This window comes from bacterium, assembly GCA_021159335.1.
GTDB lineage: Bacteria > UBP14 > UBA6098 > B30-G16 > B30-G16 > JAGGRZ01.
This window is the reverse complement of record JAGGRZ010000010.1, coordinates 1-50619: the sequence shown is the minus strand read 5'-3', so window position 1 is coordinate 50619 and position 50619 is coordinate 1. Positions and strand designations below refer to the sequence as shown.

The window sequence follows — 50619 nt, the reverse complement described above, 5'->3', positions numbered from 1 at the left end:
TAGAATCGTGGTCGACCCGGAAGCCACAGATAGCGCGACACTACCAGCGGATGGCACATCGCGGACTTACATAGATGTCTGGGTCTACGATAGATATGGCAATCCAGTAACACCGTCAACAGCGGTAACATTTTCAACTGACCTGGGTTCCATAACTGATGTAGCATTCACCGACATCTCTGGACACGCAAGAGCCACATTCACATCTGCCTCTACCACTGGTGTAGCCACCATAACTATTCGCTGCGGCGAAAGAACCACCACAACCCAGATATTCCTCGAAGAGCTTGAAGCGAGATACATAGTCTTGCGTTCGTCAGCAGTGAGGATTATCGGCGACGGCACAAGCACGGCAACACTTACCGCAAGCGTTTACGACTCAGCGGGAACGCCTGTTTCCGACGGAAGCATAGTTGTTTTCGCGCAGGACACGAGCGCAGGCTACACACCCGGCATAATAACACCAACCATAGCAACCACAGTTGGCGGCGATGCAACGGCAACGCTTATAGCACCAGCTGCAAGCGGCAGAACGAAAGTTTACGCCTATGCAGGCGCTGTGGGTTCGTCTGTGGTCGACTCACTCATAATCGAATTCACAAGTGGACCTGCACAGATAATAATAATCGACACCACAGGGCTTATGAATATGGTCGCCGATGGCAGTCAATTCGAGGTCAGGGCTCATGTTTACGATGCATTCATGAATCCCGTGGCTATCGGCACGCCTGTCCACTTCACCACAACGAGAGGAACCATAGACTCCCTAAGCTATGTGTCCAGTTTGGATGGACTCGTTATAACCCACATTTCAAGCCATAGCGCTGGTCCCGGCTTAATAACGGCAACGGCTGACTCGGCAACGGCGGTGGCCTCGATAAACTTCAATGCCGTTGAGGGTAACTGGATTGAAGTGGTCGCGGTCCCGAACCGCCTTACTGCCGATGGTGTATCGACATCCGAGATAACCGCGATACTTCTCGACACAACGGGCGGACTGTTCACGCCTGTATCAGAAGGGACACCAATTCGATTCTCATTGAGAGGACTGGGAATGCTTTCATCAACCATCGCATATACCTCGGGGGGGAATGCATCGGTAACACTCACCGCTGGCATCCGGGTTGACACACTCGTTGTCATAGCCATAGGTCCCATATTGCCAAGCGGGGATACGCTTATGGACTCGGTGGAGGTAATTCTGGTTCCAGGTGAACCCCACAGGGTTGAGTTCATAACATCCATGCTTCATGACCTGCCCGCAAATTGTGTCGACACGGAACTCGTCGCGGTAAGGGTTCTTGACGCCAAGGGGAACCTCGTCGGGGCAGGTTACGATGTTACTTTCAGCACCACAAAGGGTGCCATAACCACGACATCGGCTACCAACGATACTGGATACGCTTTTGCCGTTTATACCGCGAGCTGCACCGCTGGTGTTGCTCTGGTCACAGCCACCTGTGAGGGGCATTCAGCGAGCGCAGCAATAACCCTCTTTCCGCTTACGGCTGACTCGATATCACTTTATGTATGGCCGAAACAACTTATTGCCAATGGCACTTCTCATGCAGACCTGGTCGCCACTGTTTACGACTCAACCGGGTCACCCGTGTCGGCTATGACTCTTGTATCGTTCACATCTACCAAGGGTCATGTCACCCCATCCATAGCACGAACAGCAAGCGGGACAGGACAGGCAACGAGCACACTGTATTCCGCCACGAGCGTTGACACTGCAATAGTAGTCGCGATAAGCGGTTCAGTTGCTGATACGGACACCGTGGTTTTCGTCGCTGGTCCGCCAGCGCACATAACATTATGGGCATCAGATTCTACAATACTTGCCGATGGGACTGATTCTGTTAGAATTTACGCCGAGGTAAGAGATTCATTCGGAAATATCGTTTCGCCAGGAACACCCGTCACATTCAGCTCAACCATGGGAACGATATTAACCGATGCTTATACTGACAGCAATGGCGTTGCCACGTCCATGTTCCATAGCGGGCATTCACCAGGCTGGGCGGTAATAACTGCAACAAGCGGAAGCGCAACCTCAACAATGCTTATTCAAATAATTCCAACCGATGTTGGCACTGTTATAGTAGATGTTACGCCGACATCTATCGTAGCCAACGGCACCGATAGCGCAGTAGTTATAGTAACCGTCAGGGACACGCTCGGTATGCCGATATCCGACGGCACACCAGTCTACCTTAGCGGAATAAACCTCGGACTGCTTGGCGCATACAACGGCACGACATCAAGTGGGCAGTTCCGAACGAGCATCCACTCACAACTCAGCGTTGGTCTGGACACACTCATTGTTACCTGCGGCGGCAAAACTGCACAAGCTGTGGTGACATTCGTTCCTGGACCGCCAGCCAACATAGTTCTTCAACCCAATAGAACGAGCCTTATAGCCAACAACAGCGATACAACGCTGATAACAGCCACAGTCACGGATGCAGGTGGCAATCCTGTCGGAGCTGGAACAGTGGTAAATTTCACCATCGAGCCCACCAGTCGCGGGGCGATATGGGCGGTTGGAGTTACCGACAGCACCGGACGATGCATTTCAGTGTTCACAGCGGGCACCTCGCCAGGCAATGTCGCGGTCCACGCTACCTCAGGGTCAGCGGAGGGTGTGTGTATAATCCAGCTCGTCCCAACTGCATTGGCTGAGATAGACATATCAGCAGGCGCACTATTCCTTCCCAGCAATGGCACCGCTACAACGAGTCTTTCCGCTTCGGTTTACGATAGCATGGGTTTCGCAGCACCGGACAGCACACCAGTAAGGTTCGCGAAGACAGGTGGCTCGGTTTCAGCGAACATTTATCCTACTCTCGCCTGGACATCCTCAGGCGTTGCCACATCGGAGATTATGGCGCCCATAGTGTCGGGTCCATGCTCTGTTTACGCTTACATTGACACTGGTGCAGGCTATCTTTACAGCGAGACGCTTGTAATAACATTCACACCGGATACATCGAGGAGATTTAGCTTCATGCCCTCATCGCTTACACTGCCCGCTGACGGCGTTAGCTCCGAGATTTGCACGGTACTCGTTACCGACAGATTTAATAACCTTATTTCAAGCGAGACAGTGACACTCTCCATGTCCCCAGCCGAGCTTGGAAGTGTCACCCCCACTATGGTCGTTACAGATTCAGCGGGTAGAGCCACCTTCACGGTTCGTTCACCACGGCACATCGGCAATGCATATGTGGAAGGCACAGTTGGCGGAAATGTTGGTCATCTGCCGGTGGAATTCACTGCTACAACAGCAGATACGATAATATTGGTGGCGCTCCCGAGTCGAATTCCGGCCGACGGTCACAGCACTACTCAGATAAGAGCTACAGTTCTCGACTCCTCAGGAAGACCCATATCCGACGGAGTTACAGTGGCGTTTTTCACCGATTTCGGGTATGTGGTTCCGTCCGATACGACCCACGATGGGCTTGCATTCTCGACGCTCACGGCTGCGGACACGGCATGCACCGCAACGATAATGGCTATTTGCCAGGCAGAGACAGCAGAAGTTAAGGTTATATTCACAGCTGGTGAACCGAGCGAAGTTAATGTTTACTTCTCGCAGGACTACGACACAGTAGGCAGCGGTACTATCGATTCAGTTTACGGGCAGGTTCTCGATACCCTTGGCAATCCCGTTGGCGAGGGAACATTGGTCAGGTTATGGCTTTCAAGCACAGGTTTGCCAGAGGACACCTGCGGTGGAGGCGGTGACATTTGCAGCCTCGGAACTATGGCTGACTATTCCGTCCTTACTGACGCAAGCGGAAGGTTCAAGACATACTTTACTCCGGGCACGAAATCGGGGGCTATTTGGGTTTTCGCACAGGCCGGGGATGCTGTCGGCAGCGATAACATGATATTGTTACCGCAGATCGCTCACACCGAAAGCATCGATGTGGACAGAAACCACATATATGTTAAAGGTTCAGGAAACATAGACCACGCCGTTTTGACAGCATACATTTACGATAGATACAACAATCCTGTAAAAGACAGCACAAAAGTTATATTCTGGTTCACCAATTACCCCGGTGGCAGCGACCCGCTTCGTCAACCATCGCTTGAACCTTCACATCCCACGCTCGGGCAACTGTGGTCTGACACAGTATATACGCTTGGCGGCAGAGCCAACATCACAGTAAGAGCAGGCAAAGCTTCAGGCGTTGCTTTGGTGAGGTCCTCGGTGCTTGATGGCTCAGGAATAATATCCGAAGCACCAAGAATAACGATATCGAGCGGATTGCCGCACTACATCTCGGTTTCGCGTGCGAAATGTAATGTCAAAGGTTGGGAAAGAGACGGCGTCTCGGACTCAATCATGGTCATGGTTCTCGACTCTATGGGCAACCCAGTGCCCAACGCCGCCGTTTACTTCACCACTGATGAAGGAATGATAATAGGCAGTGCGACCTCTAACGACTCAGGCTTTGCATCATCAATATGGTACTCCTCCAATCCACGCGGCGACGGGATAGTGTGGGTCAAGGCATCCACGCGAGGCGACTCCTCTTCAAGCTGTGGTGGAACTCCCGGATGGGTTTGCGACAGCGTATGGTTCTACAACTCAGGACCTGTAACATCAATAACATTGGTTACCAATCCCTCAACTGTGAATGCCGATGGCTCAAGCCATTCCACAGTTAGAGCTATACTTCAGGACATAAACGGCAATCCAGTTACAGCGGACTCGGTCAGGTTCACAACAACTGTAGGCACGATAACAACTCCTGTGATTTCAGTAGGTGAATGCACCATTAGTTACGCTGAAGCCACCTACACCAGCGCTACAGTAACTGTAGATAATTATTGCTCAAGCACACAGGTTGCAGCAGCTACTGTGCAGGCACAAGCCGGTTATGCCTCCGCGACGACGACCATCACCCTCAACGGTGGCGATTGCAGTTCGTCCAATTCCTCGATAAGCGCACCTTCGGAAGTTATAAGTGGCGGAACATTCAGCGTTATAGTCAATGTGAAGGATGTCTGGGGCAATCCTATCTGTGGCCAAAGTGTAACTCTGGTAAGCGCTTACGGCGCATCTATATCACCGTCATCAGCCACCACCAATTCGACAGGCAGCGTATCGTTCAGCGTTACCGCACCAGGTGGTCTTACTGACGATGTAACGGACATTATCACAGCCAATTTTGGCGCGTGCGCCGTTTGGACATCTGTCACATACAAAGCACCGTAAATTTGTCGTTACGGAAAAATAGCCGGAGGACACGATGAGAAAAGCAGTAATATTAATAATCCTTCTCCTCTTGGTTGCAAATACATTTCCCCTATCGGCGACCAACCCCGTTTACATATGTCCGCCAAGGAGATTGCTTCTTGTATCGGCAGAATATTCATATACTACCGTTCCCTTTTCGGGGCAGGCGGGTCGAGCAATTTTTTGGTCACAGCGTCTCGGGATTCACTTTTCGCACACATGGTTCAAAATTCTTGAACTTGGACTTATAGTAGGCGGCGCCGACCTTAACTTACGCGTCCCTGGATTAGCTGAGATAAACGGCAGCTGGGAACTTATGGCAGGCGCGAAAGCAAGACTCCAATACAGCCAGAGACTCAGAACGAGAAGGACGAGGTTCCTCGCAACGATAAACGCAAGATTCGCCCTTATAAGAACTCGTGGAAACACATTTATAACACCCTTAAACTACAGCGTTTATTACAGCTGGCGCGAATATTGTTTGGATGGGGTGGGTGCTATAAGATACAAAAATGTTGCTTTTGCCGGCGGAATAAGATTAATATATGTTGATGCACTCGGCACATGGAAACCACAAACTCCGACCGCATACAGGCGATATTCAGGGCATTTTACGAGCCGAACCGTTGTAAAACCAATATTAGGATTTAACTGGGAAATAAAAGATAACTATGTCTTCGATGTTGAAATTTACCCTATCCCCTGGCGAAAAAACGAAAGCGGATTTACTATCGGTTTTTCTAATTATCGCTGAGGTATTAGCAATTCTTTCAACTCCCAAGGCAACTTTCGCAAAACCCTTTGAAAAAGCCATTTTCTGGGAATCCACACCATCAGAGATACGCGACTTTCTATTCCTCGTTAAAAACCTTTGCGACGATGGCGACACAATAGATGCGATCGTCGTGCTCAATATGCTGAATCAAATCGACGACAGCCTTGTCGACAGATGGGCAAGCATCTTGACAATACTTCTTGCCAACGAGCAACCGAAGGAATTTGAAAGAACAACCTGGGGGAAAATATACTTAGCCAGAAAACTTATCATTGCATCTCCCGAATCAGCAAAAACAATACTAAGAAAGCTATCCACGATCGATGACTACACAATCCAGGCGGTAACGGAATACCTTCTTGCCGTGCTTCACATCAAGCTCGGTCAACTCGATTCAGCTAAACTTGTTCTCACATCGCTTGCCAAAAATTTCGGCGACATACCGATAATGGGCGAAGTGCTCTTCAGACTTGGGTATCTCAATTTACTCTCTGGTGACTATAAGGCATCTGATTCATTGTTTTCGCTTGCGCAAGAGGTTTACGGCAGCCAAGAAAGCTGGTGGAACGATGAGGCACTTTTTTTGCAAACTATAGCCCTCATAAAGCTTGGCGAGATAGACAGCGCCAAAACTGTAAGCGAGAAAATACGCTCAGAAAGCCAGTATAGAAAGATTTCAACAAGTATAGTGCGTGCCTACGAAAACCAATTCGACACAACAAAAATCGACTCACTTCCCGAGGTAATTCGGGTTGACCTTCTTATCCATCGAGGTTGGGAGTTGCTCGACAACCATCGCTATAAGAGTGCACTAAGTCTTTTTCAGAAAGCTTTGTCGGTATGTAGCGGCAAATCATGGGAAGCCTCGATATTCGCTGCCGAAGCTGCTTATAAATCGAGGGATTACGAACTTGCGGCTAAACTTTACAGTAAAACTTACCCTTCACACATCGCGCCTTACGCTAACTGGGGGCTTGGCTGGTCGCTATTCAGGCTTGGGAAACTCGACAGCGCCCGGAAAATCTTCACCAAACTATCGCGGGAATCGACATTCTCCCGCTACACCGATTACGCCATAGCGAGGACCTATTATGCACAAAGACAATACGACGAATGCGAAAAAATCCTTTCGGATTACATTAAAAACTGCGAATTCAGATGTCTTAGCGCAAGCTATTATCTTTTTCAGTCCCAGCTTTGGCTCGACGAGATCGACAAAGCCCTCGCAACATGCAAAACGATAATAAAAAAGTACCCGGGCACATTCAATGCCTCAAAAGCGGCATTGGTCCTCGCAAAAACACTTTTCGAAAGGGGGCTTTACGAAGAGCTTATCGACATATCCGAGAATTACGCTGACAAACTTCACGGAATAAGAAAGGACTCACTTATACTGCTTTCGGAGAGAGCAAAATACAAAATCGGAATCTACAAGGACCCGATGGAAATTCTCGATGGGTTTTCTAAAAAATGTCCCAAAAGTCCTTTAACGAGGAAACTTTTGCTTCAGACCGCTATCCAATGCGAGGAGCACGGCAGATTCAGGGATGCCATCTACTTTTACACGAAGGCAATCTCAAAAAGCGCTGCTAAAGACAGTGTGTGGGCAGAGGCTAATCTCGGCATAATAAGGTCAAGTCTCGTTATAGGGGATGAGATAACAGCCCGGCAAACTATAAATAAACTTAACGAATTAAACGAAAATGGTTGGTATCTGCGAGGTCTTTTCGAGCTTGCAAAATGGTTCTACAACGGCAACGATAAAGACTCCTGCGCCATAATGCTTAATAAAATACGGTCTTTTCACACAGACGACATCGTGAGCGATAGTGCACTCCTATTTCTTGCAAAACTTTATCACGAACAAGAATACTACAGCGAGGAAGCAAACATTCTTGCTCATCGCCTCGACAGCATGAAGAAAAGCGACCCTCTTTATTCTGCCTATGCGGAAAATTTTGTAATATGTCTGTGGAACATGGGTTTTAAAGACTCTGCTTTATCAGCGGCATTTTTGCTCTCGAGAGGCAAGCATGAATCCTCGTGCGGAATTCTTCTTAAAGGAGCCGAACTCGCTTTGGACGAAGGTGAAATAAGCATAGCTGGAAAGCTTATGGACAGCCTGCTTGCAAAAGACTGCAAGGATTTACCTACGGACTTCATGTATAGGATGGCTAATGCATATGTATCCCTTGACAGAATAAAAACAGCAAGAAAACTTTACACTGAGCTTATTAAAAAGTATCCCGACGACACATTAGCGAACAAGGCTCGCGAAAGAATGAATGAACTTTCAGAGTAGCTGCGAGGTGATATGAGCAAAATCATCAAACTACCTGAGGAAATAGCTAACAGAATTGCGGCAGGTGAGGTCGTCGAAAAACCGGCTTCGGTGTTGAAAGAATTAATCGAGAACTCCATCGACGCCAATGCCGAATTTATTGAGTGCATTCTTGAGGAAGGTGGTAAAAAGCTCGTTCAGGTTATAGACGATGGCGAAGGTATGACACCTGAGGACTTGAGACTGGCACTTGAACGACACGCTACGAGCAAAATTCACTCCAAAGAAGACCTTATGGCGATACAAACGCTTGGTTTCCGCGGTGAAGCTCTGCCTTCTATCGCCTCGGTGTCTCACCTCGAGATAATATCGCGAACACAAGACGCCGAGCTCGGTTATAGAATAGTTGTCGACCACGGACAGGTAGTTGATGAAGGCGAAGTCGGAACTCAGAAGGGGACGATAGTAACGGTAAAGGAGCTTTTCTCAAAAGTCCCAGCCAGAAGAAGATTCCTTAAATCGGAACGGGCGGAATATGGAGCATGTGTTGAATGGTTCACAAAATTGGCTTTAGCCAACCCATACATAACTTTCAGACTCGAACATAATGGGGTCGAGCAAGCATACTATCCATCTGCAGAAAGCTACAAGGAGCGCATAGAACAGATATTCGGGGCGGAACTCGTTGACAACTTGCTTGCCATCGAGGCAGAATACGACGAATACACCATTTTTGGGTTTGTTAGCAAACGGACATTCCATCGAGGAAGACCCGACGAGCAATATATATTTTTAAATAATCGTCCCATAAAGAGCGCCCTCATCTCAAGCGCAATAAGACAGGCATACAGGGAATTTATTCCGCCAAGGCGCTATCCAGTGGCTTTTCTGTTCATTGGTTCGCCACCCGAATTAGTCGATGTTAATGTTCATCCTGCCAAGCTTGAGGTAAGATTCAGGCGAGAGGAAGCTGTTTTCAGACTGGTTTACGGCTCAATAACGAAAGCGTTGGGAAGTATCGCTGCTCCAGCAAGAGAGCCGAGACCCATAACACTTATGCCACCGCAATCTTCAACACAGCTTGAGCTTGACCTCCCCATCCCAAAAACATCAGCGAGAACGCCCATGCCAACTGCTATGGAATCGCAGATTATAGAGGTTCTATCGACAATCGACGAAACTCAAACGAAAGATGCAGAGCAACCTAACATAATGCAGGTTCTTGATACCTACATAGTGATACCAGTAAGTGACGGAATGTATGTTATCGACCAACACAGCGCTCACGAACGCGTTCTTTATGAGCGTGTGCTTCAGGCCATTAGCGGCGAAACTCTTTTCGGACAAAGGCTTCTTTTCCCGATAGAAATAGCACTTCCTCCACAGCAAATGTCAACGATAGCGAAGATATTACCACAACTAAGCAAAATAGGCTTCGAGGTTGAGGTAAAAGATGTTAATCGTATAAGTATAACTGCTATTCCACCGTTCCTGCGCAACTCGGATATAAAAGACATCATAAATGGGCTTATCGATGACCTCGCAGAAAAAATCAACGAAGAGACACCATCGATAATATCGGAACTGGCAGCAAGCATAGCCTGTCATTCCGCTATAAAAGCTGGCAGAAAGCTTTCACGAGATGAGATGCTGGCGCTTTTTGAGCAACTTTTCGCCTGCGAACAACCGTTCAGGTGTCCTCACGGAAGACCAACCATAATAAAATTCACCAAAAGCGAATTCGAGAAAATGTTTGGAAGACATGGCTGACGCGGTATAAAACTATTGCTACACATGTATCAGTAAGGGGGACTAATCACATCACCTTGATAAATGGGGGGCATTCATTCTGTTTATTTTCAGCTAATTGTGGGGATTAGCTTACTCAGAGTTTCTCAGCGCTTCGGCGGCTGACTCTGGCGGCACAGGATTAATGTAGAACCCCGAACCCCACTCAAAACCCGCTATCTTGGTAAGGCGCGGAATTATTTCAAGGTGCCAGTGCCAATCATAGGGCAATGTTTCCCAGTAGAATGGCCTCCCTGGGCGGTAAACTGTGTTCGGTGCTGTGTGCAACATGAAGTTGTAAGGCGGATTGTTAAGCACCCGCTTTAACCTTCCGAGAATGTCTTTTAAAGCATCTGCGAACGCCCACAGGTCCTCATCAGAGGTTAGCGAAAAGTCGTGATGATGGTATCTCGGAAGAAGACATATTTCAAACGGGAATCGGCTTGCGAATGGGCAAAATGCTACGAACCGCTCTTTAACGAACACTATTCTCTCCTCAAGCGCCATCTCCTGATTTATTATATCGCAGAAAAGGCAGCGTTCTTTTTGAAGATAATGCTCTTTTGCTGAGTCGAGTTCAGCGGCAACCGTTCTGGGCGTTATGGGTGTTGCTATAAGCTGAGAATGAGGATGTCCAAGACTGGCACCAGCCACAGCACCGTAGTTTTTGAATATAAGCACATAGCGTAAACGCTGGTCCTTGTGCAGATCTGAAATTCGCTCGCGGTAGGCTTTAACAATGTTGAACACATCCTCCAACGGCATATCCCCAATATGGGCGTTGTGGTCGGGGGTCTCAATTATAACCTCGTGCGCACCTATACCGTCTATAATGTCATAAATTCCCAATCCTCGTCTGTTAAGTTCACCCTCAACCTTAAGCACAGGGAACTTGTTAGGTATAACTCTGAGCTTCCATCCAGGGGAATTGGGCTTACTGCCTTCCTCGCGCACGGCATATATTTCCGGCGGAGTTCTGTCCTCGTTTCCCGGGCAGAACGGACAAGCTATAGGGCTTGTTGGCTTAACAGTCTCCTCGTGAGCGAATTCCTTGGGACGCTTTGCTCTCTCAGCCGCTATTATAACCCATCTTTTCTGCACAGGGTCGTGTCTTAGCTCAGACATGCCTCACCCCTCATCTCTGGTTAGCTTAAAATAGTCGTCAGTCGTTTTTGTCACCAGTTTTTTAGCAATAAGTGCATCTATAGCTTTTCTCGCCTCATCATATGTTACAGCAAGCGCATCAGCTATGTTTTCGAGCTTTTCGGGTCTCCGCATCAGAATCTCGAGCACTTTCTCAGCAAGGTTTGCTAATCTCTCAACTTTCGGCTGAACTGCCCTAAACTTACCAACAACTCTGCATCTTTCGCCAAACAGCCTGCAAGCAAATTCTACCCGCTCCATCTCAGGCGGTTTTACCCAGCTTTCCGCCGGCGGCCTAATGGGAAGATTGATGTCGATAAATTCAAATGGAATGCCATCAAGTAGTTCCGCAAGCTTTCTGAGATGCTCATCTGAATCGTTAATTCCAGCAACAAGCATCACCTCCGCCCAGATGCTTCCACCAAAAACCTCCGCAAACTTCTTTACCCCCTCAATATGCCGCTCGAAGGTAGCTGATGGATGTGGTCTGTGCAGTTTTATGTAGGTTTTCCGGTCAGCAGCGGCGACAGTCGGGACAACAAGGTCAGCCAACATAAGCGCCTCGCGAACCTCCTTGCGCCAAAGTGTAGTGCCGTTGGTTAGCACGCAAACTTTCTTTTCGGTAAATTCATCCTTTATGAATTTGATTAATTCACCTATGTGTCTCCAAAGAGTCGGTTCACCGCTACCGGAGAATGTTATGTAGTCAGCTTTTCCACCGGATGTGAAGAATTCCGCCAGCTCGCTTTTGACTAAATCGGGATTTACGCCATCAATAGTTGATTCTGCGCTAACAGTTGGTGCCCTTCCAAGCTGGCAATAAATGCAGTTATGAGTGCAAGTTTTCTGCGTGAACGGGTCTATTCCCAGCGAAAGCCCAAGCCTTCGCGATGGAACCGGACCGTAGATAGTTTTCAATGATTCATGCTCCATTTCAAATAAGCACCTGCAATATAAATCCTACAACAACAGGTATTGTGAAATTGTCATCTATTATAACTGAAGTCAACTCCAAAATTGCAGCAAGAACTGCTCCCAAAAGGTTGTAGCCAATACCAATGCTTGGGAATGCTAAACCAGCCAAAAAAGCGCTGACAAAAAAAGCTATAGTCCCCTCAAGAGTTCGCCTTCTCACCCGTCCTTCCATAACCCTTTCGTCATAGACGACATACTTTCCGCGATGCTTTCCCACGATCGCAGCGAAGGTATCGCCCACTATAGCATAAGTTATCGCAAGGCTTGCGATTCTCGTGTCGTAAAGGAAGAGAGCCATAGTGCTGCCAAGCAGAAGATAAGTTGCCCCTGATAAAGAGCGAAATTCCCATCGACGATACATTTTGCCCCATGTCTTGTAGAATTTTTGTCGAGCCTTTTTGCTGAATATTCTCAAAAGGTCGTGAATGAAAAAAATAGCAGTAGCCGCCGTTATGAGTATAAGGCTCAAAGTTTTTGGGAAACGCATGGCTCCAATAGGTATGATAAGCGCAACAAGATTAAGCGACTTTCTTATGACCTCATCCCATACACCAGATTTCATCGGCCACTCCTTTTACACGGCACTTTGGAATAAATTGACCCCGGCGGATGAGGAACCTGCTCGATGGTTTTCGTGAAAAGTTCCTTTTTCCTTTTTTTATTAGCTATTTTAGCTCCCACAAAAGAGCCATAAATATCACCAAGATAAAATACAACACCAGTAACAGCCATAACCACTGCGAATCCCCTATCTTTCTTCCAATAGGAAGCAGCAAGTCCTGCCGGCACAGCAACTGTTATGAAGCCAAAAAGGGCATCTCCCCAGTGTCCTACATAACCTCTTCCGAGGCCGGGCGCAAGAGCAGAAAATAGCGCTGCAAAATAAGGGTTCTTATCGTGCATAGCCAGCCCCTGACGGCATCGCTGAAGCAAAAAGCTTATACTTCCCGAAATGATGGTTGTATCTGACTTATCGAGGAATGATGAAAAAATTTCAGATGCGCGCTTATAATCGTTTTTCGCCAGATTAGCCCAGCCAAGGAGATATCGCATTGCTGGGTCAACAGTGTCGGGATGAGCGATTATCGTATCATACTGCCCCACATAGAAGTAAGTCAAAGCTTTTCTATATTCCGCGATTCGAGAAAGTGCAGGATACTTTTCACCAAGCCTTTCGTAAAGTTTCCTCGCTGCCGTGTATTCTCCCGCTCTCTCCTTGGACAAAGCCGCCATGAAAAGCGCATACTGAGCGCAACTATCGTCAGGATAGACGAGGTAAAATCTTAAATACTCCACCGCAGCCCTCTCGTAGTCGCCATCTCCAAACAGATAGTCCGCAAGCTTTAGAACCTCGCTTTTCCCCATCGGGCATGGTGATACCTCACTGAGCGGGGCTGAGCTTGATTGTGCGCAAAGCAACGATGCAAAAAACAATGTCAAAAGCAACGATGTTCTTCGAAAAATATTCATTTTAAAAATTGGTTTGGTCAAATTTAGTCAACATCAATGATAAAATCAACAACAAAAGCTTTCTGGAGCGAGAAAGATTGCTTATCTTACTTTATGCGTCAGAGAAGCCAAAATGGCATTATAGTTCGAAAGACGCGTTACAGGGAAAGCAGTCTTATAGTTAGTGCACTGATGGATAGTGGTGAGCTTATATCGTTCATATTCAAAGGTGCGCTCAAAAGCAGGTCACTCATATCACCACGGATAATACCATTCGCGGTGCTTAAATTCACATTTTATCCAAAACCTGATAGAACAATTTTTACAGCATCGGATGTCAAAGTGGTTGAGGACTTCGGGATTGCGGACGCAGACTTTCAAAATCAGAAAAAAGCAGCCAAATTCATCAACTATGCGAGTGCAGCGGTTCGCCACGGCGACAAAATCCCCGAAATATACGAACTTTTAACGAGCTTATTTAGGCAATGGCGCGCGATTTACGGTGTAGACGAAAGAATTCTTGAAGCTGGATTTATGCTTAAAATACTTCTTTTCTCGGGGCTTAAGCCAGCGTTAACAAACTGTGCAGTTTGCGGAAAAGAATTAAGTGAAGCACAGAGGTTATGGTTCTCGCCGTCAGCGGGAGGATTCATATGCGAGAGATGCCCTAAGCCTGCGGATTCGATAAAAACGGACGCGGAAAAGGCTCTGGCAATGGAGAAACTAATAAACACACCATTTAAAAAATATGATAAATTAAGTATTGCGAATCCTGAGATTTTATTTGATTTTACCAAAAAGTTCTGGAACTATCACATCGGAGAGGTGTCAGGTGCAAAAGCCAGACGAAAAAATACTTATAGTCGAGGATGACAAGGCGCAACTTGAAACGCTTGCCGAGATATTATCTCCACTCGGGAGCATACTAACAGCCGAAAGCGGAAGTGAAGCGCTCGACATAATCAAGCAAGAGCAACCAGCAGTCGTTGTCGCGGACCTCGTGCTTCCGGGCAATGTCGACGGACTCAAAATACTTAGGTTCACAGGTGAAGCGACGCCTGAAACACCGGTCATACTAATAACAGGACACGCTACAGTTGAGACAGCGCTTGAGGCGATGAAATCTGGAGCATACGACTACCTCATGAAGCCAATAGATATAAGACGACTTCGTGCGCTCGTTCAAAAAGCTCTTGAGAGATACCGATTAGCCACCGAAAAGAAAAGGCTTCTCGAAGCTATCGAAAGCGATACAGTATTCATGGGAATGGTGGGCGTTTCAGAGGGTATGCGAGATGTTTTCAGGAAAATAAGCGCCGTGGCACCCACGGATACCACAGTTTTGATAATTGGAGAGAGCGGCACGGGGAAGGAACTCGTTGCAGAGGCTATTCACAAATTATCGAACAGACCGGGCAAACTCGTTAAAATAAACTGCTCAGCCATACCGGAACACCTTCTGGAATCGGAATTATTCGGCTACGAGAAAGGAGCATTCACAGGGGCATTAAGGCGAAAACCGGGCAAATTCGAGCTGGCAAATGGAGGCACACTGTTTCTTGACGAGATAGGCGACATGCCACCAGCACTTCAATCAAAACTTTTGCGAGTTATCGAAACGGGCGAGGTCGAGCCGCTTGGCGCTACATCCGCCAAGAAGGTCGATGTGCGAATAATAGCAGCCACAAACCAGGACCTCGAAAGACTTATGAAAGAGGGCAAGTTCAGGCAAGACTTATATTTCAGGCTGAGAGTTTTCGTCATAGAAATTCCGCCTCTCAGGAAAAGGCGAGAGGACATACCGATACTGGTCTCCTATTTCCTCAGGCAAATAAGCGCGAAACTTGGCAAAAAAATAACGAGCTTATCCAAGGATGTTATGGATGCATTTATGGAATACGATTGGCCCGGCAATGTTCGGCAACTTAGAAACGCACTCGAGGAAATAGCTATTCTTGCCGAAGGAGAAACTATAAATGTTCTCCCGACTTTTATTGAAAAAGAGGCTATAAAACCAAGCCTTGAGGGCAAAACGATGGAGGAAATAGAGCGCGAGGCTATTGCATTGGCGCTTAAAAAAACGGGGGGAAACAGAGTTAAAGCTGCAAAAATGCTTGGAATAGGAACGAGAACACTTTATCGTAAGATTGAAAAATATGGTTTAGAAAAAGAGGGGAAAAATGATTAGCAAGGAAGAACTGGAATACCTCGTGCGCAAGACAGTCGAAAAGTTAGGCGATAAGGTTGACCCGAAAACGGTTGCGGAAATAGTCAAAGCTGAGGTCGAAAAACTTGAAAGCGGCGAGAAAAAGAGCGAGGTCACAGTGCCGCCGGAAATACAAAACCTTGCCCAAAAACCGGTGGAACCGCCGAAAACACAGCAAAATCAAGAGCGAATAATTATCTCCGCCTTCGGCATAAACAGACCCGGAGTCGTAGCCACCATATCATCGATTCTTGCGAAACACAATGTGGACATAGTGGACATATCGCAGAAAATTCTTCAGGAGTTCTATTCACTTATAATAATAGGCAACATAGCAGGATGCGACTGTGATTTCAACACCCTCAAGCGGGAACTCGAAAACTCTGCAAGCCAGTTCGGCGGGAAAGTATTCGTGCAGCACGAGGAGATTTTTAGGGCTATGCACAGAGTTTGAGTCTCCCATCATTAACCTCGAAGAAGAAAGGGGAGGTCATGATAGAGGACATTGTGGGTTCAAGAGTAGTTATAACCATAGCAAATCCCCACATCCAAGATTGGCAACTCAGACCAAAAGTTGAGATACTCGAAAGGAGCACTATAGCTATAGTTGCGAAAGTCGTTGCTACTGACGAACTCGGCATCTGGATAGAACACTCAGAATACCCTATAAGTTTTGATGGTGAGGGACGACCACGAAAGGAGAAAGCAAACATCCTCATCCGTTACGAGTTCATAACTTCCATAGCCTATTTCCCCAACCTTCCCAAAGAGAAAGCAGGCGTAGAACATAAAATCGGGTTTCTTGAGCGTAAGGAATGAAAATAAACAAACAATTCGGGCGCAATCTACGATTTCTTCGCTATGCTTCCGGCATCATTATGCGCGGAAATGGCCTTTCGCAAAATGAACTCGCAAAAAAGCTGGGTGTAGCAAGAAAAACCATAGTGTTCTGGGAAAGTGGACAGGTTCCATCGGCAAGGAAATTGACTGAACTGTGCGAATTCTTCTCGCACCATCTGAAACTCGAGGAACCCATCACTCCCGACGACATGCTCACCAAAAACATAGAGGACTATTTCATGGTCGTCCCTGAGCGAGGCGAGGTCCATCGGGTCAAGCCAGAGTTCAAAAAATTCCTGCGTGACCTTTATGCGCGCGCTGACAAGCTAACCCCAAACGACCTCGAGAAGATAATGAAAATAATTGACGAACTGTTGCGTTAGCTCAAATGTTGAGCTGTAAAATTTAAAACCAATGCCCATCGAAAACTTATCGATTCTCTAATATTGATTAATCAAAGGGAAGTTTTTGGCAGTTTTTGCCGACCACCACCAACTAAACATCTTCTTCGGCAGGTTCCTCGTGAGTTTCCCCGGCTGATTTTTCTGGTTCGGGTTCCTTGGGTTTTTGCGTTTCGGCGGAGACTTCTTCTGGCTTCTCGCTTATTATCCTTCTTATCCCAAGCTCGTGTTCGCGAAGGATGGTATTTATTCGGGCTATATCTTTTTTTATCTGTCTTATTCGCCTCGGATTGTCAAGCGTCTTTATCGCAGACTGCATCCTCAGATTGAACCACTCCTCTATTAGGAGCTTTTTTTGCATAATAAGCTCTTCTCTGGTCATATTTCTGAGCTCATACATTTTCATAGCACATTACCTCCCTCGCGACCACGAACGATAAATTTGGTCTTTATCGGGAGTTTTCTCGCAGCGAGCTGAAATGCTCTGAAAGCTTGCTCCTCCGTGACACCTGCCACCTCAAATAGTATTTTGCCCGGTTTAACGACAGCCACCCAGTATTCGGGATTGCCTTTACCCTTTCCCATACGCGTTTCCGGTGGACGCTTTGTATAGGGTTTATCGGGGAATATGTTAATCCAAAGCTTTCCAACGCGTTTAAGATAACGGGATATAGCCACACGAGCAGCCTCGATCTGCTGGGCGGTTATCCATGCTGGTTCGAGCGCCTTCATGCCGAAATCGCCGAAAACAAGCCTATTGCCCCTGGTGGCTTTGCCTTTTAATCTTCCACGCTGTTGCTTTCTGTATTTTGTTTTTCTTGGCTGAAGCATTACTGTCCTCCCATTTATCTGGAGCCTCTTCCGCGCGAACGCCTTCCGCCCGAGCGTCTCGTGAACACATACGGTCTTGCAGGTCTTCTCTCGCGCCGCTCAACCTTCAGCGCCTTCTCCCAGTATTCGTGCATACCACCAAGAATATCACCTTTGTATATCCAGACTTTAACGCCAACAGTGCCATATGTCGTGAATGCCGTGGCTCTCGCAAAGTCTATGTCAGCCCTAAGTGTATGCAACGGTATTCTTCCGTCCTTGTATTCCTCCGAATGAGCTATTTCCGCACCGCCAAGCCTGCCCGAGCAACGGATCTTTATCCCCTTCGCTCCCATTCTCATTGCAGCAGTTATAGCGCGCTTTATCGCTCTACGATGATTTATCCTGCCCTCGATCTGGCGAGCAATGCTTTTCGCAACAAGGTAAGCGTCGAGCTCGGGCTTCTTTATCTCAAGAACATTAAGCTGAACCTCTGTATTCGTTATGAATTCAAGCTCTTTTTTGAACTGCTCTATCTCAACTCCGCTACGCCCTATAACGACACCCGGACGAGCTGTGTAGATGTTTATCGTTATCCTGCGCGGCGAACGAATTATCTCGACCTGAGAGACATCGGCATTGTCGAACCTTTTGCGCGTGTATTCGCGTATTTTGAGGTCCTCGAGCAAGTTCTCGCGATACTGCTTGCTCCCCATAGGAGCAAACCACTTAGAATTCCAGCTCCGTATCACGCCAAGCCTTAAACCTATTGGATTAGTCTTCTGACCCAATTTCCTACCTCCAGAATTTTATCTAAAAATCAAAAACTCATTCAATTTACTTTAAAATCATTCTTTTTCAACAAAAAATTGCTCTCTACTTTCTTTTCTTCGACTTCTTCGGTTTCGGCATGTTGTCAATGTGGTCGAGCTCGATGTATATGTGTGAGAATCTGTGATGATATGGGACAGCTCTTCCGTGAGATATTGGGCGCCAACGCCTTAGCCTGAACGATTCGTTTATCATAAGCCTTGAGATATAGAGTTCGTCCTCCTTGACCGAGAACTCCTCACTATTAACAGCATTAGCGACAGCAGACTTTAGTGCTTTCAGCAAGTATTTTGCGCCACGCTTGTTTATCAAAGGAAGCATAGCCATAGCCTCAGTAACCGTTTTACCGCGGATAACATCCGCCACCAACCTCAACTTGCGCGGAGAAATTCTAATATATTTCCAAACCGCTTTCGATATCATTGGGTCCTCCAATATTTCGTTAGCCGGCGTCACTTCTTCCTTATCACCTGCTTCGCTTTTTTACCGCCGTGCGCCTTAAAAATGGTAGTGGGCGAGAATTCACCGAGCTTATGACCAACCATGTTCTCCGTAATGTAAACCGGAATGAACTTGTGCCCGTTGTGAACCGCTATCGTGTGTCCCACGAATTCAGGTATTATAGTGCTTCGCCGCGACCATGTTTTTATAACCTTTTTCTTCCCGGTTCTATTTAACTCCTCTATTTTTCTAAGTAGCTTTAAATCGACATATGGTCCTTTTTTAAGCGACCTCGGCATAACCTCTCACCCCTTTATTTTCTCCTCTTTACAATGAATATATCAGAAGGCTTATTTTTCTTTCTCGTTTTGTAGCCTTTACATGGCTGACCCCACGGGGTTACGGGTGTCTTGTAACCCTTCTGTTTTCCGCCCTCACCACCACCATGAGGATGGTCTACGGGGTTCATTGCGACACCTCTCACATGGGGTCTTCTTCCGAGCCAACGCTTTGCGCCGGCTTTTCCGTAAGATATGTTTGCATGGTCGAGATTGCCCACCTGCCCTATTACAGCAGTGCAATCACCCTGAAAACGCCTCAGTTCACCAGAGGGCAACCGCAAAACTACATATGGAACCTGTATCTTCTTTATTATTTCACCGTTTTCGTTGAATATCGTATGAGTGGTAAACTTTTCCTCTCTTCCTACTATCTGAGCCACTGCCCCGGCGGCGCGAACTATCTGACCACCTTTGCCGGGCTTTAACTCAACATTGTGAACTCGCGTTCCAACAGGAATCTTATAAAGCGGTAGAGCACATCCAACCTTTATGTCCGGGATTACCCCGTCAACCTCGAGCGCCTTTGTGCTATACGCTCTCACATGGTCACCAACTTTAAGTCCCATAGGCGCAAGAATGTAGCGCTTCTCACCATCTGTGTAGTGAAGAAGTGCTATGAAAGCAGAGCGATTTGGATCGTATTCTATCGCAGCCACCTTAGCGTCGATGTCCTTTTTATCGCGCTTAAAGTCTATTATTCTGTATCTTCTCTTATTCCCGCCACCGCGGAATCTTACCGTGGTATGCCCGTAGGTATCCCTTCCGCTTATCCTCTTTTTCGGCGCGAGAAGTTTCTTCTCAGGTTTCTTTTTCGTGAGCTCCGAGTAATCGAGCGCTATCCTGTGCCTGACGCCGGGCGATGTTGGCTTGTATTTCTTTATAGCCATGTTAACTCCTCTACTTTCACTCTAATCATACCAAACCCTCAAATATAGGTATAGTCTGACCTTCTTTTAGTTTCACCATCGCTTTTTTCCTGGACGGAGTTCGACCAGTATATACTCCTCGCCTTCTTGGCTTTCCGGGAAGATTTACTGTCCTTACCTCGATAACATCAACATCAAACAGTCTCTCAATGCTTCTTCTAATGTCGTCTTTGGTGGCCTCAGGATGAACATAAAACACATAAACATTTTCCTTCGTCCTAAGAAGCGTCGATTTCTCCGTTATAACAGGTTTTATAATTATCTTATGTGGGTCTTTAAGCTTCATACTCTACAAAGCTCCTTAAGTCTTTCTATTGCCGATTTTTCGATTATAAGATTTTCGCTCGTTATAGCTTGATAGGCATTAAGCTCACCAGTGTGGGTCACCCTTACATTTTTGATGTTGTCAGCACTTTTTACAACAATCGGGTTAACCTCATTTGTTATTATAAGCGTTTTACGCGAAATGTCTATGCCTGCGTTGTTAAGGATATTCAGCATTTCCTTGGTTCTCGGCGCCTCAAGCTCGAAGCCCTCGAAAACATGGACGAGGTTTTCCTTGGCTCTGTCAGACAGAACTGAGTAAAGAGCTATTCTTTTCATCTTTTTAGGCATTCGCAATCTGTGATCTCTTGGTTTTGGCGGATGAGCTACACCACCGTGTCTCCATATCGGCGAACGAATAGACCCGTGCCTTGCCCGTCCAGTTCCCTTTTGGCGCCAAGGTTTTCTGCCGCCACCTCTTACTTCGCTGCGTGTTTTCGCAGAGTGGGTTCCGAGACGCTGATTGGCAAGATATACTTTAACATACTGCCATACCACAGCTGGTTTCGGCTTCCTATCGAACACCTCAGGGGGCAGCTCTATCTCGCCTTTTGGATTGCCCAATTTGTCGTATAGCTTAGCCTTTGCCATTTTATTCTCCGACTGAATCAAATTCTACCGCTTTTTTTAATCACGACATACCCGCCTTTGGGACCCGCTACCGTCCCCTTAACTATTATCAAATTATCCTCAGGAATTATTTTAACTACCTTTAATCCTTTTACAGTAACTGTTTTGTTGCCCTCGTGGCCAGCCATCTTAAGCCCTTTAACCACTCTCGATGGGAAGCTTGATGCACCTATTGAGCCCGGCGCACGCCATTTGTCCGATTGCCCGTGCGACTTTGGTCCGCCCCTAAAACCATGTCGTCTTACCACTCCAAGAAATCCCTTGCCTTTGGACTTACCTGTTACATCAACCTTTTCGCCTTCCTCGAATACATCCTTTACCGTCAGGACCTCGCCGACTTCGAACTTCATGTTAGGATCAGGAATTCTAAACTCCTTAAGCTTTCTGAACGGTTCGACTCCAGCTTTTTTGAAGTGTCCGAGCATTGGCTTGTTCACTTTGCTTGGCTTTACAGGTTCATATCCGAGCTGAATAGCGTAATATCCATCCTTCTCGGGAGTCTTGACCTGAACCACCTTACACGGTCCTGCTTGAATAATAGTAACGGGTATTCGCGTCCCATCCTCGTCGAATATCATCGTCATTCCTATTTTCTTTCCCAATAATCCGAGCATAATTTGCTCCTTGAGCTTTAAAAACGCATTCAAAGAGAAATCTCAATATCGACACCAGCGGGAAGCTCCACTTTCATCATTTCCTCTATCGTCTTGTCATCAGCGCCGTAGATGTCTATCAGCCTTTTGTGAACGCGCATTTCGAACTGTTCTCTGCTTTTCTTGTCAATAAAAGTCGAGCGCAACACAGTGTAAATTCGTCTTCTCGTCGGAAGAGGAATCGGACCTGCAACTATAGCACCGGTTTTCTTGGCTATCTCAACAATCTCCTTCGCAGACCGGTCGAGAATAACATGATCATAAGACCTTAATTTTATCCTGATTCTTTGAGCCATATTCCCTTATACCCTCTTGGACATAATAAATGCCCCAAATTGTTCTTTCCTGAGCCTCCACTCCCACCAAGCTGAACGGGTGGGGCTTCCCGCCGCCGCTTCGTGGAGCTTCGACTCCAAAGCAATGCTTCATAAAATAAATATTTAAAGCGTTGTCAAGTATTTTTTACCAAAATCTTGTGATAAAGTCCTATTTTCATTCAAGCAGTTTCCGCACTTCGGGTTTGACAAAGTGTTTTTCCCAATCGAGCGTTCCGAGTTCAGCCGCCATAAGCTCTATTTTCGACTGCGTAGAAAGAGCTTTATTAACGAACAAAAACATTCTACCGCCTACCCTACAAAGTCCTCCAGGTATGGTCCCCATTCGCTCATAACGCACTTCTACTCCTAAAAGCCGTGCTAATCGCTCGAGTTCTGCTATTTTCTGCTCCCGTTTCATAAGAGTTCGGAAAACTTTGCCAAATCGGGCAGAATCTTTTTTGCCTCTTTAAGCGCTATGTGCAACGAGAGTTTGTCGTGTTCAATCCTCTCGAGAATTCGCTTAAGTTTCTCAAGAACCTCCTTCGCAGGCTTACACGGGTTTTCAGCACCGAGAAGCCTGTAACCCTTCGCTATAGCCAATAACTCCGCTGATAATGCATTGGTAACATTATCCACAGCCTGAATGATTTTTCTTCCAGCGGCAGCGCCGTAGCTCGCGTGGTCTTCCTGGTCTGCTGATACAGGAATGTTATCCACGCTACTTGGGTGCGCGAGCACCTTGTTTTCCGAAGCAATGTCCGCAGCGAGATATTGAAGTATCATAAGCCCGCTTTCAGGTCCCGGTTGGTCGGCAAGGAAATCGTTAAGGCTCGATAAAACTGGATTTAGAAGTCTATTAAGATGTCTTTCCGCAAGATTAGTTAGTTCTGCGCATAAAAGCGATGCGAAATCGAGCCACAATGCTATTCTTTCGCCGTGGAAGTTGCCACCACTTAAAGCACGAGCCTCATCCGCGATTATCAATGGATTGTCAGAAGCTGACTTCAGTTCACTATCGATAACTTTGCGGAAACTTTTTGCTACATCCCACAGCGAGCCCAAAATTTGCGGCGCGCATCGTATAGAATATGCATCCTGAACGCGAACATCGCGCTTTCTGCATGTAAGTTCGGACTCTTCAAGTAGCGTTCGCAAAGATTTTGCCACAGCTTTTTGACCGTCATTTTCAATAATACTGTGAATTCTCTCGTCAAAAGGCGTTTTCTTGGCGCCAACTATTTCGGCAAGCATAGCAGTATTAACCACTTCAGCAGCAATAAGCATCTCAAGTTTATGCACCGAAAGAGCAGCTATCGCTATCATAAACTGTGGACCATTTATTATCGCTAATCCATCCCTGCCGTCAAGTTTGACAGGCTCGAGCAGTTCGCTTCTTAATGCTACTATAGCGGGCACCTGTCTTCCACCGTAGAAAACATCTCCCTCGCCAAGCATTGCTAAAGCCACATGAGCAAGCGGAGCTATATCACCGCTGGCTCCCACGGAGCCATACTTCGGAACATATGGAACGATGTCTCTGTTAAGCATTTCCACCATAAGCTTGACCACATCTGGATTCACCCCTGAGTATCCCATAGCCAAGACAGCAGCTCGAGCGAACATAGCAGCGCGAACGACCTCCTCAGCATACGGCTCGCCAAGTCCAGCGCTGTGGCTTCTTACGATGTTCTCCTGAATTATATGAGCCATATCAGCGGAAAACTTTATTTTTGCAAGGTCGCCTACACCAGTTGAAAGCCCGTAAATCGGTCCCTTATCTTCTGCTATCTTTCTCAAAGCATTAAACGATTTCTCCATAGCTTGCAAAGCATCATCTGAAAGAACGACCTTTGCACCATAGGCTACCCTAACGACATCATCGACAGTAGTTCCACCTGCTCCAAGAATGACCTCGTTAGCTTCAGCCATCTTTCCTCCTGTTGTTTTTGCCTAAAAATAGATTGGCAACGGCTTGTAAGCAAGTGAAAGTGTAGAATGTGGTTATTATAGCTACTTTAAAGCCCAAAATACCTTTTATTTTCAAGATTTTTAATTAAAATACCATTGCAACAGAAAGAGAGGAATCATGTTCAGACGCAAAATAGGAAGTGTCGGACTTGCTCTGGGCGCTGGCGGAGCAAGAGGGTTAGCACATGTCGGTGTGCTTAAAGCGCTTGATGAAATGAACATAAAAGTGGAAGCGATAGCTGGAACAAGCATGGGAGCGATAATAGGTGCAATGTTTGCTTTCTTTACTGATTACGAGCTTATAAGAGAAAAATTGCGAAGCTACTTCGAGCAAAACAAGCAATTAGCAAAAGAATTTAAGATTCTTAATAAGGCATCATCAAGGAATGGTCGGCGATTCTCCATAATGAACGAGACGGTAATAAAAATTTATCTCTGTTCCCACCTTGCATTACGAACCAACATCCTGAAGGGCGATATATTAAGCGATTTTATAAACACACTCATTCCCGATGCAGACATATCCGATTCCACAATTCCTCTTGCCGTAGTCAGCTTCGACCTAACAACAGGTAGTCGGGTTATTTTCACAGAAGGCTCAGTCAGACGAGCGGTATTAGCCAGCAGCTCGATACCTGGCATATTCCCACCAGTGGAGCACGACGGCATGCTTCTCGTAGATGGTGGTGCTATATCACCCGTTCCAGTAGACGCGGTAAAAGCACTCGGTGCCAAAAAAGTTCTCGCAGTGGATGTTTCCCCACCTTCATCAAAGTCCCCAAAAATTGATGACGGCATCGATATAATGCTAAGAGTTATAAGCGGTCAGACCAAAACGCTTATGCAAAACGAGCTCGCCAAAGCTTCCTTTATTGTGACACCAAGAATAGTTGGCATAGACTGGTGGCGATTCGAATACTATCGTGAGATAGAGAACAGAGGCTATCATACGGCAAAAAGGGTGCTTCCTAAAATGCTTGGGGTGCGTCGCTTTACTGACGATTCTTCCAAAATCAGGACAAAGTCTTGGTAGACAAACTCTAAAAGCTCAAGAAAGCAATGTCTAATATATCATTTAGGACTTTTGTAAAAAAGCCTTGTAAATGCTTGATTTTCATCTTGTCCAAGAAAAGAGAAAATTTTACTAACATTTCCTTCTTTGCGATGGCTGGATGGAATGTTTAACAAAAAGCTTGACTTTTATTTTGACATTTACTATCACCTATTAGCAAGAATTGGCTAAAAAAGTGAAGAGATTTGACAATAAATAGTGAACATCCGAACGGATTCAGTAAAAGTTAGAAAACAAGCAAGATTTAGTAAATATAGGCTTTTAAGGCTTTATTTAAACAGAGAAAAATGAACGAATTAATAGCAGTAATAGATGATGAGCCTGATATTTTAGAACTTGTATCGTTGCATCTTAATAGAGCTGGCTTTAGAGTTGAGGGATTCCTGAATGCAGAAAGCTTCTTTAAATTTCTATCTTCCAAAACGCCCGACCTTATAATATTAGACCTTATGCTTCCCGATTCAGATGGTATTGAGATTTGCAAATATTTAAAATCAAACCAAGATTTTAGCGCTATTCCCATTATTATGCTTACTGCTCGTGCTACCGAAACAGATAAAGTTTTAGGTTTGGAGTTGGGAGCAGATGATTATGTGACCAAGCCTTTCTCCCCAAGAGAATTAGTTGCAAGAGTGAAAGCAGTCTTGAGAAGAAAAACGCAAGATACCAGCAAAAAAATTAAAATAGGAGACATTCTGTTAATAGATCTCAACAAATATGAAGTTTTTGTGGAAAATAAAAAAATAGATTTAACCCCAACGGAATTTAGGATATTAAAAGTCTTAGCTTCTAAAAAAGGTTGGGTTTTCACAAGAAACCAGATTTTAGACCATCTATGGGGACATGACAAAGCGGTTTTGGATAGAACCATAGATGTTCATATTAAAAATTTAAGAGAAAAATTGGGTAAAGCCAAAAAATATATAAAAAGTGTAAGAGGCATTGGCTACAAAATAGAAGAATGAAACGCTCTATATTTTTTAAAATTTTTTCTATGTTTTGCTTGATTATTTTATTACTCTCGATTTTGATATTTATATTTTCTTTCAGGACAATAAGGACACATTATATAAACACTCTATCATTGGACCTTAAAAATTTGGCTTATACTCTTAAACTCAAGGTTTTGCCTATCATAGAAGAAAAAGATTTCGGAAGATTAGATTCCTTAACGAAAGAAATAGGTAAAAATATAAAAACAAGAATTACTATTATCGCTCCTTCAGGAAAAGTTTTGGCGGATTCAGAAAAAGACCCGCGTTTCATGGAAAACCACAACAATAGACCAGAGGTTAAACAAGCCAAAAAAGAAGGTTTTGGCAAATCTCTACGGTTCAGCACTACTGTTAAGGAAGAAATGTTATATGTAGCAATACCTATTAAATCAAAGGGAAAATTCTTAGGCATTTTGAGGGTAAGTTTGTTTTTAAAAGATATAAATAAATTACTTAATAGTCTAAAACTTAAAATTTTTGGGGTAGTGATTTTTATAACTTTTCTTTCCTTATTAGGGGCAACTTTCTTTTCAAAAAATTTATCTCGTCCCCTAAAAGAGCTGGTCTTAGCATCTAAAAGGTTAGCTAACGGTGATTTTTCTGCGAAAGTAAGTTTTAAAAGAAATGATGAGATAGGGATACTTGCCGATAGTTTCAATGAAATGTCTAAGGAATTAAAGCGTCTATTTGTAGACTTGACCTTAAAACAAGAGGAATTGAATAGCATTGTTTCTTCCCTCGAAGAAGGCTTATTAGTTCTGGATAAAAATGGCAGGATTATTCTTTATAACGAAAGTTTTAAAAGGATTGTTAAAACAAATCCTGAAGGAAAGTTTTGGTGGGAAGTCATGAGAAATCCCGAGATAGCTCAACTGATAGAGAAAGCAAAAAGAGGTAAAAGAATTTCTTCGGAAGAGATAGAGCTAAATGAAAAAGTGTTCTTAACCAGCTTCGTTTTTATACCTTCTAAAGAGGAGTTGATAGTTGTTTTTCATGATATTACTGAATTCAAAAAGCTTGAGAAGATAAAGAAGGACTTTGTAGTAAATGTTTCTCATGAACTCCGAACTCCTCTTACAGCTATTAAAGGGTATGTTGAAACTTTGGAAGAAGAAGTGGAAGGCGATGCAAAACACTATTTAGAGATTATCAAAAAACATACCGAACGCCTTATAAACATTGTTGGTGATTTACTTTTGCTTTCCGAGCTGGAGGAAAAAGGATTAACCCAAATAAAAAAGGAAGTGAACTTAGAAGAAATAGCTAAAGATGTATCCAAAATATTCGAGCAAAAAGCGAAAGAAAAAGGTTTAGAATTAAATTTGATATGTGAAGGCACCCCTGTTATCAAAGGAGACCCCTTCAAATTAGAGCAGATGTTTATAAATTTGATAGATAATGCTATTAAATATACAGAAAAAGGGAATGTAACCGTCTCTTTAAAACAAAGTTACAAAAAAGTAGTTGTAAAGATAAAAGATACAGGAATTGGAATACCAAGAGAGCATCTTGACAGAATATTTGAAAGGTTTTATGTAGTAGATAAATCTCGCTCTAAAAAACTTGGAGGAACGGGATTAGGGCTTTCCATTGTCAAACATATCGTGCTTTTACACAATGGAAAAATAGATGTAAAAAGTTCACCTGGTGAAGGAACAGAATTTATAATTACTTTTCCCGCCAATCTCTCTTAACCAAAAATTAATTTACCCTTTATACTCCTTTAATATCCATTTTGTATAAACATATGAGATGGAAAAAACGAACAAAATAAGGATGGAAAAATTGTATCAGGATTATTTACCTATAATTAAATCAATCGCATCTAAATATAAACAAGAAGGAGTTCCTTTTGAGGATTTGGTTCAAGAAGGATTTTTAGGACTTCTTGAGGCAGAAAAAAGATTTGATGCATCCAAGGGAGCAAAATTTTCCACTTATGCATTTTATTGGATAAAGAAAAGAATTTTAGATGCTGTTCGAAAAGAAAAAATTCAAACCCTTTATTCAGTGGAATTAAAAGAGGAAATTTTAGAAAATCTTCCTGTCGAAAAAACTCATGAAAATAACGATTTGGATATATCTTCTTTTAATAAAATTCTATCATCTCTTGAACAAGAAATCCTCAATCTTCATTTTTGGGAAGGAAAAACCTTATCCCAAATATCCAAGGACTTAGGCATTAGTGGAGAAAAAGTAAGGCAGATTAAACAACTACTTATAAGAAAAATAAAAATTAACCAAAACTTAACGGAAAATTTATATGCGATTAATAACAAAAATATATAACAAAACGAAAGGAGGTGAACGATGAGTAAGTTCACAAAGATGTTGTTAGTCATCTTGGGAGTTACTTTTTACGCGCAGTGTGCCTACGCAGGGCTTGCGCCTGGTAAGTCGCAGCTTAAAGCCTACACATGGTTCAGATACACAGCCAAAGCGGAAGGTGAACTCACAGAATTAGATGCGAGTTATTTCGGACTGGAGCGTGGTTATTTACGCTGGGAGCATGCATTCACTGATAAAATAAGCTGTAGGGTAAATGTTGACATATTCTCAAGTGACAGGGACCCGCACGGTGCCGGGCTCAAACTCAAATACGGATATGTTGACTTTAAAGGCATTATTCCCGAGGGCAAGATTACGGTTGGGCTACAGAAAATTTACTGGGGAACTGTTTATGATTGGAAATATGTGACGATCGAGAAGACACTTGAAGATAAAGAGAAGGTAGTAGCAAGTGCTGACTACGGCGTAACTGCAAATGCAGATATTCCCAGAGGAATGGGAGAATGGCAACTCGGAGTTTATAACGGAGAAGGTTACAAGAAATACAAGAGCAATGTTGATAAATATCCAGCGCTTGTTGGTAATGTTAGATTTATACCCATACCAGGCTTAACTATTGGTGGTTCTGCGCTCTATGAGAAGAAGGAAGAATCAAAAAGACTTCTTGTGGCGGGTATATGCAGGGTTGCACGCGGACCAATCGATTTTTGGAGCGAGTTAATTATGACTAAAACAGGCGAACCCGAACTTACTGGCTTAGGTGTTATGATAATGCCAATTCTGAAGCTCAATCCTAATCTTGAATTGGTTGGTAGAGTTGATTACTGGGACAGAAATACCGATGAAGAAAAAGATGCCCACTATCGAATTATAGGCGGCTTCAATTATTACATTGTCAAGTTGAGTAAAGGCAAACCAGGTGTAATGCTTCAAGTAAATTTCGAACGGAAACAATATGAAGACTCGAACAAAGAAGCAGACAATGAGTTTTTAATGCAACTTAGGTGGGAATTTGCAACAAACCCTTTTTAAAAAAGGAGGTGTAACATGAAGATGTGGGGCACAAAAATAATGTATGCAGCTATAATAGTGGCATTAATAGCTGCGCAGATGGTTACCTCGGAGATGGCATTTGCTGGGAGAAGAACGCTCGTATTGACAGGTTCGACCACTGTTCTCCCTATCGCTCAATTATGTGCCGAAAAATTCATGGACCAACATCCGGATGTGAATATCAGCGTAAGAGGTGGAGGGTCTGGCGTTGGTATCGCTGCACTCATCGATGGCACTTGTGACATTGCTATGGCATCCAGACCAATGAAGACAAAAGAACTTAAATCTGCAAGGGGTAAAGGTATAAATCCTTTAGCCACTGTAATAGCCAAAGATGGTATCGCTATTATTGTGCATCCAACAAATCCATTGTCCGAAATAACCTTAGCACAACTAAAGGATATTTACACTGGTAAAATAAGCAACTGGAAAGATGTCGGTGGAAAGCCGGGAAAGATTGTGGTAATATCAAGGGATGTCGCATCAGGCACCTTTGAGGTGTTTAAGAAGATAGTCCTAAAGGGTGCAAAGACGAGAGCAGATGCGCTTATGCTGGCATCCAATAAGGCAGTAGCAACGACTGTGGAAAAAACACCAGGTGCTATTGGCTATGTAGGACTTGGATATATTTCGTCCAAAGTTAAAGCACTGGCAGTGGATGGTGTAGAGCCCACTAAGGAGACAGTTGTGTCCGGTAAATATAAACTCGCAAGACCTCTTTACCTCTATACTGATGGTAAGCCTACGGGATTAGCAAAGGAATTCATAGATTTCGTTCTCAGTCCGGAGGGGCAGAAAATAGTTGACAAAATAGGCTTTGTCCCGGTTAAGCCGACAAGCGAGTAAATGACGGAGAGACTCCAATTCAAAGGTCATATATAATCAAGTTCAAAGTGAAGTCTTATATCAAGCAAATAAGAAAATATGCTAAAGAAGGATAAACATATTGAATGCATACTTTTCTTTTGCGCTTTCCTATCAATTATCTTTCTTTTCGGGATTGCCGCCTCCTTATTTAAGGAGGGGCTACCAATATTTAAAGTGGTAAGTCCTATAAAATTCATTCTGGGCAAATCCTGGCACCCAACACATGAGCCACCAGAGTATGGTATATTACCGCTCATTTTGGCTTCATTTCTCGTTACTTTGGGGGCAATGCTTATTGCTGTTCCTTTGGGGGTTGGTTCAGCAATATATACGGCTGAGTTAAGCCATCCAAGGATAAAAGAGACTATAAAACCTATGATAGAACTTCTGGCAGGTATACCCTCGGTAATTTACGGATTCTTTGGCATGGTAGTTGTTGCACCACTTATACAAAAGCTCTTTAACATACCAGTAGGGCTGACTGCTTTTACTGCTTCTTGTCTTCTTGGAATTATGGCACTTCCAACGATTATCAGTATTGCTGAAGATGCCATAACATCTGTTCCTAAGGAGATAAAAGAGGCATCATATGCACTTGGAGCCACCAAGTGGGAAACGATCACCAAAGTAGTCATACCTGCTGCGAAATCAGGCATTTTGACAGCTATAATTTTGGGTTTGGGCAGGGCAATCGGTGAGACTATGACTGTGCTCATGGTTGCAGGTGGTGCAGCAGTAATACCTCACTCATTTTTGCAGCCCGTTAGACCTATGACGGCAACTATAGCAGCTGAAATGGGAGAGGCGCCAGCGGGGAGTCCTCATTACCATGCTCTTTTCGCTATCAGCGCAGTTTTGTTTTTGATAACAGTAGGTCTCAATATTTTAGCCAATTATATAAAAGAAAGGGGTTATGAGAAAATATAAACAAATCATAGGATTTTCGTTATGCCGATTAGCGTGTCTGATAGTAATACTTTCGCTTTTTATAATCCTTTCGTTTATATTTGTCCGCGGATTTAAAGTGTTGAATCTATCTTTTATTTTTGATTTCCCGAAAGAAGGTATGACAAAAGGTGGTATATTTCCTGCTATTGTTGGCACACTTTGCCTTTCTATAGGAGCAATACTTTTTTCTTTACCGTTAGGAGTTTTTAGTGCTATTTATTTAACTGAATATGCAAAATCATCTAAATTAACAAGAGTTATAAGAATCGGCATAAATAGCCTTGCTGGCACACCTTCCGTTGTATTCGGACTTTTTGGGCTTGCTGTGTTTGTAAAATTATTTGGCTTTGGCGTGTCAATCCTTGCGGGAGCCCTTACCTTAGGGATGCTTATCTTACCCACGATAATAAGGGCGTCTGAAGAGGCTATTCTTGCTGTGCCGCAAACATTTAGGGATGCATCTTATGCATTAGGTGCAAGCAAATGGCAAACCATAACGCATATCGTTCTTCCCAGTGCTATGCCAGGTATCCTAACTGGCGTTATCCTTGGAATAGGACGAGCAGCTGGAGAAACTGCACCAATTTTGTTTACCGCTGCCACTTTTTATACGAGGCGACTGCCAAAGTCAATATTTGATGAAGTAATGGCACTACCTTACCATATTTATGCCTTGATGACCGAGGGCACAAAGCCCGAATTACAAGTGCCAATCGCCTATGGAACCGCCGTGGTGCTTCTTATCCTTGTGGTGGGAATAAACCTGATAGCTATACTAATACGAACAAAGAGAAGGAGGGCGAGGAAGTGGTAAATAATTCTGAGTACAAAATAATTGTTAAAAATTTAAATGTCTGGTTTGGCAATAAACATGTCCTGATTAATAATAATATATCTATAAAACAAAATAAAATAACTGCTATAATGGGACCATCAGGATGCGGTAAATCCACTTTTCTTCGGTGCATCAACAGAATGATCGAGCTAATTGATGAAGCAAGGGTTGAAGGTCAAATCTTTATCGATGGTGAGAATATATACTCTGACAATATCAATGTATATGAACTTCGTAAAAAAGTGGGGATGGTCTTCCAAAAGCCCAATCCTTTGCCCAAATCAATATTCGAAAATGTAGCATATGGACTTAGGATTCATGGAATCAAAGATAGGAGAGAATTGGAGGAGAGAGTTGAGAAAGCATTAATAGATGCCAATCTTTTTGATGAGGTTAAAGACAGATTACATACTTCTGCGCTTGCACTATCGGGTGGACAACAGCAACGACTTTGTTTGGCAAGAGCATTAGCGGTTGAGCCCGAAATAATACTTCTGGATGAGCCTGCATCAGCTTTAGACCCTATGGCAACGGCAAAACTTGAGGAGTTACTCGAGAAACTAAAAAAGGATTATACAATAATTATTGTGACACACAGTATCCAACAAGCGGCGCGTGTATCGGACTATGTGGCATTTCTTATGCTTGGAGAATTTATCGAGTATGGTCCAACAGAGCAAATATTCACGAGACCCAAGGATAAGCGCACAGAGGATTATTTGATAGGAAAATTTGGCTAAGGGGGAAATATGTTGACAGAAAAAATTAATATATTGAAAAAGAAGTTGATTGACATGGCGAGTTTGGCTGAAGATATGGTTAAAAGCTCAATTAAGGGACTCATTGAAAAAAGGAAGGAAATTTTAGAAAAGGTGATTAAAGAATACGAACCCAAGATGAATGAGTTAGAAATAGAATTAGATGAACTATGCACAAATCTAATCGCTTTATATCAACCAAAAGCGGGAAATTTAAGGACTATTTTGATGATTCTGAAAATGAATAATGATTTAGAGAGAGTAGGAGATTTAGCAGTAAATATATCAGAAAGTGCTTTATATTTGATAGAAAGACCACCTGTTAAACCTTTAATTGATATTCCAAGAATGGCTGAAGAGTCAATATATATGTTAAAAAACGCGATAGATTCTTTTATAAATAAGGATGCAGAATTAGCAAAATCCGTATGTGAGAAGGATACTATCGTTGATGGTTTGAGAGATCAAGTTTTAAGAGAGCTGATTACCTATATGAGTTCTGACCCCACTACTATCGAACGAGCCATCCATTTAATAAGAATATCCCGCTCATTAGAACGCATAGCGGATTTGTCCACAAACATTTGTGAAGATGTAATATTTATGGTTGAGGGCAGAGTTATAAAACATCACAAAGATGAATAGTATAATATAAAACCGTTAGAAAGTTCTGGCTAAACCTAATTCAGGAAATTTTCGATGATTGCTTCGGGCTATTCCTGTGAAAAGAAGTAATTATTTAAAATCGGCTTGACTTTTTATCTTGCCTTGTTAAATATTAGCGATTATCGACATAACCGAACAACTCGGAAATGAATGGAGTTAGGTGAAATGCTTAATCCAAGCATGGATAAGAAATTATGAGAAAAATAGATAGGATAGTAAAAAACCTTTCAAAATACATGCTGCTTTACACTTTGTTAATAATTATTTTGGGAATTCTTGTTAGCTACACATACTCTCCAAAATTTCTCTCCAAATACCTTATGATTATCGTGTTTTTAATGATATATCCAATGATGGTTAATATTTCTTTTGAAGGTCTAAAAAAAGTCAAAACATCTTATAAGACCATTGCGATCGCACTATCTTTTAACTTTGTTGCCGCACCATTTCTATACTGGTTCCTTTGCACAGTGTTCCATGTTCCCCCAGACATAAAGATTGCATTGTTACTATTGGCAGTGGCACCCGCTTCAAGCATGGGTTTAGGATATGTCGGACTATCAAAAGGAAATATGGTTTCAGCAAGCATGATAGTAGCATTGGCTTTCATTCTGTCATTAATTGTTTACCCAATAACCATTCACTTATTGAATATGGGAAGTAGCATAATTCCTTTTGGTGAAGTCATTAAAAGTTTAGTCCTTGTTCTTGTGTTGCCTATGATTTTGGGCTTGATTACAAGGGAAGGGTTGATAGAAAAGAAAAATATAGACTTTAAGGAGATTAAACCATATTTTTCGTTAACTACTTTGACATTTCTTTATATATTAATTTTTGTGATTTTTGCACTTAAGGGGAAATTGATAATAGAACATTGGGGGAAGGTTATATTGGTAGCACCTATTGCAATGTGCTTCTATACAATAATGATAGGCATAGCACTTATATTTAATAAATATTTGGCAAGATTAAGATATGAGGATAATCAGGCAATTGTGTTCACCACAGTTAGTAAAAATGTGGCATTAACGATTGGTTTGTTAGTTACGACCTTTGGAAAAAGTGGTCATGCCATGGCAATGTATCCCGCTATTGTTTCCATCTTTCAGATAATATTCTTAATGACCTATTTGCATTTTAGTGAGCATATAAAAAGATGGTGGATAGAATAATAACAGGTTGGCTTGGGCACTCTGCGGATTTGCTTCGCAAATCATTGTCCCCATTGGGTTCACCTAACAGCGAATATGAGGTTCGTTCACGCTCACCAAACCCTTTGCTAAGCTCAAGGCTTCACATACCCTCCAGCAGTTAGGAGAAGCAATTTAATGGAGGTAGATAATTTATGGATTCAAGGAAAATGCCCAAATTAAGGATAGGCGAACTTGAAGCTGAGATACCAATTGTCCAAGGCGGGATGAGTGTTGGTATCTCTTTATCAGGATTAGCCTCGGCTGTGGCTAACGAGGGTGGTATTGGAGTTATTGGTGCTGCTGGGATTGGTATGCTTGAACCCGATTTTAGTATAAATTTCAAAGAAGCAAACAAAAGAGCGTTGAGAAAAGAAATAAGAAAAGCAAGGGAAATGACGAACGGTATTATTGGAGTCAATATAATGGTTGCTCTCTCAGATTTTGATGAGCTTTCGCTTGTGGCAGTGGAAGAAGGTGCAGATCTGGTTTTTCTCGGTGCAGGGCTTCCACTAAAAAATCCCAAGACATTACCATTGGATAAATTGAGAGATGTTTCTACAAAGGTTGTCCCTATTGTGTCTTCTGCAAGAGCCGCTAATATTATATTTCGATATTGGGCGAAGAACTATAATCATGTCCCCGATGCTGTAGTTGTTGAGGGACCGTTAGCCGGGGGACATCTCGGTTTTAAAAAGGAACAAATTAATGATCCCAATTATGGATTAGAGAAAATAGTCCCAGAAGTTATTTCAGTAATAAAAATTTTTGAGCAACAATTTAATAAAAGTATCCCGGTTATTGCCGCAGGAGGTATATATACTGGAGCAGATATTCACAAATTTATCCAACTAGGAGCGCAGGGAGTACAGATGGCAACGAGATTTGTAGCCACATACGAGTGCGATGCAGACATAAAATTCAAAGAAGCATATATAAAATGCAAAAAGGAAGATTTGATTATTATCGATAGCCCTGTTGGATTACCAGGAAGAGCGATACGAAACAAATTTTTAGATGATGTATCAGCAGGTATTAAGAAACCATTTAAATGCCCATGGAAATGTTTAAAAACGTGTGATTACAGAAAGGCACCGTATTGCATTGCACTTGCATTAACCAACGCGAAAAAGGGAAATCTGGATGAAGGATTCGCTTTTGCAGGAGCCAATGCTTATAGAGTGGATAAAATTGTCTCTGTTAAAGAACTGATTGAGACCTTAATGATAGAGTATGAAAAGGCAGCATCTATATAAGTTTCGCCTAACACACCATAAAAGGTTTGTGCCTTGCGGCACTAATCCAAATTTTTGCTTCGCAAAAACTTTTTTATGCTATCATTATACACCATAACATTAAAAAACCCTCACTGGAGGCAAAAAAGATGAGAAACTTTAAAGCAAAAATGTTCAACAAAAAGGCATCCGACCCACGAAATAAACCCGATCAGATTATAGAAACCATAGGATTAAAATCTGGTCAGGTTATCGCTGACATAGGAGCAGGTGGTGGTTATTTTACATTAAGGTTTGCTGAAATAGTGGGTGAAGAGGGAAAAGTTTACGCTGTAGATACAGATGAAAAACTTTTAGAATTCGTGAATAGTAGCGCTAAACAGAAAGGACTAAATAATGTAGTTACAGTATTAGCCAAAGACAAATTGGAACTGCCAAAGGAAAGTTTGGATTTTGTGTTTATGCGCAATGTGACACATCACATATCAAATCGTGTTAGTTACTTCAAGGAACTGAAGAAATTTCTAAAGCCCAATGGCAAAGTGGTCATAATAGAGTATAAGAAAGGCAAACTGTTTACATTCCGTGGGATGTTTGGACATTATGTGCCCAAAGAAACTATTGTTCAAGAAATGAACGAAGCAGGGTATGTTTTGGAAAAAGAATTTGATTTTTTGCAAGAACAACATTTTACAATTTATTTAAATAAACCTTAATTCGTAAAATTTTTTAACTGGTTATAAGAGTAGATTAGTAGATTTTTATCTTCATCATTTTATTGTAATATTTACTAAGCTATTTCACGCCTTAGTAGTATTATCTCTTTTAGTTCAGGATAGTTTAATAAGGTTATATCCCTTTGCTCGAACATCCCACATAACAAAGCGATTTCCTCACTTACCCTCAACCCTTTGCGAAATATCTGGCGAAAATCGATTCCTCATGCTATCTTTTACGAACCAAAAAATCGGAGGTAGGGATGACTCGTGATGAGGTTATTTCGGAAGTAAGAAACAACAACATTTCCCTCGTAAAGCTTTGGTTTACCGATATTATCGGAAGACTTAAGGGGTTTTCGCTAAGAGTCGAGGACCTCGAACGGGCACTCGATGAGGGGATAGGTTTCGATGGCTCATCAGTGGAGGGTTTCGTAAGAATAGAGGAAAGCGACCTTCTCGCACGCCCCGACCCGAACACATTCGTAATACTCCCTGAGGACTTCTGCGGAATAAGAACAGCTGTTATGATTTGCGACATACTCTATCCCGACGGCACGCCATTTGAAAGCGATACCAGACTCGTTCTGAAAAAAACCGTAGAAAAAGCTCGCTCGATGGGTTTCACGCACTTTTATGTCGGACCCGAGCTGGAGTTTTTCTATTTCCCATCGGATAGTGACCCAACACCACTCGACGCCGGCGGGTACTTCGACATATTACCTCTCGACAAATCAGTAGCCGCCCGGAAGGAGACATTCAGCGTGTTGCGTAATCTTGGCATCGAAATCGAGATGACCCATCACGAAGTTGCGAAAAGTCAGCACGAGCTTGACTTCCAATACGACGATGCGCTTGCTATGGCAGACAAATTGCAACTGGCAAAGGTAATAATTAAAGAAATAGCCCGCAAACACGGACTTTACGCATCATTCATGCCGAAACCTGTGTTCGGCGAAAACGGAAGCGGTCTTCATATCCATCAATCATTGTTCACCGAGGAAGGCAATGCTTTCTACAACGAGGAGGATAAATATAACCTCTCTGAAGTAGCGAAAAAATACATAGCTGGCCTTTTAACGCATTGCAAGGAGATAACTGCTGTAACGAATCAGTGGGTTAATTCGTATAAGCGCCTCGTTCCCGGTTACGAGGCACCGGCCTACATAAGCTGGGGCAGAAAGAATCGCTCCGCTTTAGTGCGCGTGCCAGCGTTCAAACCGCACAGAAAACAGGCATGCAGAATAGAATATCGTGCACCCGACCCCGCATGCAACCCTTACCTCACATTCTCCGTCGTTCTTGCCGCAGGACTTGAAGGGATAAAAAACAACTACAAACTCATTGACCCCATCGAACTTGACATATACACAATGTCCCAACGCGAGCGAGACGAAAAGGGAATAGAATCATTGCCGGACTCATTAATAACCGCTGTTCTGGAAATGGAGAACAGCAAACTCGTAAAAGAGACATTCGGCGAACCGCTATTCTCAAAGTTTATAGCAAACAAAAAATCCGAATGGGAAAGATATCGCGTCCGCGTTACTGATTATGAACTTAAAGTCTATTTCCCGATGCTATAGCAAGGTAATGCTATCGGGAATTCATAACGAAACTCTGAGAAGTAATTATCCTACTAAATTTGTCGCGGTTACGGTTACTTGCTCACTACGGATATATTGTCGAGTCTTATGTAAGGCGAATAGTAACTACCATGCGCCCAAAGTGCCTCTTTGCTTATGCCGGCTATTTCCTTAAGATTTTCGTATATATTGCCCGCTATAGCAACATTTTTAACTCTTCCCACTATCTTACCATTCTCGATTTTGAACCCTGTGGACACCGGATTGGAGAAAGCACCGGAAAGAATGTTACCCTGTCCCATTCCGAGCACGAAGTCCACAAGAAGCCCTTCCTTTATGTCGCCAATCAAATCCGAAAGCGATGTTTCGCCTGGTTGAATTATGACATTCGCGAAAGCCGGGATTGGCGGCGAGAATATGCTTCGCTGCGCACAGCCGTTGCTTTTGTACCCAGACTTTTTGGCGGTGGTCAGGTCGAGAACAAAATTCGTAAGAACACCATTCTCGACAACAGGGAATTTCTTAACAACAACGCCCTCATCGTCGAAAGGAGCCGTGCCGGGTCTTCCAGAAATAGTGCCATCGTTTACGATCGTTAGCTTTTCGTCAAAAAGCTTCTGGCCAAGCTTGTCGTGCACAGGGCTTGCTTTGGTGTAAATATTCATCCCATTGACTCCGACGGAAAGCGGAAGGAACACCGCATATGTTCCATATGGCGAGAAAACGACCGGCACCCTGCCCGATGGAGCCTTAACTATCTGGTCACGGTATTGCATTATGTCATCAATTCTTCGCGTTATCTTCTCCACAGCTTCCTCAACGCTGGGCAATGATGTAAGATGGATGTAATCCCACGCAATGTAGATATCGCCTTCCTTAACTCTCACAATTTCCGCCGATAGCGCAAAAGCGGTCTTTTTATACTCGCCGTAGAACCCTTCAGTATTCGCTATCCTGACCACAGACTGGTTCGTGCTTATTCCTATTTCGCAATCTGCCTCATTACGATACTTCTCAAGCCGAGATATAAGCTCTTTACCATAGTCAGTCATCCGCTCTATTCCAAGTTGAGTGACTTTTTCATCGTAAATTTCGGGCACACTAAATTCCGATTTTCCGGGCAACTCGAGGTCGAGTTTTTCACCGAACTTAGCAGCAGATATAGCATCGTCTATCGTCTCATCGAGTGCATTGGGGTCAGTGGTTCCAGCAGTACCCACTTTACCGTCCACAATAACACGAACACCGTATCCGCGCTGCTGTTTGCTCTCGCTGCTCCTTATTTTCCAACCCTTGAACTGAACCTCACGAGATAGACTCTCAACAAAGTAAATCTCACCCCTATCTACCTTACCCCTTAGTTTTTCGATAACATCCATTGTATCCTCCTATTTTGCTATTTTCCTGCGATAAGCACATTTCTTATTCTTATATGCGGTGCACCCTCGGCGGTCTTGGCTCTCTGACCACCTTTGCCACAATACCCACCCATGGGACACCACACGAAATCGTCCGCTATTTGCTCGATGTTCGCCAATGTCTCGAATAAATTACCCTGAAGAACCACATCGCGCACCATCTCAGCCACTTTGCCATCACGAATCATATATGCATGCCCGGCAGAAAAAGAGAAATTCTCGAGCTCGGTTTGCCCACCATAAGCGTCAATAACATACACTCCAAGCTTTATGCCGTCGAAAATTTGGTCAGCCGGATGTGGTCCCGCCTCGATTGCCGTATTCGTCATTCGCACTATGGGCTGGAAATTATAATCCTGCGCGCGAGCGTTGCCAGTAGGTTTTTCTCCCATTGACGCAGCGGTCTTACGAGAATGCAGCCGCCCCACGAGCACGCCATTTTTTATAAGATAAGTCTTTTGCGCCGGCACACCTTCGTCATCATAAAATATCGTGCCACGAATCTCAGGAACAACCGAACCATCATCGATAACATTAAGGAATTCGGGGCCGAACTTCCGCCCGAGCTTCATCATCTCTCGTGCTTGCGGGTTTTCCTCTATATGGTCAGCCTCTGAAAGATGGCCGAATGCTTCGTGAATAAAAACCCCCGCAAGAGAGGGATGCACCACTACCGTGTATTTTCCACCCTTAATAGGTTCAGCCTCAACGAGTCCGACGGCTATTTTCGCGACCTCTTCCACAAGGTCATGCTTTCGGGCAAGCTCGGAGAATGAGTGCCGAGTAGCGTAACTTTTATGAGCGGATTGCACGGTCTTGCCATCCGTTGCACGAACCACACACACCAAAACACCATCAGCTCGCTGCTTGTAAATCCTGACACCATCCGTGGTGACAAGGAAGTTCTCAATAAATTCTTCAGTATAGATAAGAGTTCTCTCTATTATCCGTTTATCATAGCCCGCCAGTATCTCATCGTAGCTTTTGAGCAGTTCCACCTTTTCCTCAAGCGTATGGCTGCGAAAATCATCCTTTAGTTTTGCTTCTATCGAGGTTTCCACAGGTTCTACCTCGGCGAGTTTTATCGGCTCGTCAGGTATAAGCGCGCGAGAAGCATCCGTAGCGTCAGATACAGCATTAATAAGTCCATCAAGGCTGTTGAAATTTGCGAATCCAAAACCATGTCCAGCAAGCAATACTCGAACGCATCCTCCCTGATCAACCGTAGGATTTATCATCTCCGCCCTACCATTGCGAAACCTTATGACCAGACTTTTAGAGCGCTGGAACCTTATCTCTCCGAATCCGTCGATTTTGTTTTTTGCGTGGATAAGTTTTTCGAAAATATCATCCCTCACTTTCGCCCACCTATGGTTACATTTTTTATCCTGATGTGAGGGGCACCGACATCAACGGGAACTGATTGTCCACCTTTTCCGCAGTTTCCAGCCCACCTGCCCCATTGAAAGTCGTCGGCTACTTGCTCAATATTGGCGAGCGTCTCAAAAAGGTTTCCCTGCAACACAACATCGCGCACCATCTCAGCCACTTTGCCATCACGAATCATGTATGCGTGACCCGCTGAGAACGAGAAATTCTCGAGCTCAGTTTGCCCACCGTAAGCATCGATAGCGTAAACACCAAGTTTTATTCCATCAAAAATGTGCTCAGCTGAATGCGGTCCCGGCTCTATGGCAGTGTTGGTCATTCTAACCAGCGGCTGGAAGCTGTAGCTCTGTGCACGAGCGTTCCCTGTGGGCTCTTCACCGAGCTTTCCTGCGGTCTCTCGGGAGTGAAGCCTGCCAACAAGCACACCTTCCTTTATTAAGTATGTTTTCTGTGCCGGAACACCCTCGTCGTCGTAAACTATCGTGCCATGCAACTCAGGCATAACCGTACCGTCATCGATAACATTAAGGAATTCAGGTCCAAATTTGCGTCCAAGCGTCATGAGTTTTTGAGCCTGCGGATTCTCAATGATGAAGTCAGCCTCCGACAGGTGGCCAAAAGCTTCATGGATGAACACTCCTGCAAGCCGAGGGTCAATAACGACGGTATACACCCCTCCCTCAACAGGTTTCGCATCAAGAAGCGCTTTCGCAGTTTTCGCTGCGTCAATAACCATGTCATCGAGTCTCGTAAGATCACTGAAGCGATTCCGCGAGCTTCTGCTTTTAACGCATTGTTGAACATCGCTCCCGCGCTTCGCCTGAGCTACTGCATACACAAACCCATCTGAAAGCTTATGCTCAATCAGACTTCCTATAGAGTTGGCATAAAGTTTTTCCGTGAACACCTCCGCATACACGCCCGTAGTAACAGCTATTTCTCCGCCGCCATGCTGATGCATTAGTTCGTCATGCTTGCGAAGAATATCTATTTTCTCCTCATCAGAGTGAGCATGATACGGGTCCTCCATGATGTTTTCCACTTTATCAACCACTGGTTTCACTTCGGCAAGCTTTATCGGTTCATCAGGAATAAGCACCCTCGAGGCTTCCACAGCATCCTTGAATGCTTGCTCAAGCTTATCAATACTATTTAATGTCGCGACTCCCCAGCCACGACCAGGCAGGAGAACTCTCACGAAACCGCCCAGATTGTTCGTCCTATTGAAGCTCTCGATGTTTCCGTTACGCATTCTTATTGACAGTGTTCGCTTGCGCTCGAGCCTCACCTCGGCGAAGCCCTCGAAACCCTTGAACAATGATGTTAGCCTATCCTTATAATCATCCCACATTTTGCCTCCCCGTTTGATATCTGATAGAAACAAGTTTACTAAATAAAATCGATTTTCACAAAAGATTTTTTCACGGGCATGAAAGAATATTAACTATTACAATGATTCGTTTGGTGAGGACATCTTTGGTTGTTTGATTTCAGTCTTATCTATAATGCAAATGTTTATTAGGTAAAATTTCTGATTCTACGTTCGGTCTCCGATTTTAACAATCCTTTTAGTTACGATATGCCCTCCAAAATCCAGTCTTAGAAAGTAAATCCCTTCTTTTTCTGACGAGAGGTCTATTTGGGGGGTGCCTGCTGGCATGGTCGATTTTTTCACTAAACGACCTTTAATATCGTATATTTCGTAACTTATGGTCTTTACATTTAGCAAATTATCTTTGTTAAACCTCAGTTTCACAGTATTAACGCAGGGATTAGGGAAAACATCAAAATCTACTAATGGTTTGCTTACCGGTTGTTCATTCACGCTGGCTCTCATCTTAAGTCTGACATGGCATCCGTAATCGTGAGTTCTTCTCCACACTATACCCACTAATTCGTTGCCATAAAAAGCTGGTTTTAAATCCTCTATCAATGGTAACACCTTGATCGAATCAAGGACGACCCAGTTAGTTTCCTTCTTCATAATGTATAAGAAGCAACTATCGAGCGTAACCATATCATAACGCTCCCAAAATGCCCAAAGTCCTAACGAATCATCAAAAGCGAAAAATATCTTGGGGAAATTTCTATCATCAGGATGGTGTGCGAATAATGTATCAATCCTGAAACCGACCACAGATGAGCAAGACTGGCAAATCAACATGTACATTGGATCTATGGCTTGATAATAATAACATCTGCCATCGAATACGAAATTTCCTATACCCCTGCCGATCGATGGTATATAGTAAATCTTTGATTCTACTGGTGACCAGTTGCCCGTTGACCTATTCAAGACTGTTTTCAAAACACTTGTGGCAGGAATGTCTCCAGTGCTGAACCAGAATACAACCGAGTCGTCAAATACCCTGCTAAAAAGTGGGTCAACAGTTACATATCCGCTCAGAGGAGCTATAGAACCTGCACTCCATCCGCCCGGGGAGTAATAAACATAATTCGTTTCCGCATCCAAACTATGCAAGAGTCCGAAGCCAATGAATAAAAATATCCAAATCTCATCCTCGTGAGTGACGAACAAATCGGGAGTAGTCCACATTGGGCAAGGTGGGTCCATCCTCACCCAATTTAAACCATCATTATGAAAGGCATAAACTTCCCATTCATTGGCTTGAACGAAAACCCATCTGTTCCCTTCCTCCGTCACTAATATCTTAGTAGGATGCATAACTGAGGCAGGGTGAACATCTTTAAGAAGAACTGTATCTTTGCTGAATCCCCCCGAGGTAATGTAACCTACTACCACACTATCGCTGTCACTGCCGAATATGCAGTTTGAATATGCAAAAATAAGCGTATCCAATGAAACTGCATCGACTGAAAAATATGGGGCTATGTCCAAATCTATGACATCTGTCCAAGAAGCGAATACAGGAAATGATGATAGCAATAATAAGGCAATGAAGATTAAATGCTTCATAATACCCTCCTGTCTTACTGGATTATATAAATTATAAAGATTAAAATTTTTTTGTCAGGCATTTATTCGAATTTTCGAGCGAAAATCGCCCAACTAAAAGGCTCTCACGCCATCGCTCTTCTTGCGACATCTCTTATGTCTATGCTCGTTGGGCAGGCGCTGATGCATCGTCCGCAGCCCACGCAAAGCTGGGTTCCATCGTAGCGCTTGGCAAAAAACGAAAGTTTGTGCATCATTCGCTGGCGTATCCGCTGAAGCTGGGTGGGTCGTGGATTGTGACCCGATGCCTCAAGGGTAAAAAGTGCGAACTGGCAGGAATCCCAGGTGCGATAACGGCGAACCCTTCGGTCTATTTGCTCCTCGTTTATGTCGAAGCAATAGCAACTCGGGCAAACGAATGTGCAAATACCGCAGCCAAGACATGTTGCCCCCAAATCAAACCAGAAATCCTCGTCCCCAAACTTCTCCCATAGTTTTTCCGCTATAACCGTTGGCACTGTGGAATCGACTTTTTCGATAGCAGCTTGTTTAACCCGCTTAAGAGTCTCATTGTCCTCATCCGTTGCATCGTCGAAGTTGGCTATGAGTTTTTCCCCACGCTCAGTTACTGGTTCAAAAATCCACTGCCCATCAATTTTAGTCGCAAGGACATCCACACCATCTGTGCCGAACGGATTGCCACCCTCAAACGAGGTGCAAAAACATGTGGAAAGCGGGTTGGTGCACCCAATAGCAATTTTTATCATGCCTTCCCACAACGAATTAAAGTAAACATCCTTGTAACTACCCTCGTTATAAACCCTATGGATTAACATCAACGCTCTAGCATCGCACGGTTTAAGACCCCAAAGTACTGCTCCTTCGGGAGGATGTGGGACGATTTCAGCGAATGTGCCAGCAGGGTCCGTTAAATCGTATTTGAACATAGTTTGGTCCTGCGGTAGAAATACCTCTTTTGGCGAGGTTTTTATCTCAAAGGCATTGCCAAGATTTTCCACGGAATCTACTTTGCCCCATCTCATCTTCTTCGCATCGGGACCATAAAGTTTGCCCGCGCTGGCAAGTTCGCCAAGCCAGCTTTTGAGTTTCTCATCGCTAATCTTTTTCGCCATTATCTCACCTCGTTACTTTAATCCTGAGCCTTCTTTTCCTAAAATCTCGTCTAAAACCTCTCTCAACTTGTACGCAAACGAATTCTTAAAATTAGTGTACTTTTCCCTCGTTTTGAGAGCATTTCGGGAAATTTTTTGCCTCAATTCGTCGTTTTCAATAAGCTCGATCATCCTTTTCGCAAGACCACCCACATCACCCTTATCAACTAATAAGCCATCAACTCCATCCTCTATTAAATACCTTAGACCGCCAGTTTTATATGCCACAGTCGCCGCACCTGCCATTTTGGCTTCAATAAGCACCTTGCCAAGTCCCTCAAGATACGATGGCACGGCTACAATATCCGCATGTCTCATATAGGAATATATGGAAAAACTTGGCTTCATACCGAGAACCATGAGATAGTTACCGAGTTCAAGCTCCCCAACAAACCTTTCAAGTTCCGTTCTTTTGGGACCATTGCCAATAACAATAAATCTTAGCTTCTTCCCCAGTTCTCTTTCGTCAACCTGTTCAACAATCATCTTCGCCGCCCTGACGAAATCGAACTCCCCTTTTGTGCCATCAAGCCTGCCGACAAAAAGAATTTTAAAAGTATCGCCATCGTAAAATATCGGTTCAAGTTCGACATCCGCGAAATACTCCGGCGGGTAATACGGACCATATTCGATTATGTGGTCAGTTTTCAAACCTGCGTTTTCAAGCTCCACAATAGGTGCTTTGCCGTTGCTTAATACAGTTACTCTCCCCGTGTCTCTCACAATATGCTTTATCATACCCTGAAAGAACCTTTTTACCGGGCTCCTCCCCCAGAAAATATTTCCAGTAAGTGCAACGATATGCCTCGCCTCAGCGATATGTGAGTAAATGTGGGCAACTATGTGGTCGTATGAATGACCAATTGAAACCACCACACGCGGGTTAGTTCTCATTAGCCAATAGAGCGTTAGCATATACTCGTAATAGATTTTATTTGCCCATCGGCGCGGCGCGAAACTGATGTTAACCGGTATCGTCTCAAGCAAAATGTTTCCCTTTTTCGCACTTTTTCGCTTATCCCGCTTGCCTATGATAAGAGCTTTCCTCTCGCCTATAGCGTACTCTATCTGAGTTTCGTATCCGAAAACTGTGTCGAATCGCAAACTATTTTCAAAGACCTCTGCGACGGGGTCGCCATGACGAATCACGGCGATATCAACTCGCCCCATACTCATAAGAAAAACTCCTGAGGGTCGTCCACGCGATAATTCTGGAGCGGTGGTGGCTCGTCCACCGCTACCCCGGCATCGTAACCGTATCGCTCCCAAACCTTCTTAGCCTGATAAGCAAGGATAGCGTCAAAGTCAATATCGACTGGGCATACCTCTGAACAATTCCCGCATTCAACACAGCGTCCCGCCTGATGATAAAGCCTTCCTATGTGCCAGAAAATTATGTCCGTAGGATGTTGCCCTTTATCTAACCAGTGTGGGAAACGCGAATCGACGAAGCATTCTTCACAATAGCATGTAGGGCACGCCTGACGACAAGCATAGCAGCGAATGCATTTAAGGAACATTTCAGAGAAAAACTTCCAGCGTTCAGAAGCAGGCTTTTTATACATTTCTACGGCAACAGCAAAGTGCTCGTTCACATCTATGTTTTCCTCAACAGGCTCGCCAACGAGGACATCATAATGGACGGGATTTCTATGCATACATCGCTTACAGGAGTCGTGAAGTAACTCATCAATGTCAGCAGAGAGCTTCTCGCCAGTTACAGTTTCTGCGTGAACCTTGTTCTCGTTTAGCGATATTTTTCTTAAAGCTGCGAGTTTACCAAATTTCGCCTCAAGTTTTTTTCTCGAAATCATGCCTTCGCACGGCACGCCTATTATTCTTAAATTCGCCCTGTCTACCTGCTTTTCTGCTATGAGAACGCCCAGAGAACGGCTGTCGCAACCCTTCGCCACAATGGCTACTTTCTTGCCTTTCATACGATTAACATAGCCCGCAATGTTGTAACGGCAAAATCTGTTGAAAACGAGCTTTTCAGCATCTTCAGGTGTTCTCGCCACAAAAGGTCGGGGTAAGCCCAAAAATGTGGATTGTGTGAAACCTATAACAGCTTCCACATCGCCGCTTTCGAGCAGCTTTTTTGCTTCATCGCGGATTTGTTGCTCTATATTCATTTTACGCTCCTTTTGCCGATGGCATCTCGTCGATGAAATTGTCCTTTATGTAAAAATTGTTTTTACCGACTGACTTTACTTTGTCCGTAACTATTTTTACTATTTCCGCGAACCTTTGCCCCTCCGATGCGGAGCACCACGCAAAGTTAATCCTTTCCATCTGAAATCCAAGGAAATCGAGCAGGTCATGTATAGCGGCGAACCTGCGCCTTGCGTAATAATTGCCAGTAATGTAATGGCAGTCACCCGGATGGCATCCTGATATGAGCACTCCATCGGCACCGACCTGAAGCGCTTTCAGGGCAAAAAGTGGATTAACTCTTCCAGAACAAGGAACCCGTATAACCCTTATAGTCGGCGGATACTGGATTCGCGAGACTCCAGCCAAATCAGCTCCCGCGTAGGAGCACCAATTGCAAAGAAATGCTAATATTTTCGGCTTAAAATCGTTCATAACGCACCTTCCTTTATCTCGTCGCTTTTATAACAACCTCAACCCGCCTGTTACCGAGTCTCCCCTCAGGCAGGGAATTGTCGCAAAAAATCTTCCCGCCAAGAGTAGCGGGTTTATTGCCCATCTCGCCTCTGGCGGTGATTTTCACCCCATGCTCGTCAAACCAATTCCCGATTTTCCCAATATTCTTGCAAATTGCGACTATATCTATAATAGCTCCCATCTCAAGCTGCGCCCAGTAAAGCGACTGCTGACGGCTCCTCTCCTCGTCCTTGAGGACATCGGTATGACCGACAACCGTGACATCGAGCTTAAAGCCAGCATCGACAAGTTCTATTATGCGTCTCGCGACCACGAACCTGTTGGCTATCGCGTAAGGTTCTTCCGAAAGTTTTATGTCGGGAAGGTCGTAGTTCACCACGAACCAGCGCTCCGTTCGCTCTTCCTTCCCGCTTATTTTAAACTTTATCGGTTTGCTCCAAGCCCAAGAATTCCCGGCGGGCGACTCCTCAAGCGCAACCACATAATAGTTCCACCGAGGGTCGATAACCCCAAAAGATATGGTTGGCGTAGCGAAAACTCCCACGGGATAGCCATCTTCACGGATAAAACCGTAAAGCTGTGACTTCGTGCTCGCATTAACCGCATCGGCAGAAATTTTCCCGCCGAGCTCCACATTACACCACGGCCTTCTAACCACCCAATCACCATGAACCGTTACTTTTCTCTCGAACGAGCTGAAGTAGAAAACCCGCCACACTACATGCGGTGGAAGTTTCTCCGAGATTTCCCGCCAGTCTCCAGGATTCTGGGAACGAACTATAGCGAACGCAAGCGGATTGTATTCGAGTATTTTTACAAGTTTGTAGGTATCTTTAATGAGTTCGTCCACGCTGAATTTCGTCATGGGGGCAGTCGATATCACAGCAAGCTGGTTTTCCGCCTGAATTTTCGGGTCGGTTGAGCCGGCAACGCCTCTATTCATTCTCGCCGGGTCCGGTGATGGTTGCGTTACAACACGGTCCTTTATAAGGTTTTTGTTTTTTGAGAGGTTAAGAATAGCGTCCTTAACTTTTATCGCCCTTCTCATGGCAAGCGATACTTTATCCTCACCATCGCCACGCGGATGAAAATAGCCCCGAACCTCAACCACGACATCGACATTCAGTGCAAGCCTTCTTGCTATCTCGGAAAGAAGAGGATTAAATCGGGCATCAATATTTTGTGAACCGCTCCTAAAGAAAACCGCTGGATAGAACGGCGCCTCCTCATATGTAATTCTATTAAGCTTTGCTTTAATGGTTGATGGCGACACGCCGAATTGAGCGTAACCCAATGCCGTTATTGAAACCAATATAAACAGCACTTTTCGAAACATTTTGCTCACCTGCTCGCTTTATTTTTAATTTGAACGCTAAAAGACTTCCCAGCTTATAGCCTCGACTTCTTCCACTACCTCATCGTTTGTGAACCCTTTAAGGTCTATTGAATTCGACCTGCACGCGGCAGCGCACGCACCACAGCCTTTGCAAAGGGCAGGATTAACGCTCGCAACAACCTTTACTTTACCCATGACCTTCTTTTCGACGAGCTCTATTGCGCTGTAGGCGCAAACGGAAACGCATGTTCCGCAACCTACGCAGGTGAATTCGTTCACCTCAGCAGTAGTGCCGGCAGCCTCAACATAATCTTTTGAAAGTATGGTGCACGCTCTCGATACCGCAGCCTGAGCCTGTGCTATCGATTCCTCAACATTTTTCGGGGAATGAGCAAGACCGGCAAGGAACACGCCGTCGGTGGCGAAGTCAACGGGTCGTAGTTTCATGTGCGCCTCGAGGAAGAAACCATCGGCGGTAAGCGGAACTTTAAGCATCTTGGAAAGCTTCTCGTTGTTCTCACGGTCAGGAACTATGCCTGCGTTAAGAACTACCCAGTCGAATGGCATCTCGAAGTATGCGCCCAAAAGTATGTCCCATGCTTTAATTTTTGGCTTGCCATCATCACCAATCGTTACTTCAGGTGGCTTCTCAGGGTCAAATCGGATAAACAGTGTGCCCATTTCTCTTGCTTTTCTATAAATAAGTTCAGCATAACCGTATGTGCGAATGTCTCTGTAGAACACAACGACCCGTGCTTTAGGATTCTTGCTCTTTATGTAAACCGCTTCCTCAACAGCTTTCGTGCAGCAAACTCGTGAACAGTATGGATGTTCATCGTTTCTTGAACCGACACACTGAATGAAAGCGAATGTTTCACCGTCTTCGACTTTTATCTCGCCTTCGGCAAGTTTCATGTCGAGGTCTCGCATCGTTATGACTTTTTCCGACATCCCCCAGCCATATTCGCCCTGTTTTGGCTCGTATTGCTTTGCTCCCGTCGTTACTATAACCACTCCGTGCTCAAGTGTCTCCCTTCCGTCGGGGGTTCTTATCGTCGTTTTGTAGTTGCCCACATATCCCTCGATGTCCTCTATCTCGGTGGAAAGGTAAACCTTAACATTATCGAGTTTCTCAAGCTCCTTGGTAAGGAACTCAATATGTTCAGCAACTGTTGGGTTACCGGGTATGCCCT

General features: G+C 44.2%; 49 protein-coding genes. 23 read left to right on the top strand and 26 right to left on the bottom strand.

Features of this window, described 5'->3' with window-relative positions; all coding sequences use genetic code 11:
- Positions 1 to 7: 7 nt before the first annotated feature.
- Genes J7J62_00680 through mutL form a run of 4 tightly spaced genes read left to right on the top strand, consistent with a single transcriptional unit; the run spans position 8 to position 10083 of the window.
- Positions 8 to 5236, top strand: a complete 5229-nt coding sequence (locus tag J7J62_00680) for an Ig-like domain-containing protein (protein MCD6123675.1) — start codon at positions 8 to 10, stop codon at positions 5234 to 5236.
- 34 nt (positions 5237 to 5270) lie between these two features.
- A complete protein-coding gene (locus J7J62_00675; GenBank protein MCD6123674.1) occupies positions 5271 to 6011 on the top strand; it encodes a hypothetical protein in 741 nt (246 codons plus the stop codon).
- Complete coding sequence (locus J7J62_00670; protein ID MCD6123673.1) at positions 5938 to 8334, top strand: tetratricopeptide repeat protein; 2397 nt, start codon at positions 5938 to 5940, stop codon at positions 8332 to 8334. Before J7J62_00675 ends, J7J62_00670 begins: the two co-directional genes overlap by 74 nt.
- A 12-nt stretch (positions 8335 to 8346) precedes the next feature.
- A complete protein-coding gene (gene mutL / locus J7J62_00665) occupies positions 8347 to 10083 on the top strand; it encodes a DNA mismatch repair endonuclease MutL (GenBank protein ID MCD6123672.1) in 1737 nt (578 codons plus the stop codon).
- 111 nt (positions 10084 to 10194) lie between these two features.
- Here the strand turns inward: mutL and galT are convergent, their stop codons facing one another.
- Genes galT through J7J62_00645 form a run of 4 tightly spaced genes read right to left on the bottom strand, consistent with a single transcriptional unit; the run spans position 10195 to position 13689 of the window.
- On the bottom strand, positions 10195 to 11226 hold the full coding sequence (galT, locus tag J7J62_00660; GenBank protein ID MCD6123671.1) for a galactose-1-phosphate uridylyltransferase: 1032 nt from the start codon (positions 11224 to 11226) through the stop codon (positions 10195 to 10197).
- Between the two features lie 3 nt (positions 11227 to 11229).
- Positions 11230 to 12177: a radical SAM protein gene (locus J7J62_00655; GenBank protein ID MCD6123670.1), complete on the bottom strand. Its 948-nt coding sequence runs from the start codon at positions 12175 to 12177 to the stop codon at positions 11230 to 11232.
- A gap of 1 nt (position 12178) precedes the next feature.
- Complete coding sequence (locus J7J62_00650; GenBank protein MCD6123669.1) at positions 12179 to 12781, bottom strand: hypothetical protein; 603 nt, start codon at positions 12779 to 12781, stop codon at positions 12179 to 12181.
- A complete protein-coding gene (locus J7J62_00645; protein MCD6123668.1) occupies positions 12778 to 13689 on the bottom strand; it encodes a tetratricopeptide repeat protein in 912 nt (303 codons plus the stop codon). The genes J7J62_00650 and J7J62_00645 overlap by 4 nt, the downstream gene beginning before the upstream one ends.
- 36 nt (positions 13690 to 13725) lie before the next feature.
- Here J7J62_00645 and recO point away from each other — a divergent pair, with 36 nt between their 5' ends.
- The 5 genes from recO to J7J62_00620 are packed head-to-tail and all read left to right on the top strand — an operon-like array spanning position 13726 to position 17097.
- A complete protein-coding gene (gene recO / locus J7J62_00640; protein MCD6123667.1) occupies positions 13726 to 14541 on the top strand; it encodes a DNA repair protein RecO in 816 nt (271 codons plus the stop codon).
- Positions 14501 to 15856: a sigma-54-dependent Fis family transcriptional regulator gene (locus J7J62_00635; GenBank protein MCD6123666.1), complete on the top strand. Its 1356-nt coding sequence runs from the start codon at positions 14501 to 14503 to the stop codon at positions 15854 to 15856. Before recO ends, J7J62_00635 begins: the two co-directional genes overlap by 41 nt.
- Complete coding sequence (locus J7J62_00630; protein ID MCD6123665.1) at positions 15849 to 16328, top strand: ACT domain-containing protein; 480 nt, start codon at positions 15849 to 15851, stop codon at positions 16326 to 16328. The genes J7J62_00635 and J7J62_00630 overlap by 8 nt, the downstream gene beginning before the upstream one ends.
- A 38-nt stretch (positions 16329 to 16366) precedes the next feature.
- Entirely contained in the window at positions 16367 to 16693 is a 327-nt protein-coding gene (locus tag J7J62_00625) for a hypothetical protein (protein MCD6123664.1), read from the top strand.
- Positions 16690 to 17097 carry a helix-turn-helix transcriptional regulator gene (locus J7J62_00620; GenBank protein ID MCD6123663.1) on the top strand — a complete coding sequence of 136 codons (408 nt, stop codon included), beginning with the start codon at positions 16690 to 16692 and terminating at the stop codon, positions 17095 to 17097. The genes J7J62_00625 and J7J62_00620 overlap by 4 nt, the downstream gene beginning before the upstream one ends.
- 112 nt (positions 17098 to 17209) lie before the next feature.
- Here the strand turns inward: J7J62_00620 and rpmC are convergent, their stop codons facing one another.
- From rpmC to J7J62_00560, 12 genes are all read right to left on the bottom strand, one after another.
- Entirely contained in the window at positions 17210 to 17521 is a 312-nt protein-coding gene (gene rpmC / locus J7J62_00615) for a 50S ribosomal protein L29 (protein ID MCD6123662.1), read from the bottom strand.
- Entirely contained in the window at positions 17518 to 17946 is a 429-nt protein-coding gene (gene rplP, locus J7J62_00610) for a 50S ribosomal protein L16 (GenBank protein MCD6123661.1), read from the bottom strand. The genes rpmC and rplP overlap by 4 nt, the downstream gene beginning before the upstream one ends.
- Positions 17947 to 17960: 14 nt before the next feature.
- Positions 17961 to 18716, bottom strand: coding sequence for a 30S ribosomal protein S3 (rpsC, locus tag J7J62_00605; protein MCD6123660.1), 756 nt, complete (start codon positions 18714 to 18716; stop codon positions 17961 to 17963).
- A gap of 85 nt (positions 18717 to 18801) precedes the next feature.
- Positions 18802 to 19179: a 50S ribosomal protein L22 gene (gene rplV / locus J7J62_00600; GenBank protein ID MCD6123659.1), complete on the bottom strand. Its 378-nt coding sequence runs from the start codon at positions 19177 to 19179 to the stop codon at positions 18802 to 18804.
- 29 nt (positions 19180 to 19208) lie between these two features.
- Positions 19209 to 19496, bottom strand: coding sequence for a 30S ribosomal protein S19 (rpsS, locus tag J7J62_00595; protein MCD6123658.1), 288 nt, complete (start codon positions 19494 to 19496; stop codon positions 19209 to 19211).
- Positions 19497 to 19510: 14 nt separating this feature from the next.
- Complete coding sequence (gene rplB, locus J7J62_00590; protein MCD6123657.1) at positions 19511 to 20425, bottom strand: 50S ribosomal protein L2; 915 nt, start codon at positions 20423 to 20425, stop codon at positions 19511 to 19513.
- 25 nt (positions 20426 to 20450) lie between these two features.
- Positions 20451 to 20750, bottom strand: a complete 300-nt coding sequence (locus tag J7J62_00585; protein ID MCD6123656.1) for a 50S ribosomal protein L23 — start codon at positions 20748 to 20750, stop codon at positions 20451 to 20453.
- Complete coding sequence (gene rplD, locus J7J62_00580; GenBank protein ID MCD6123655.1) at positions 20747 to 21379, bottom strand: 50S ribosomal protein L4; 633 nt, start codon at positions 21377 to 21379, stop codon at positions 20747 to 20749. Before rplD ends, J7J62_00585 begins: the two co-directional genes overlap by 4 nt.
- A gap of 17 nt (positions 21380 to 21396) precedes the next feature.
- Positions 21397 to 22035 carry a 50S ribosomal protein L3 gene (rplC, locus tag J7J62_00575; protein ID MCD6123654.1) on the bottom strand — a complete coding sequence of 213 codons (639 nt, stop codon included), beginning with the start codon at positions 22033 to 22035 and terminating at the stop codon, positions 21397 to 21399.
- A gap of 26 nt (positions 22036 to 22061) precedes the next feature.
- Complete coding sequence (gene rpsJ, locus J7J62_00570) at positions 22062 to 22367, bottom strand: 30S ribosomal protein S10 (protein ID MCD6123653.1); 306 nt, start codon at positions 22365 to 22367, stop codon at positions 22062 to 22064.
- Positions 22368 to 22563: 196 nt separating this feature from the next.
- Positions 22564 to 22806, bottom strand: a complete 243-nt coding sequence (locus J7J62_00565) for a hypothetical protein (protein ID MCD6123652.1) — start codon at positions 22804 to 22806, stop codon at positions 22564 to 22566.
- Entirely contained in the window at positions 22803 to 24317 is a 1515-nt protein-coding gene (locus J7J62_00560; GenBank protein MCD6123651.1) for an aromatic amino acid lyase, read from the bottom strand. The genes J7J62_00565 and J7J62_00560 overlap by 4 nt, the downstream gene beginning before the upstream one ends.
- Before the next feature lie 157 nt (positions 24318 to 24474).
- Between J7J62_00560 and J7J62_00555 the strand changes: the two genes are divergently transcribed.
- The 14 genes from J7J62_00555 to J7J62_00490 all read left to right on the top strand — a co-directional run bounded on the left by J7J62_00555 (position 24475) and on the right by J7J62_00490 (position 38566).
- Positions 24475 to 25389 (top strand): patatin-like phospholipase family protein, encoded by a 915-nt coding sequence (locus J7J62_00555; GenBank protein ID MCD6123650.1) that lies wholly within the window; start codon positions 24475 to 24477, stop codon positions 25387 to 25389.
- Positions 25390 to 25715: 326 nt separating this feature from the next.
- A complete protein-coding gene (locus J7J62_00550; protein ID MCD6123649.1) occupies positions 25716 to 26393 on the top strand; it encodes a response regulator transcription factor in 678 nt (225 codons plus the stop codon).
- A gap of 119 nt (positions 26394 to 26512) precedes the next feature.
- Positions 26513 to 28117, top strand: a complete 1605-nt coding sequence (locus tag J7J62_00545) for a HAMP domain-containing protein (GenBank protein MCD6123648.1) — start codon at positions 26513 to 26515, stop codon at positions 28115 to 28117.
- Between the two features lie 58 nt (positions 28118 to 28175).
- A complete protein-coding gene (locus tag J7J62_00540; protein ID MCD6123647.1) occupies positions 28176 to 28712 on the top strand; it encodes a sigma-70 family RNA polymerase sigma factor in 537 nt (178 codons plus the stop codon).
- Positions 28713 to 28751: 39 nt separating this feature from the next.
- Complete coding sequence (locus J7J62_00535) at positions 28752 to 29744, top strand: hypothetical protein (GenBank protein MCD6123646.1); 993 nt, start codon at positions 28752 to 28754, stop codon at positions 29742 to 29744.
- Between the two features lie 21 nt (positions 29745 to 29765).
- Positions 29766 to 30611, top strand: a complete 846-nt coding sequence (locus J7J62_00530; GenBank protein MCD6123645.1) for a phosphate ABC transporter substrate-binding protein — start codon at positions 29766 to 29768, stop codon at positions 30609 to 30611.
- 78 nt (positions 30612 to 30689) lie between these two features.
- Positions 30690 to 31559, top strand: coding sequence for a phosphate ABC transporter permease subunit PstC (pstC, locus tag J7J62_00525; GenBank protein ID MCD6123644.1), 870 nt, complete (start codon positions 30690 to 30692; stop codon positions 31557 to 31559).
- Positions 31546 to 32394: a phosphate ABC transporter permease PstA gene (gene pstA / locus J7J62_00520; protein MCD6123643.1), complete on the top strand. Its 849-nt coding sequence runs from the start codon at positions 31546 to 31548 to the stop codon at positions 32392 to 32394. Before pstC ends, pstA begins: the two co-directional genes overlap by 14 nt.
- Complete coding sequence (gene pstB, locus J7J62_00515) at positions 32388 to 33155, top strand: phosphate ABC transporter ATP-binding protein (GenBank protein ID MCD6123642.1); 768 nt, start codon at positions 32388 to 32390, stop codon at positions 33153 to 33155. Before pstA ends, pstB begins: the two co-directional genes overlap by 7 nt.
- Positions 33156 to 33164: 9 nt before the next feature.
- Positions 33165 to 33818, top strand: coding sequence for a phosphate signaling complex protein PhoU (gene phoU, locus J7J62_00510; protein MCD6123641.1), 654 nt, complete (start codon positions 33165 to 33167; stop codon positions 33816 to 33818).
- Positions 33819 to 34033: 215 nt separating this feature from the next.
- Entirely contained in the window at positions 34034 to 35011 is a 978-nt protein-coding gene (locus J7J62_00505) for an arsenic resistance protein (GenBank protein MCD6123640.1), read from the top strand.
- A 173-nt stretch (positions 35012 to 35184) separates the two neighbouring features.
- The gene (locus tag J7J62_00500) at positions 35185 to 36285 is read left to right on the top strand and encodes a nitronate monooxygenase (protein ID MCD6123639.1); all 1101 of its coding nucleotides are present in this window, start codon (positions 35185 to 35187) and stop codon (positions 36283 to 36285) included.
- A 128-nt stretch (positions 36286 to 36413) separates the two neighbouring features.
- Positions 36414 to 36980, top strand: a complete 567-nt coding sequence (locus tag J7J62_00495; protein MCD6123638.1) for a class I SAM-dependent methyltransferase — start codon at positions 36414 to 36416, stop codon at positions 36978 to 36980.
- A 263-nt stretch (positions 36981 to 37243) separates the two neighbouring features.
- On the top strand, positions 37244 to 38566 hold the full coding sequence (locus J7J62_00490; GenBank protein MCD6123637.1) for a glutamine synthetase: 1323 nt from the start codon (positions 37244 to 37246) through the stop codon (positions 38564 to 38566).
- Positions 38567 to 38640: 74 nt separating this feature from the next.
- On the opposite strand, the gene J7J62_00485 is transcribed toward J7J62_00490, so the two are convergent.
- From J7J62_00485 to J7J62_00440, 10 genes are all read right to left on the bottom strand, one after another.
- Positions 38641 to 39945: a TldD/PmbA family protein gene (locus J7J62_00485; protein ID MCD6123636.1), complete on the bottom strand. Its 1305-nt coding sequence runs from the start codon at positions 39943 to 39945 to the stop codon at positions 38641 to 38643.
- Positions 39946 to 39962: 17 nt separating this feature from the next.
- Positions 39963 to 41342, bottom strand: a complete 1380-nt coding sequence (locus J7J62_00480; protein MCD6123635.1) for a TldD/PmbA family protein — start codon at positions 41340 to 41342, stop codon at positions 39963 to 39965.
- Positions 41339 to 42724: a TldD/PmbA family protein gene (locus J7J62_00475; protein ID MCD6123634.1), complete on the bottom strand. Its 1386-nt coding sequence runs from the start codon at positions 42722 to 42724 to the stop codon at positions 41339 to 41341. The genes J7J62_00480 and J7J62_00475 overlap by 4 nt, the downstream gene beginning before the upstream one ends.
- 186 nt (positions 42725 to 42910) lie before the next feature.
- Positions 42911 to 44311 carry a T9SS type A sorting domain-containing protein gene (locus J7J62_00470; GenBank protein MCD6123633.1) on the bottom strand — a complete coding sequence of 467 codons (1401 nt, stop codon included), beginning with the start codon at positions 44309 to 44311 and terminating at the stop codon, positions 42911 to 42913.
- A gap of 104 nt (positions 44312 to 44415) precedes the next feature.
- Positions 44416 to 45423: a 4Fe-4S dicluster domain-containing protein gene (locus J7J62_00465; protein MCD6123632.1), complete on the bottom strand. Its 1008-nt coding sequence runs from the start codon at positions 45421 to 45423 to the stop codon at positions 44416 to 44418.
- A gap of 12 nt (positions 45424 to 45435) precedes the next feature.
- A complete protein-coding gene (locus J7J62_00460; protein MCD6123631.1) occupies positions 45436 to 46731 on the bottom strand; it encodes a glycosyltransferase family 4 protein in 1296 nt (431 codons plus the stop codon).
- Positions 46635 to 47594, bottom strand: coding sequence for a 4Fe-4S binding protein (locus J7J62_00455; GenBank protein MCD6123630.1), 960 nt, complete (start codon positions 47592 to 47594; stop codon positions 46635 to 46637). Before J7J62_00455 ends, J7J62_00460 begins: the two co-directional genes overlap by 97 nt.
- A gap of 1 nt (position 47595) precedes the next feature.
- Positions 47596 to 48048: a hydrogenase iron-sulfur subunit gene (locus tag J7J62_00450; protein MCD6123629.1), complete on the bottom strand. Its 453-nt coding sequence runs from the start codon at positions 48046 to 48048 to the stop codon at positions 47596 to 47598.
- A gap of 13 nt (positions 48049 to 48061) precedes the next feature.
- A complete protein-coding gene (locus J7J62_00445; protein MCD6123628.1) occupies positions 48062 to 49426 on the bottom strand; it encodes a hypothetical protein in 1365 nt (454 codons plus the stop codon).
- A 36-nt stretch (positions 49427 to 49462) separates the two neighbouring features.
- A partial coding sequence (locus J7J62_00440; GenBank protein ID MCD6123627.1) for a CoB--CoM heterodisulfide reductase iron-sulfur subunit A family protein occupies positions 49463 to 50619 on the bottom strand: 1157 nt, incomplete at its 5' end.

Excerpts from the sequence above, each read along its gene's own strand:
- J7J62_00675 (MCD6123674.1), top strand. The coding sequence starts at position 5,271 with ATGAGAAAAGCAGTAATATTAATAATCCTTCTCCTCTTGGTTGCAAAT.
- J7J62_00670 (MCD6123673.1), top strand. The coding sequence starts at position 5,938 with ATGTTGAAATTTACCCTATCCCCTGGCGAAAAAACGAAAGCGGATTTA.
- mutL (MCD6123672.1), top strand. The coding sequence starts at position 8,347 with ATGAGCAAAATCATCAAACTACCTGAGGAAATAGCTAACAGAATTGCG.
- galT (MCD6123671.1), bottom strand. The coding sequence starts at position 11,226 with ATGTCTGAGCTAAGACACGACCCTGTGCAGAAAAGATGGGTTATAATA.
- J7J62_00655 (MCD6123670.1), bottom strand. The coding sequence starts at position 12,177 with ATGGAGCATGAATCATTGAAAACTATCTACGGTCCGGTTCCATCGCGA.
- J7J62_00650 (MCD6123669.1), bottom strand. The coding sequence starts at position 12,781 with ATGAAATCTGGTGTATGGGATGAGGTCATAAGAAAGTCGCTTAATCTT.
- J7J62_00645 (MCD6123668.1), bottom strand. The coding sequence starts at position 13,689 with ATGAATATTTTTCGAAGAACATCGTTGCTTTTGACATTGTTTTTTGCA.
- recO (MCD6123667.1), top strand. The coding sequence starts at position 13,726 with ATGATAAAATCAACAACAAAAGCTTTCTGGAGCGAGAAAGATTGCTTA.
- J7J62_00630 (MCD6123665.1), top strand. The coding sequence starts at position 15,849 with ATGATTAGCAAGGAAGAACTGGAATACCTCGTGCGCAAGACAGTCGAA.
- J7J62_00625 (MCD6123664.1), top strand. The coding sequence starts at position 16,367 with ATGATAGAGGACATTGTGGGTTCAAGAGTAGTTATAACCATAGCAAAT.
- J7J62_00620 (MCD6123663.1), top strand. The coding sequence starts at position 16,690 with ATGAAAATAAACAAACAATTCGGGCGCAATCTACGATTTCTTCGCTAT.
- rpmC (MCD6123662.1), bottom strand. The coding sequence starts at position 17,521 with ATGAAAATGTATGAGCTCAGAAATATGACCAGAGAAGAGCTTATTATG.
- rplP (MCD6123661.1), bottom strand. The coding sequence starts at position 17,946 with ATGCTTCAGCCAAGAAAAACAAAATACAGAAAGCAACAGCGTGGAAGA.
- rplV (MCD6123659.1), bottom strand. The coding sequence starts at position 19,179 with ATGATATCGAAAGCGGTTTGGAAATATATTAGAATTTCTCCGCGCAAG.
- rpsS (MCD6123658.1), bottom strand. The coding sequence starts at position 19,496 with ATGCCGAGGTCGCTTAAAAAAGGACCATATGTCGATTTAAAGCTACTT.
- rplB (MCD6123657.1), bottom strand. The coding sequence starts at position 20,425 with ATGGCTATAAAGAAATACAAGCCAACATCGCCCGGCGTCAGGCACAGG.
- J7J62_00585 (MCD6123656.1), bottom strand. The coding sequence starts at position 20,750 with ATGAAGCTTAAAGACCCACATAAGATAATTATAAAACCTGTTATAACG.
- rplD (MCD6123655.1), bottom strand. The coding sequence starts at position 21,379 with ATGGCAAAGGCTAAGCTATACGACAAATTGGGCAATCCAAAAGGCGAG.
- rpsJ (MCD6123653.1), bottom strand. The coding sequence starts at position 22,367 with ATGGCTCAAAGAATCAGGATAAAATTAAGGTCTTATGATCATGTTATT.
- J7J62_00565 (MCD6123652.1), bottom strand. The coding sequence starts at position 22,806 with ATGAAACGGGAGCAGAAAATAGCAGAACTCGAGCGATTAGCACGGCTT.
- J7J62_00560 (MCD6123651.1), bottom strand. The coding sequence starts at position 24,317 with ATGGCTGAAGCTAACGAGGTCATTCTTGGAGCAGGTGGAACTACTGTC.
- J7J62_00555 (MCD6123650.1), top strand. The coding sequence starts at position 24,475 with ATGTTCAGACGCAAAATAGGAAGTGTCGGACTTGCTCTGGGCGCTGGC.
- J7J62_00550 (MCD6123649.1), top strand. The coding sequence starts at position 25,716 with ATGAACGAATTAATAGCAGTAATAGATGATGAGCCTGATATTTTAGAA.
- J7J62_00540 (MCD6123647.1), top strand. The coding sequence starts at position 28,176 with ATGGAAAAAACGAACAAAATAAGGATGGAAAAATTGTATCAGGATTAT.
- J7J62_00535 (MCD6123646.1), top strand. The coding sequence starts at position 28,752 with ATGTTGTTAGTCATCTTGGGAGTTACTTTTTACGCGCAGTGTGCCTAC.
- J7J62_00530 (MCD6123645.1), top strand. The coding sequence starts at position 29,766 with ATGTGGGGCACAAAAATAATGTATGCAGCTATAATAGTGGCATTAATA.
- pstC (MCD6123644.1), top strand. The coding sequence starts at position 30,690 with ATGCTAAAGAAGGATAAACATATTGAATGCATACTTTTCTTTTGCGCT.
- pstA (MCD6123643.1), top strand. The coding sequence starts at position 31,546 with ATGAGAAAATATAAACAAATCATAGGATTTTCGTTATGCCGATTAGCG.
- phoU (MCD6123641.1), top strand. The coding sequence starts at position 33,165 with ATGTTGACAGAAAAAATTAATATATTGAAAAAGAAGTTGATTGACATG.
- J7J62_00505 (MCD6123640.1), top strand. The coding sequence starts at position 34,034 with ATGAGAAAAATAGATAGGATAGTAAAAAACCTTTCAAAATACATGCTG.
- J7J62_00500 (MCD6123639.1), top strand. The coding sequence starts at position 35,185 with ATGGATTCAAGGAAAATGCCCAAATTAAGGATAGGCGAACTTGAAGCT.
- J7J62_00495 (MCD6123638.1), top strand. The coding sequence starts at position 36,414 with ATGAGAAACTTTAAAGCAAAAATGTTCAACAAAAAGGCATCCGACCCA.
- J7J62_00490 (MCD6123637.1), top strand. The coding sequence starts at position 37,244 with ATGACTCGTGATGAGGTTATTTCGGAAGTAAGAAACAACAACATTTCC.
- J7J62_00485 (MCD6123636.1), bottom strand. The coding sequence starts at position 39,945 with ATGGATGTTATCGAAAAACTAAGGGGTAAGGTAGATAGGGGTGAGATT.
- J7J62_00475 (MCD6123634.1), bottom strand. The coding sequence starts at position 42,724 with ATGTGGGATGATTATAAGGATAGGCTAACATCATTGTTCAAGGGTTTC.
- J7J62_00470 (MCD6123633.1), bottom strand. The coding sequence starts at position 44,311 with ATGAAGCATTTAATCTTCATTGCCTTATTATTGCTATCATCATTTCCT.
- J7J62_00465 (MCD6123632.1), bottom strand. The coding sequence starts at position 45,423 with ATGGCGAAAAAGATTAGCGATGAGAAACTCAAAAGCTGGCTTGGCGAA.
- J7J62_00455 (MCD6123630.1), bottom strand. The coding sequence starts at position 47,594 with ATGAATATAGAGCAACAAATCCGCGATGAAGCAAAAAAGCTGCTCGAA.
- J7J62_00450 (MCD6123629.1), bottom strand. The coding sequence starts at position 48,048 with ATGAACGATTTTAAGCCGAAAATATTAGCATTTCTTTGCAATTGGTGC.
- J7J62_00445 (MCD6123628.1), bottom strand. The coding sequence starts at position 49,426 with ATGTTTCGAAAAGTGCTGTTTATATTGGTTTCAATAACGGCATTGGGT.